General features: G+C 60.0%; 54 protein-coding genes (1 of these 54 cut by a window edge). 23 read left to right on the top strand and 31 right to left on the bottom strand.

The genetic code is table 11. The features are described from left to right. A protein-coding gene (rlmA, locus tag ACOI7D_RS19815; protein ID WP_023290220.1) for a 23S rRNA (guanine(745)-N(1))-methyltransferase crosses the window boundary here: on the top strand, positions 1–557 show its 3' portion. 238 nt of this gene lie to the left of the window's left edge; 557 of the gene's 795 nt are visible here — the last part of the coding sequence; its start codon lies beyond the left edge, outside the window; it ends in the stop codon at positions 555–557. 3 nt (positions 558–560) lie between these two features. Here rlmA and mntP read toward each other — a convergent pair whose 3' ends face one another. The 5 genes from mntP to manX all read right to left on the bottom strand — a co-directional run bounded on the left by mntP (position 561) and on the right by manX (position 4,760). Beyond that, the gene (gene mntP / locus ACOI7D_RS19810; RefSeq protein ID WP_023290219.1) at positions 561–1,127 is read right to left on the bottom strand and encodes a manganese efflux pump MntP; all 567 of its coding nucleotides are present in this window, start codon (positions 1,125–1,127) and stop codon (positions 561–563) included. A 419-nt stretch (positions 1,128–1,546) separates the two neighbouring features. Beyond that, on the bottom strand, positions 1,547–2,005 hold the full coding sequence (locus tag ACOI7D_RS19805) for a DUF986 family protein (protein WP_023290218.1): 459 nt from the start codon (positions 2,003–2,005) through the stop codon (positions 1,547–1,549). Positions 2,006–2,067: 62 nt separating this feature from the next. Next, positions 2,068–2,919 (bottom strand): PTS mannose transporter subunit IID, encoded by an 852-nt coding sequence (locus ACOI7D_RS19800; protein WP_004145526.1) that lies wholly within the window; start codon positions 2,917–2,919, stop codon positions 2,068–2,070. 12 nt (positions 2,920–2,931) lie between these two features. Next, positions 2,932–3,732, bottom strand: coding sequence for a PTS mannose/fructose/sorbose transporter subunit IIC (locus ACOI7D_RS19795; RefSeq protein WP_004203359.1), 801 nt, complete (start codon positions 3,730–3,732; stop codon positions 2,932–2,934). A gap of 56 nt (positions 3,733–3,788) precedes the next feature. Beyond that, positions 3,789–4,760, bottom strand: a complete 972-nt coding sequence (gene manX, locus ACOI7D_RS19790) for a PTS mannose transporter subunit IIAB (protein WP_004203357.1) — start codon at positions 4,758–4,760, stop codon at positions 3,789–3,791. 446 nt (positions 4,761–5,206) lie between these two features. On the opposite strand from manX, the gene yoaE reads away from it, so the two are divergent. Then, entirely contained in the window at positions 5,207–6,766 is a 1,560-nt protein-coding gene (gene yoaE / locus ACOI7D_RS19785; RefSeq protein WP_023290217.1) for a CNNM family cation transport protein YoaE, read from the top strand. A 36-nt stretch (positions 6,767–6,802) separates the two neighbouring features. Here the strand turns inward: yoaE and ACOI7D_RS19780 are convergent, their stop codons facing one another. The 4 genes from ACOI7D_RS19780 to pabB form a co-directional block, all read right to left on the bottom strand. Continuing rightward, on the bottom strand, positions 6,803–8,359 hold the full coding sequence (locus tag ACOI7D_RS19780; protein ID WP_060591662.1) for an EAL domain-containing protein: 1,557 nt from the start codon (positions 8,357–8,359) through the stop codon (positions 6,803–6,805). 189 nt (positions 8,360–8,548) lie between these two features. After that, the gene (gene sdaA, locus ACOI7D_RS19775) at positions 8,549–9,913 is read right to left on the bottom strand and encodes an L-serine ammonia-lyase (protein WP_004203344.1); all 1,365 of its coding nucleotides are present in this window, start codon (positions 9,911–9,913) and stop codon (positions 8,549–8,551) included. A 162-nt stretch (positions 9,914–10,075) separates the two neighbouring features. Further along, positions 10,076–10,654: a CoA pyrophosphatase gene (locus ACOI7D_RS19770; RefSeq protein WP_023290215.1), complete on the bottom strand. Its 579-nt coding sequence runs from the start codon at positions 10,652–10,654 to the stop codon at positions 10,076–10,078. A 3-nt stretch (positions 10,655–10,657) separates the two neighbouring features. After that, positions 10,658–12,013: an aminodeoxychorismate synthase component 1 gene (gene pabB / locus ACOI7D_RS19765; RefSeq protein ID WP_060591660.1), complete on the bottom strand. Its 1,356-nt coding sequence runs from the start codon at positions 12,011–12,013 to the stop codon at positions 10,658–10,660. Between the two features lie 88 nt (positions 12,014–12,101). Between pabB and ACOI7D_RS19760 the strand changes: the two genes are divergently transcribed. Then, the gene (locus ACOI7D_RS19760) at positions 12,102–12,287 is read left to right on the top strand and encodes a YoaH family protein (RefSeq protein WP_004203339.1); all 186 of its coding nucleotides are present in this window, start codon (positions 12,102–12,104) and stop codon (positions 12,285–12,287) included. Here the strand turns inward: ACOI7D_RS19760 and ACOI7D_RS19755 are convergent, their stop codons facing one another. Further along, the gene (locus tag ACOI7D_RS19755; RefSeq protein WP_002910910.1) at positions 12,288–12,632 is read right to left on the bottom strand and encodes a RidA family protein; all 345 of its coding nucleotides are present in this window, start codon (positions 12,630–12,632) and stop codon (positions 12,288–12,290) included. It abuts the gene before it with no gap. A gap of 131 nt (positions 12,633–12,763) precedes the next feature. Between ACOI7D_RS19755 and ACOI7D_RS19750 the strand changes: the two genes are divergently transcribed. The 5 genes from ACOI7D_RS19750 to rnd all read left to right on the top strand — a co-directional run bounded on the left by ACOI7D_RS19750 (position 12,764) and on the right by rnd (position 19,223). Further along, positions 12,764–14,674 (top strand): ATP-dependent DNA helicase, encoded by a 1,911-nt coding sequence (locus ACOI7D_RS19750; RefSeq protein ID WP_004175456.1) that lies wholly within the window; start codon positions 12,764–12,766, stop codon positions 14,672–14,674. Positions 14,675–14,819: 145 nt separating this feature from the next. Next, the gene (tsaB, locus tag ACOI7D_RS19745) at positions 14,820–15,515 is read left to right on the top strand and encodes a tRNA (adenosine(37)-N6)-threonylcarbamoyltransferase complex dimerization subunit type 1 TsaB (RefSeq protein WP_060591658.1); all 696 of its coding nucleotides are present in this window, start codon (positions 14,820–14,822) and stop codon (positions 15,513–15,515) included. A 38-nt stretch (positions 15,516–15,553) separates the two neighbouring features. Beyond that, complete coding sequence (locus tag ACOI7D_RS19740) at positions 15,554–16,135, top strand: Slp family lipoprotein (protein WP_032453356.1); 582 nt, start codon at positions 15,554–15,556, stop codon at positions 16,133–16,135. Positions 16,136–16,340: 205 nt separating this feature from the next. Beyond that, the gene (gene fadD / locus ACOI7D_RS19735) at positions 16,341–18,026 is read left to right on the top strand and encodes a long-chain-fatty-acid--CoA ligase FadD (protein WP_085551111.1); all 1,686 of its coding nucleotides are present in this window, start codon (positions 16,341–16,343) and stop codon (positions 18,024–18,026) included. Positions 18,027–18,107: 81 nt separating this feature from the next. Further along, on the top strand, positions 18,108–19,223 hold the full coding sequence (gene rnd, locus ACOI7D_RS19730) for a ribonuclease D (protein ID WP_023290210.1): 1,116 nt from the start codon (positions 18,108–18,110) through the stop codon (positions 19,221–19,223). Between the two features lie 76 nt (positions 19,224–19,299). On the opposite strand, the gene minE is transcribed toward rnd, so the two are convergent. Genes minE through minC form a run of 3 tightly spaced genes read right to left on the bottom strand, consistent with a single transcriptional unit; the run spans position 19,300 to position 21,107 of the window. Continuing rightward, on the bottom strand, positions 19,300–19,569 hold the full coding sequence (gene minE / locus ACOI7D_RS19725) for a cell division topological specificity factor MinE (protein WP_004103270.1): 270 nt from the start codon (positions 19,567–19,569) through the stop codon (positions 19,300–19,302). A 3-nt stretch (positions 19,570–19,572) separates the two neighbouring features. After that, positions 19,573–20,385, bottom strand: coding sequence for a septum site-determining protein MinD (gene minD / locus ACOI7D_RS19720; protein ID WP_060591656.1), 813 nt, complete (start codon positions 20,383–20,385; stop codon positions 19,573–19,575). A gap of 23 nt (positions 20,386–20,408) precedes the next feature. Beyond that, the gene (gene minC, locus ACOI7D_RS19715; RefSeq protein ID WP_023290209.1) at positions 20,409–21,107 is read right to left on the bottom strand and encodes a septum site-determining protein MinC; all 699 of its coding nucleotides are present in this window, start codon (positions 21,105–21,107) and stop codon (positions 20,409–20,411) included. Positions 21,108–21,233: 126 nt separating this feature from the next. Here minC and ACOI7D_RS19710 point away from each other — a divergent pair, with 126 nt between their 5' ends. The 3 genes from ACOI7D_RS19710 (at position 21,234) to ACOI7D_RS19700 (ending at position 22,732) form a co-directional block, all read left to right on the top strand. After that, the gene (locus ACOI7D_RS19710) at positions 21,234–21,515 is read left to right on the top strand and encodes a YcgL domain-containing protein (RefSeq protein WP_004203320.1); all 282 of its coding nucleotides are present in this window, start codon (positions 21,234–21,236) and stop codon (positions 21,513–21,515) included. A 16-nt stretch (positions 21,516–21,531) separates the two neighbouring features. Then, positions 21,532–22,191, top strand: a complete 660-nt coding sequence (locus tag ACOI7D_RS19705) for a fumarylacetoacetate hydrolase family protein (protein ID WP_023290208.1) — start codon at positions 21,532–21,534, stop codon at positions 22,189–22,191. Positions 22,192–22,285: 94 nt separating this feature from the next. Then, complete coding sequence (locus tag ACOI7D_RS19700; protein WP_017900197.1) at positions 22,286–22,732, top strand: YcgN family cysteine cluster protein; 447 nt, start codon at positions 22,286–22,288, stop codon at positions 22,730–22,732. A 6-nt stretch (positions 22,733–22,738) separates the two neighbouring features. Here ACOI7D_RS19700 and ACOI7D_RS19695 read toward each other — a convergent pair whose 3' ends face one another. The 3 genes from ACOI7D_RS19695 to nhaB all read right to left on the bottom strand — a co-directional run bounded on the left by ACOI7D_RS19695 (position 22,739) and on the right by nhaB (position 25,443). Continuing rightward, positions 22,739–23,083, bottom strand: coding sequence for a DUF1971 domain-containing protein (locus ACOI7D_RS19695; RefSeq protein WP_032453353.1), 345 nt, complete (start codon positions 23,081–23,083; stop codon positions 22,739–22,741). A 150-nt stretch (positions 23,084–23,233) separates the two neighbouring features. Next, positions 23,234–23,764: a disulfide bond formation protein DsbB gene (dsbB, locus tag ACOI7D_RS19690; protein ID WP_004203315.1), complete on the bottom strand. Its 531-nt coding sequence runs from the start codon at positions 23,762–23,764 to the stop codon at positions 23,234–23,236. A 128-nt stretch (positions 23,765–23,892) separates the two neighbouring features. After that, entirely contained in the window at positions 23,893–25,443 is a 1,551-nt protein-coding gene (nhaB, locus tag ACOI7D_RS19685) for a sodium/proton antiporter NhaB (RefSeq protein WP_032453352.1), read from the bottom strand. Between the two features lie 248 nt (positions 25,444–25,691). On the opposite strand from nhaB, the gene fadR reads away from it, so the two are divergent. After that, positions 25,692–26,411: a fatty acid metabolism transcriptional regulator FadR gene (gene fadR, locus ACOI7D_RS19680; protein WP_004203311.1), complete on the top strand. Its 720-nt coding sequence runs from the start codon at positions 25,692–25,694 to the stop codon at positions 26,409–26,411. A 74-nt stretch (positions 26,412–26,485) separates the two neighbouring features. On the opposite strand, the gene ACOI7D_RS19675 is transcribed toward fadR, so the two are convergent. Then, entirely contained in the window at positions 26,486–28,018 is a 1,533-nt protein-coding gene (locus ACOI7D_RS19675) for a SpoVR family protein (protein WP_004203310.1), read from the bottom strand. Between the two features lie 76 nt (positions 28,019–28,094). On the opposite strand from ACOI7D_RS19675, the gene ACOI7D_RS19670 reads away from it, so the two are divergent. The 3 genes from ACOI7D_RS19670 (at position 28,095) to dadX (ending at position 30,718) form a co-directional block, all read left to right on the top strand. Next, on the top strand, positions 28,095–28,241 hold the full coding sequence (locus ACOI7D_RS19670) for a hypothetical protein (RefSeq protein ID WP_060591653.1): 147 nt from the start codon (positions 28,095–28,097) through the stop codon (positions 28,239–28,241). A 98-nt stretch (positions 28,242–28,339) separates the two neighbouring features. Beyond that, entirely contained in the window at positions 28,340–29,638 is a 1,299-nt protein-coding gene (locus ACOI7D_RS19665) for a D-amino acid dehydrogenase (RefSeq protein WP_060591651.1), read from the top strand. 9 nt (positions 29,639–29,647) lie between these two features. Then, complete coding sequence (gene dadX, locus ACOI7D_RS19660; protein WP_023290204.1) at positions 29,648–30,718, top strand: catabolic alanine racemase DadX; 1,071 nt, start codon at positions 29,648–29,650, stop codon at positions 30,716–30,718. A 16-nt stretch (positions 30,719–30,734) separates the two neighbouring features. On the opposite strand, the gene ACOI7D_RS19655 is transcribed toward dadX, so the two are convergent. Then, the gene (locus tag ACOI7D_RS19655) at positions 30,735–32,468 is read right to left on the bottom strand and encodes a potassium/proton antiporter (protein ID WP_064157415.1); all 1,734 of its coding nucleotides are present in this window, start codon (positions 32,466–32,468) and stop codon (positions 30,735–30,737) included. Between the two features lie 92 nt (positions 32,469–32,560). Further along, positions 32,561–33,475 carry a muramoyltetrapeptide carboxypeptidase gene (gene ldcA / locus ACOI7D_RS19650; protein ID WP_064157416.1) on the bottom strand — a complete coding sequence of 305 codons (915 nt, stop codon included), beginning with the start codon at positions 33,473–33,475 and terminating at the stop codon, positions 32,561–32,563. Positions 33,476–33,650: 175 nt separating this feature from the next. On the opposite strand from ldcA, the gene emtA reads away from it, so the two are divergent. Next, entirely contained in the window at positions 33,651–34,262 is a 612-nt protein-coding gene (gene emtA, locus ACOI7D_RS19645; protein ID WP_002910846.1) for a membrane-bound lytic murein transglycosylase EmtA, read from the top strand. A gap of 41 nt (positions 34,263–34,303) precedes the next feature. Here the strand turns inward: emtA and ACOI7D_RS19640 are convergent, their stop codons facing one another. Beyond that, entirely contained in the window at positions 34,304–36,424 is a 2,121-nt protein-coding gene (locus ACOI7D_RS19640; RefSeq protein WP_109547169.1) for a TonB-dependent siderophore receptor, read from the bottom strand. Between the two features lie 255 nt (positions 36,425–36,679). Next, complete coding sequence (locus ACOI7D_RS19635) at positions 36,680–38,413, bottom strand: alpha,alpha-trehalase (RefSeq protein ID WP_023290200.1); 1,734 nt, start codon at positions 38,411–38,413, stop codon at positions 36,680–36,682. A gap of 485 nt (positions 38,414–38,898) precedes the next feature. On the opposite strand from ACOI7D_RS19635, the gene ACOI7D_RS19630 reads away from it, so the two are divergent. From ACOI7D_RS19630 to ACOI7D_RS19615, 4 genes are read left to right on the top strand one after another with little or no spacing between them, the layout of a single operon-like run. After that, positions 38,899–40,338 carry a circularly permuted type 2 ATP-grasp protein gene (locus ACOI7D_RS19630; protein WP_004180417.1) on the top strand — a complete coding sequence of 480 codons (1,440 nt, stop codon included), beginning with the start codon at positions 38,899–38,901 and terminating at the stop codon, positions 40,336–40,338. Further along, positions 40,332–41,261, top strand: a complete 930-nt coding sequence (locus tag ACOI7D_RS19625) for an alpha-E domain-containing protein (RefSeq protein ID WP_002910835.1) — start codon at positions 40,332–40,334, stop codon at positions 41,259–41,261. Before ACOI7D_RS19630 ends, ACOI7D_RS19625 begins: the two co-directional genes overlap by 7 nt. After that, positions 41,258–42,073 (top strand): transglutaminase family protein, encoded by an 816-nt coding sequence (locus ACOI7D_RS19620; protein WP_032453344.1) that lies wholly within the window; start codon positions 41,258–41,260, stop codon positions 42,071–42,073. Before ACOI7D_RS19625 ends, ACOI7D_RS19620 begins: the two co-directional genes overlap by 4 nt. Before the next feature lie 16 nt (positions 42,074–42,089). Next, positions 42,090–42,836, top strand: a complete 747-nt coding sequence (locus ACOI7D_RS19615) for a proteasome-type protease (protein ID WP_109547170.1) — start codon at positions 42,090–42,092, stop codon at positions 42,834–42,836. Between the two features lie 61 nt (positions 42,837–42,897). On the opposite strand, the gene ACOI7D_RS19610 is transcribed toward ACOI7D_RS19615, so the two are convergent. Genes ACOI7D_RS19610 through ACOI7D_RS19590 form a run of 5 tightly spaced genes read right to left on the bottom strand, consistent with a single transcriptional unit; the run spans position 42,898 to position 47,926 of the window. Then, on the bottom strand, positions 42,898–43,983 hold the full coding sequence (locus ACOI7D_RS19610) for an ABC transporter ATP-binding protein (protein WP_109547171.1): 1,086 nt from the start codon (positions 43,981–43,983) through the stop codon (positions 42,898–42,900). Further along, positions 43,970–44,932 (bottom strand): carbohydrate kinase family protein, encoded by a 963-nt coding sequence (locus tag ACOI7D_RS19605; protein WP_048297796.1) that lies wholly within the window; start codon positions 44,930–44,932, stop codon positions 43,970–43,972. Before ACOI7D_RS19605 ends, ACOI7D_RS19610 begins: the two co-directional genes overlap by 14 nt. Positions 44,933–44,934: 2 nt before the next feature. Then, positions 44,935–45,774 carry a carbohydrate ABC transporter permease gene (locus tag ACOI7D_RS19600; RefSeq protein ID WP_008804323.1) on the bottom strand — a complete coding sequence of 280 codons (840 nt, stop codon included), beginning with the start codon at positions 45,772–45,774 and terminating at the stop codon, positions 44,935–44,937. Continuing rightward, a complete protein-coding gene (locus tag ACOI7D_RS19595; RefSeq protein WP_053810204.1) occupies positions 45,764–46,672 on the bottom strand; it encodes a carbohydrate ABC transporter permease in 909 nt (302 codons plus the stop codon). The genes ACOI7D_RS19600 and ACOI7D_RS19595 overlap by 11 nt, the downstream gene beginning before the upstream one ends. 9 nt (positions 46,673–46,681) lie before the next feature. Further along, positions 46,682–47,926, bottom strand: coding sequence for an extracellular solute-binding protein (locus ACOI7D_RS19590; protein ID WP_109547172.1), 1,245 nt, complete (start codon positions 47,924–47,926; stop codon positions 46,682–46,684). 214 nt (positions 47,927–48,140) lie between these two features. Here ACOI7D_RS19590 and ACOI7D_RS19585 point away from each other — a divergent pair, with 214 nt between their 5' ends. From ACOI7D_RS19585 to ACOI7D_RS19575, 3 genes are all read left to right on the top strand, one after another. Next, a complete protein-coding gene (locus ACOI7D_RS19585) occupies positions 48,141–49,349 on the top strand; it encodes an ROK family transcriptional regulator (RefSeq protein ID WP_048297795.1) in 1,209 nt (402 codons plus the stop codon). Between the two features lie 74 nt (positions 49,350–49,423). Beyond that, on the top strand, positions 49,424–50,410 hold the full coding sequence (locus ACOI7D_RS19580) for a fatty acid desaturase (protein ID WP_162543113.1): 987 nt from the start codon (positions 49,424–49,426) through the stop codon (positions 50,408–50,410). Further along, positions 50,403–51,203, top strand: a complete 801-nt coding sequence (locus ACOI7D_RS19575) for a phosphate/phosphite/phosphonate ABC transporter substrate-binding protein (RefSeq protein ID WP_109547173.1) — start codon at positions 50,403–50,405, stop codon at positions 51,201–51,203. The genes ACOI7D_RS19580 and ACOI7D_RS19575 overlap by 8 nt, the downstream gene beginning before the upstream one ends. Before the next feature lie 47 nt (positions 51,204–51,250). Here the strand turns inward: ACOI7D_RS19575 and ACOI7D_RS19570 are convergent, their stop codons facing one another. The 5 genes from ACOI7D_RS19570 to ACOI7D_RS19550 all read right to left on the bottom strand — a co-directional run bounded on the left by ACOI7D_RS19570 (position 51,251) and on the right by ACOI7D_RS19550 (position 55,992). After that, positions 51,251–52,594, bottom strand: a complete 1,344-nt coding sequence (locus ACOI7D_RS19570; protein ID WP_226453180.1) for an LLM class flavin-dependent oxidoreductase — start codon at positions 52,592–52,594, stop codon at positions 51,251–51,253. A gap of 58 nt (positions 52,595–52,652) precedes the next feature. Next, positions 52,653–53,552 carry an ABC transporter substrate-binding protein gene (locus ACOI7D_RS19565; RefSeq protein WP_023290194.1) on the bottom strand — a complete coding sequence of 300 codons (900 nt, stop codon included), beginning with the start codon at positions 53,550–53,552 and terminating at the stop codon, positions 52,653–52,655. 61 nt (positions 53,553–53,613) lie between these two features. Next, entirely contained in the window at positions 53,614–54,282 is a 669-nt protein-coding gene (locus tag ACOI7D_RS19560; protein WP_109547175.1) for an ABC transporter permease, read from the bottom strand. Next, positions 54,282–54,911: an ABC transporter permease gene (locus tag ACOI7D_RS19555; protein ID WP_023290192.1), complete on the bottom strand. Its 630-nt coding sequence runs from the start codon at positions 54,909–54,911 to the stop codon at positions 54,282–54,284. Before ACOI7D_RS19555 ends, ACOI7D_RS19560 begins: the two co-directional genes overlap by 1 nt. Beyond that, positions 54,904–55,992, bottom strand: coding sequence for an ABC transporter ATP-binding protein (locus tag ACOI7D_RS19550; protein ID WP_109547176.1), 1,089 nt, complete (start codon positions 55,990–55,992; stop codon positions 54,904–54,906). The genes ACOI7D_RS19555 and ACOI7D_RS19550 overlap by 8 nt, the downstream gene beginning before the upstream one ends. Between the last annotated feature and the right edge of the window lie 37 nt (positions 55,993–56,029).

The raw sequence follows: 56,029 nt of genomic DNA, 5'->3' as shown, positions 1-56,029 counted from the left end.
ACGCTGCCCCTCAGGCATTACTGGATATCGGCTGCGGCGAAGGCTATTACACCCACGCATTTGCCGCCATCGCCAGCCGCAGCTGGGGGCTGGACGTGTCGAAGCCGGCAATCCGCGCGGCGGCGAAACGCTACCCGCAGGTGAATTTTTGCGTCGCCTCCAGCCAGCGGCTGCCATTCTCCGATAACAGCTTCGATGCGGTGGTGCGCATTTACGCCCCCTGCAACGCCGGTGAGCTGGCGCGGGTGGTGCGGCCTGGCGGATGGGTGATCACTGCCACGCCGGGACCCCGCCATCTGCTGGAGCTGAAAGGGCTGATTTACGATGAGATCCGCCTGCATGAGCTGAAGACGGAAGCGATGCCGGGGTTCCGCCTGGATGCTCAGCAGCAGCTGGCTTATCCGATGACCCTGACGGGAAGTGAAGCGCAGGCCCTGCTGCAGATGACGCCGTTCGCGTGGCGGGCCAAAGCCGAAGTGCATGACGCGCTGCGTCAACAGGCGACCTTTGGCTGCCAGACCGATTTTATGATCCATTGCTGGCAGCGTGAGGAGTAAAGCTTAACCGGCGAAATGGCTCCAGAGAATTTCGCTGCCGATGCCAATCAGTACGATACCGCCGAGAATTTCGGCCCGTTTGCCCAGCAGCGGGCCGATAAAGCGACCCACCATAATCCCCAGCGTCGACATGATAAAGGTGGCGCAGCCGATCGCCAGCGCGGTGGTCACAATGCTGACCTGCAGGAAGGCCAGACCGACGCCGACGGCCATCGCGTCAAGGCTGGTGGCGAAGGCGGTGGTGACCAGCAGCCAGAAGCCATGCCGGCGAGGCGCCTCGCACGCCTCGTCGCTATCGCCGCGAAGCCCTTCGACAATCATCCGCCCGCCGAGAAACACCAGCAGAATAAAAGCAATCCAGTGATTCCACTCGAGCACAAACTGGCTGGCCAGCATGCCCAGTCCCCAGCCGACCAGCGGCGTCAGGGTTTCAATGGCGCCAAAAATCAGCCCGGTGCGTACAGCTTCTGAGAATTTGGGTTTATGCAGGGTGGCGCCTTTGCCGATAGAGGCCGCGAAGGCGTCCATAGACATGCCGAAAGCGAGAAGAAGGGTTGCGGATAAATTCATGTGCCTGTCCTGACCGGGGATAATCCATATGACACATCGCTGCCCCCAGTAAATATACGCGGAGCCGCTCAATGGCTGAGCAATACGTACAGCAGTGATGTATCTATGGTCTCGCCTGATTGAATCACTTCAACCCGTACGTGCCACGTTTTGCAACGAGTATGTTGACACGTACATTTCCTGACGGGCAGGAAATCGGCTACTCCCCAACGACGGGCGCAACCTTAACATATTTTTAGAATATAAAACAATAACAGAAGAGCGCTATTTTAATAACCAAATGATAACGATTTTCATTTGAATTTATAAGTAAATAAATAGTTAATGAAAAACAGAAGGGCAGAGGGGGAAATATAGCCATGGCTATATAATTCCCCAGACGAAATCTGAAAAAACATAGCGTTGGCTATATTTTTAACTCATTGAGTTGAAACGAGAAGTTTGTATATTTTCTCCAGATCGTCGATATTTCGTACGCGAATCAGCAGCCGCCGTTGCTCTAATTGCATCACCAGTACGCCGTCTTCGGATAAATTCATCTCTTTAATTCGCTGATATTCTATCCACACGTTGGCGAAGAAAAAGCCGCGCGGTTTAAAAATGATTTTCGGCGTACGGATCCAGAATAAATAGAGTCCCATCAGCGCCAGCGCAGATAATAGCCAGGTGGTGATCGCGGTGCCGTGCTGGGTGATGTTGTTATAGATCAGAATGGCGATGAGGCCGACAAAGATCATGCCGTCAACGCGGCTGCGGCGAAGCAGGGGGATGGCCAGCAGCACCGGGCCGTTGCGCCTCGGCATAATAAACTGGTCATACACCGCGTAGGCCAGTAGCGCAAGGATAAACAGGATGATCACCAGGTCCGTGAATGTCATTGCTTTGCGTTCCTCCTGATAAAAAAAAGCCGGGGGCAAGCCCCCGGCGTACAACCTGGAAATTACAGACCCAGCAGACCGACAGCGTAGCCCGCGATACCGATGACAAAGAAGCCAACGATGATCCACAGCGGGTTAACTTTCTTACGCAGCAGCCACATACAGGCGAAGGTCAACAGCAGCGGTACCAGGCCCGGCATCAGCTGGTCGAGGATCGTCTGCACCGTGGTGACGTGAACCTGTCCGTCAGAGCCGGTGATTTTTGACACCACCATCGGAATGTTCACGTGCGTCCACTTGTTAACCAGCGCCCCCATGACAAACAGGCCGAGGATTGACGCCCCCTCAGTCAGTTTCTGCAGGAAGCCGCCGCCCATATCTTTCACGATGTCCACGCCTTTGCGGTAACCGTAGGCGACGCCATAGTAGCGGGTCAGTAGTCGCACCGCGTTGAACAGGATAAAGAACAGCAGTGGTCCGAGCAGGCTTCCGCTCATCGCGATCCCGGCGCCTAAGGCCGCGAACACCGGACGCACCGTACCCCAGAAGATCGGGTCGCCGACGCCGGCCAGCGGCCCCATCAGACCGACTTTGATGCCGTTGATGGCGCCATCGTCAATCTCTGCGCCATTGGCGCGCTGTTCTTCCATCGCCAGCGTTACGCCCAGTACCGGCGCGGCAACGTAAGGATGGGTATTGAAGAACTCAAGGTGACGCTTAATCGCCTGCTTACGCGCATCGTTGTTCTCCGGGTAGAGACGACGAATCGCCGGAACCATAGAGAAGCAGAAGCCCAGCGCCTGCATACGTTCGAAGTTCCATGAACCCTGGAACAGGTTAGAACGAATGAACACGCCACGAATATCACTCTGAGTGAGTTTTTTCTCGGTGGTATTTTTAGTCATATCAACCATTTCGCTCACCTGTTAGTCCAGTTCGTTATCGAGATCGTTGTTACCAGCCGCCTGAGCCGGGGCACCGGCGACGCGGTTATATTTCGGGCTCAGCTGGATGTAGAGGATTGCCATGACCGCGCCAATCACGCCCAGGGCCACCAGGTTGAAGTTGGTGAAGGCGGCGGTGACGAAGCCGAGGTAGAAGAACGGCATCAGGTAGCCCGCGCGCATCATATTGATGACCATCGCGTAACCTACAACCACGATCATGCCGCCGGCGATGTTCAGGCCGCTGGTAACCACTTCAGGGATCGCATTCAGCAGGCCCTGGACTTCGCTGGTACCGACGGAAATGGCCACGATGACGGCCGGGATAGCGATACGCATCGCCTGCAGGAACAGGGATGAGACGTGCAGCCACGACAGGGCGGTCAGGTTGCCATTCTCCGCCGCTTTATCCGCTGCGTGCTGGAAGGCTACGGTGATGGTACGCACGATGATGGTCAGCACCTGGCCTGCAGCCGCCAGCGGGATAGCCAGCGCGATGCCGGCGCCGATGCTCTGATGGCCGGCAATAACCAGAACGGTGGAAATAATGGACGCCAGCGCGGCATCAGGGGCAACCGCCGCACCGATGTTCATCCAGCCCAGGGCGATCATTTCCAGCGTACCGCCGATGATAATACCGGTTTTCATATCGCCGAGAACGGCGCCGATCAGCGTACAGGCGACCAGTGGACGGTGGAACTGAAATTCATCAAGCACCGACTCCATACCCGCAATACACGCGACGATGAACACCAGCACAATCTGAAGAAGGGTAATCTCCATTGTACTTCTCCTGTTGATTAAGTCTTAAAGTGAAAACTGGGGCGCGATCGTCCGGGTTATTTATCAACCTTGGCGATCAGATCCATCATTTTCAGTTTCGGGTCGGTGGACACTTTACGTGCCTCCAGCTCGATACCGCGTGCGTTCAGCTTGTTAAACGCCTCAATATCTTTGGCATCGACCGAAATCGCGTTGTTAACCTGGGTTTTGCCCTGGCGGAACGCCATACCGCCGATGTTGACGCTGGTGATTTTCACGCCGCCCTCGACGACGCGCTCAACGTCGGTCGGGTTAGTAAACAGCAGCATCACGCGCTGTCCGGCGTACATCGGGTTGTTGTAGACGCGGATCATTTTGGCGACGTCCACCACGTGGGCGGTGACGCCCGGCGGCGCAACCTGGGTCAACAGGGTTTTGCGCACGGTATCCGCGGCGACTTCGTCGCTGACGACGATGATGCGGGTGACGTTGGTCTCTTTGGTCCAGCGGGTGGCGACCTGACCATGGATCAGGCGGTCGTCGATACGCGCAAGGCCAATGACCATGTAGTCATTCGGGCCCATCGGTTTGGCCGGGGCGGCGGCTTTTGGCGCCGCGGCAGGAGCGGGCGCAGGGGCCGCTTTTTCCACCGGTTTGGCCTTCAGCGCTTTCACGCCTTCGCTGCCGGTCTCTACCGCTAAGGCGACCAGCTCATCAAAGGAAGGATCGTCATCGCGGGCCATGAAGGTTTCCACCAGCATCGGGATGTTGACGCCGGCGATGACTTCGTAATGCTCTTTATCGACGACAATGCGGCTCGCAGCGTTGAACGGGCTGCCTCCCCATGTATCGACGAGAAACAGCACGCCTTTACTGGTATCCAGTTTTGCCAACTGGGCATTGTATTTCTCGATCAGCGTTTCGGCGTTTTCACCCGGAACGAAATCGATCCAGCCAACGTTTTCCTGCTCGCCCAACAGCATCTCTGCTGTTTTCAGCAGCTGTTCTGCAGCCCAACCATGTGTGCCTATTACAATAGCAATCGTCACTTGCTACCTCCTTTATTATCGTGAATGCATCATCTGCTTTGATACATCCTGAATCACTCTTGAGGACAAAATCGATTCAGTTAGGGTGTAAGATAGAAAATAGTTACTACCGCGAATTATTTTAGACAGTGAAAAAATAATTAATGTGATGAAGATCCGTTAATCAGGCATCGCCTGGTAATAATTTTGCAGCGCAAAAAATAGCCTTAGTTATTGCAAATTCAGGTAAATCTTTTCCAATTTCGATCTATATTTTGCTATGTTTAACTTCCGTTTAATTACTCAGGAGTATAGGGCATAGCCCGCAGTATGGACCGTCATCGACGTCTTTTCACTTTCTGGCACCTGGTTGCCACCTCCACGCATCACGCTTATCTCTCAGCATCTATTGTCGCGTCCGCGCATGACATGGCGATGACTGACGTTGCCGCTAACCGGAGTCGCACATGGAATTGTTAATGGATCCCTCAATCTGGGCCGGCCTGTTGACGCTTATCGTTCTGGAAATTGTGCTCGGTATCGATAACCTGGTGTTTATTGCCATCCTGGCGGACAAGCTGCCGCCGAAGCAGCGTGATAAAGCGCGACTGATCGGCCTGTCGCTGGCGCTGGTGATGCGCCTGGGGCTGCTGTCGGTGATCTCCTGGATGGTGACGCTGACTAAACCGCTGATTACTATCGCCGATTTCTCCTTTTCCGGGCGTGACCTCATCATGCTGCTCGGCGGGATCTTCTTGCTGTTCAAGGCGACAACCGAGCTGCATGAACGGCTGGAAAACCGCCAGCATGACGCCGGGCACGGGAAAGGCTATGCCAGTTTCTGGGTGGTGGTACTGCAGATCGTGGTGCTGGATGCTGTCTTCTCTCTGGATGCGGTGATCACTGCGGTCGGGATGGTGAACCATCTGCCGGTGATGATGGCGGCGGTCGTGATCGCGATGATTATGATGCTGCTGGCGTCGAAGCCGTTGACGCGCTTTGTCAACCAGCACCCGACGGTGGTGGTGCTCTGTCTGAGCTTCCTGTTGATGATCGGCCTGAGCCTGGTGGCGGAAGGGTTTGGCTTCCATATTCCGAAAGGGTACCTGTACGCGGCGATCGGTTTCTCGATCATCATTGAGTTCTTTAACCAGGTGGCGCGCCGCAACTTTGTTCGTCACCAGTCGACGCTGCCGCTGCGCGCCCGTACCGCGGATGCGATCCTGCGCCTGATGGGCGGCCGTAAACAGGCCTCCGTCAACCATGACGCCGACAGCCCGGCGTCGGTGCCGGTACCGGAGGGCGCCTTTGCGGAAGAAGAGCGCTACATGATTAACGGCGTGCTGACGCTGGCTCAGCGCTCTCTGCGCAGCATCATGACCCCGCGCGGGGAAATCAGCTGGGTGGACGCTGAGCAGAGTGAAGATGAAATTCGCCGTCAGCTGCTTTCGTCGCCGCACAGCCTGTTCCCGGTCTGCCGCGGAGAACTGGACGAAATCATTGGCATCGTGCGGGCGAAAGAGATGCTGGTGGCCCTGGAGTCGGGCGAAAACGTCGCGGCGCTGGCCTCCGCCTCTCCGGCGATTGTGGTGCCTGAAACGCTGGACCCGATCAATCTGCTCGGCGTCCTGCGTCGCGCGCGCGGCAGTTTCGTCATCGTGACCAATGAATTTGGCGTGGTGCAGGGGCTGGTGACGCCGCTGGACGTCCTGGAAGCGATCGCCGGTGAATTCCCGGACGCCGATGAGACGCCGGAGATCGTTATCGATGGCGACGGCTGGCTTATTAAGGGGTCGACCGACCTGCATGCGCTGCAGCAGGCGCTGGGGCTGGATCCGCTGATCAATGACGATGAGGATATTGCCACCGTTGCCGGTCTGGTGATCTCCGCCAATGGCCATATCCCGCGCATTGGCGACGTGGTGTCGCTGCCGCCGCTGCATTTCACCGTGGTGGAAGCGAATGACTACCGGGTCGATCTGGTTCGCGCGGTGGTCACCCGTCCGCCGAGCGACGAAGAAGAGTAATCGTCCTGCGCGCCGGTCCCCGTGGGGGCCGGCGAGTTATTCTGTTGCCTCTTGACTGGCCAGCCACGCCGGGAACGCCTCCACCGGCATCGGCCGCGCATAATAAAACCCCTGCAGCACATCGACGCCGTGGTTTCTGAGGTAGCTTTCCTGCTCCAGCGTCTCCACCCCTTCGGCAACGGTAATAATATTCAGCCGGTTGGCGAGGGAGATAATGATATCGGTCACCGTGGCATTGACGCTGTCTATCCCCACCGAGCTGGTAAACGAGCGGTCAATCTTCAGCACGTCCGGGCGCAGTTTTTCCAGCCATGAGAGCGAACTGTTGCCGGTGCCAAAGTCATCGATCGCCAGCTGTACGCCTTTCAGGTGCAGATCTTCGGCCATATGCTGGTCGCCATCCTGCAGGACATCGCGTTCGGTCAGCTCGACCACCAGCTGTTGTACCGGGTTCATGCTGAACCAGTAATTATGCAGGTCATGCAGCAGTAAGCCGTTGGTGAAGTGGCGGGCAGCGACGTTAATGGCGATATGAAATTGGCGGTCGCTGGGAAAAACATCCAGACGGCGGGCGGTTTCGGCAATGACGTAGCGGGTGAGGGGGATGATCAGATTGTCCCCTTCGGCGATGGGAATAAACACCTCCGGCGAAATCGCTCCGCGGCGAGGGTTGTTCCAGCGCAGCAGGATCTCCACCCCGCAGCAGCGGCCGCTGCGCGCATCCTGCAGCGGCTGGCACCAGAGGGCAAACTCCCGGGCGGAAATACCGAGGCTTATCTCCCGCGAGAAGCTCATTCTTCCGGCGGTGGCCAGCCAGGCGATGCCGGTCATTAGCAGGCTGAAGATCAGCGCCAGCGGCAGCTCGCCGGGCAGTTCTTCGAGGGCGATTGTCGAGGCGCCAGGGCCGCTGATGTTGATGGTAAACGGAAACTCGCTAGAGCGTTGGCGATAAATCACCGTTCCCTGCGGAGTATGCGTTTTATCGAGAAGCCCATCGCGGCTGCTAAAATAACGATCGCCAACCTGCAGGCTGACGTCGCTTATCAGGGATGATTTTTCGTTGAGAATTAAGGTCCCCAGCAGCTCGATATTGACAATCAACATCACGCCGTCCTGGCCGCTTTCCGGGGTGGGGTACCACTGGATCAATACCGGCGTCCCTTTAAGCAGCGATTTTTCGGTTGAAAAGAGCAATAAGGGATGGGGGGCTGGCAGCGAGGGCTGCAGCTGGTGTAAATCCGCCTGCCGTTGCCCGAAAATACTCGAACAGTAAACGATACCGTCCTTCACGAGGACGACGGAACGAACGGTCTGCAACGAGGCTGCCATTTTGCGCAGGGTCAGATGGATATCCGGGCAGCGTTTGCCCACCAGAGGAAGCAGGGTGGTGCGCTCCGCGCTCAGCGGGCGCAGGATGTTATTCAGCGCCGCCACCCGCTGGCTGGCGGCCGTGCGGATATAGTCTTCATTTTCGCTACGCTGCGAAATAAATCGAATGGCTAAGGTGGCGCCCAGGGTCACCAGGGCGACCAGCAGGCAGACTATAATGCGTTTGCGGCGATAGGCCGTAATGACTTTTTGTGCAGTCTGCATGTGCGACACCCTGTCGACAGGACGAGAGGTTAAGCGTGGCTTATTTAATAGAGCAATTGTAGTGGCAGAATATCGCCAGGTATAGAAAAAAGAAAATGCGCCACGGAGGGCGCATCAGGAAGGCAGGGGCTTTTAGTTACCCTCGCTCCGCGCCTGCGCCCCGGGAGGCGGCAGGCGAAAGCCAACATGTTAGTCACACTGAACTTTAATCGCCAGGCCGCCTCGCGAGGTTTCGCGGTACTTGGCGTTCATGTCTTTGCCGGTTTCGTACATGGTCTCGATCACTTTATCGAGCGAGACGCGCGGTTCGCTGGTGCGGCGCATCGCCATCCGCGCGGCGTTGATCGCTTTCACGGAGGCGATGGCGTTACGTTCTATGCACGGCACCTGTACCTGGCCGGCGACCGGGTCGCAGGTCAGGCCGAGGTTGTGTTCCATACCGATCTCCGCCGCCACGCAGACCTGCTCCGGGCTGGCGCCGAGCAGTTCAGCCAGACCCGCCGCCGCCATCGAGCAGGCGACGCCCACTTCGCCCTGACAGCCGACTTCGGCGCCGGAAATGGAGGCATTCATCTTGTACAGCGCGCCGATCGCACCGCAGGCCATAAAGTAGCGGATATAGATCTCCGGGCTGACGGATTCGATAAAGTGATCGTAATAGGCGAGTACCGCCGGAACGATGCCGCAGGCGCCGTTGGTCGGCGCGGTCACCACGCGACCGCCGGCGGCGTTCTCTTCATTGACCGCCAGCGCGAACATGTTGACCCAGTCAACGACGTTCATCGGATCGCTGGAGAGCTTATCGCTGGCCACCAGCAGACGACGCAGCGCCGAGGCGCGACGCGGCACGCGCAGCGGGCCAGGCAGCACGCCTTCGGTGTTCATGCCGCGGTCGATACAGGCGCGCATGGTCTGCCAGACATTAGCGAAATAGTCCTCGATCTCTTTTTTGCTGTGCAGCGCCAGCTCGTTCTGCATCACCATCCCGGAGAGCGACAGGCCGGTCTCTTTGCAGTAGGCCAGCATTTCCTGCGCCGATTTAAACGGGTAGGGCACCTGCAGTTCGTTGGCGTTCTCTTTGCCGAAGTGCTCTTCATCGACGATAAAGCCGCCGCCAATCGAGTAATAGGTCTTGCAGTAGATCTCTTTCTCGCCGGCCCAGGCATGAATGGTCATGCCGTTTTCGTGCAGCGGCAGATTGTCGCTGCGAAAACGCATGCCGTCATCCGCCGGGAAGTCGACTTCGTGCTGACCGTTGGCCAGCAGCAGACGGCCGCGTGTCTCGACGTCACGGATAAATGCCGGTATCGCGTCTATATCGACCGTATCGGGCTGATTGCCCGCCAGTCCCATGATAATGGCGATGTCCGTATGGTGGCCTTTGCCGGTTAATGACAGCGAACCGTAGACGTCAACCGCCACGCGGGTCACTGCATTAAGCAATCCTTTTTCGACCAGGTCATCGACGAACTGTTTACCGGCCTTCATCGGGCCAACAGTGTGGGAAGATGAGGGACCAATCCCCACCTTGAACATGTCGAATAGACTAATCACGATAATACTCCTGACAGGGTTACCGCGGGTGCGGTAACGATGTAATAACTGCGCATAGTGTAAGAGGGAAGCGCCCTGTCAGTTCAACTATTCACATGAATTAAACTAATGGATAACCGCGATTTTACTAATAGTGAGAGCGCCCTCTCATAATCAGTATAGCTAAGGGCGCGCGCCTATCTGCAGCGCCAGCTCGCGAATGATCCCGGCGGTCATCCCCCAGACAAAATAATGCTGGTACCAGGAGAGCCAGACGCGGTGGTCGTTGCCCCGGCGGTGGATATCGAGCGGATGATAGCGCCCGAGGCGCAGGGCCTCGGCGAGCGGCATTTCAAATACCGCGGAGACTTCGTCCTGGCTGGCGTGATAGTGCAGATCCGGCGGAATAATACCCACCACCGGCGTCACCTGGAAGCCGGTGACGCTGTCCACCGGCGGCAGAACGCCAATCACCTCAACCGTCTCCGGCGGGATCGCCACCTCTTCCTGGGCTTCGCGCAGAGCGGCGGCGATAAGGGTCGCATCGGTATTATCGACCGCCCCGCCGGGAAAGGCGACCTGGCCGGCGTGCTTGCGCAGCAGCGGCGAGCGCTGGGTCAGCAGCAGGCCAGGCTGCGGCCGGCGCACGATCGGCACCAGTACCGCCGCCTGCCGCTGATTGAGCGCATGGCGCGAAGGCTGAGGGCGCAGCAGCTGGAAGCGGGACAGAAAATCATCCAGATTGAGGGCGTGGTCCGCCATGGTCTAGTTCTCCAGTTGGTGCAGGATACGATTAACTTTATCAAAAGTTTCCTGATATTCCGCATCTTCCTCGCTGTCCGCGACGATACCGCCTCCGGCGGAGCAATACAGTTGCCCCTGCCAGGCCGTCAGGGTGCGAATGGTGATGCTGGTATCCATATTGCCGCAATAGCTCAGATAGCCGACGCTCCCGCACCAGGCGTTGCGTCGCTGGGGTTCCAGTTCATCAATAATCTCCATCGCCCGTACCTTCGGCGCGCCGGTGATCGACCCTCCGGGGAAGGCGGCGCGCAGCAGATCGCTGGCATGAAGCGTCGCCGGCAGGCGGGCGGTGATGGTGCTGACCAGATGATGGACCGCCGGGAACGGCTCCACGACGAACAGCTCGGGGACCCGCACGCTGCCCGGGACGGCGACGCGGCCGATGTCGTTGCGCATCAGGTCGACAATCATTAAATTCTCAGCGCGGTCTTTCGGCGAGTTCGCCAGCTTCTCCGCCTGCTGCGCATCCGCCAGCGGCGAATCGAGCCGCGGCAGGGTGCCCTTAATCGGGCGCGTCTGGATCTCACCCTGGCGGAGCTGAATAAATCGCTCCGGCGACAGGCTTAAAATCGCCCCTTCCGCAAGGCGGATGAAGGCGCTAAAGGGGGCGCGGTTGGCGGCGTTCAGCTGGCGGAAGGCCTGCCATTCATCCCCGACGTAGCGGGCCTGAAAACGCTGGGCGAGGTTGACCTGATAGCAGTCACCGCTGCGCAGATAGGCCTGCACCTGACGAAATTTCTCGCCGTACTGCTGGCGGCTCATATTTGACTGCCAGGCCGAGGTCAGGGCGAAGGTTTCACCCGGCGCCGGCGTTTGCGCCTCCAGCCACTGCAGACGCTGCTGCGGGTCGTCATAGCTGAGCAGCGAAACCTGCTGGCGCTGATGGTCGACGATCAGCGCCCAGTCATAAATCCCCACCGCCATATCCGGCAGCGCGATATCGGCCTGCGCGGCAGCGGGAAGTCGCTCAAAACGGCGGCCCAGATCGTAACCGAAAAGCCCCAGCGCGCCGCCAAGAAACGGCAGATCCTCATGGGGCTGCGGCGTGAACGGCTGACGATCCAGCTGCTGCTGAAGCAGTTGCAGCGGATCGTCAGCCGAGACACAAACGGTCTCGCCGTCATCGATCCAGGTCTGTTCACCGCGCGTCAGCAACGTGGCGCGCGGGGCCGCCACCAGGATATCAAAACGGTTATGCGGATGGTCGGCAAAGCCGGAATGCAGCAGCATCGCCCAGGGCGTGGCGCTTAACGGCGTAAAATAGTATTCGGCGGCATCCGGGCGCCAGGGCAGGGTAATAATCGCGGGGGACAACATCTTTCTCGATCCTGAACGTTACCGTCCCTCTGGCGTAGGCGGGGACGGCGTGAAATAATTACGCCCCACAATGTAGCAGGAGTACAAGATGTTTGCAGGTTTACCTTCGCTGAGCCACGAGCAACAGCAAAAAGCGGTCGAACGTATCCAGGAACTGATGGCCCAGGGGATGAGCAGCGGCCAGGCGATTGCCCTGGTGGCGGAAGAGCTACGCGCGACGCATACCGGCGAACGGATCGTCGCGCGCTTTGAAGATGAAGACGAAGACGAGTAATTACACCGCGGCGATGATTTTGATTTCAACTTTATATTGCGGGTTCATCAGCGTCGCTTCCACCGTGCAGCGCACCGGGGCGTGACCGGCTACCACCCAGGCGTCCCAGGCTTTATTCATCGCCGCAAAGTCGCTTTTGTCGGCAAGGAAAATAGTGGCGTCAAGAATACGCGACTTGTCGCTGCCCTGTTTTTCCAGCACCGCGTCAATCTGCGCCAGGGTGTTGGCGGTCTGCTCGAAGGCATCGGCATCAAGATTCGCCGGTACGCCGGTGTAGTAAAGGGTCTGATTGTGGATCACTACATCTGACCAGCGGGCTTCGGCATCAATACGCGTAATTGTCATTTCTCATTCCTCTTTGAGCATTCCATTCGGCAGCGGCAAGACTGCCATAATGTTCCGCTCGCGTCACTACCCGGACTGGCGAAACGCCGTCCTCCCTGACATAATCACTGTCCAAATAACCAGGGGGCAATGTGATCGACGATTTTGCAGCAGACGGCCAGCTAGCCAAAGCCATACCGGGATTTAAACCGCGCGAGCCGCAGCGCCAGATGGCGGTGGCGGTCAGCGAAGCGATTGAGGCCTCCCGGCCGCTGGTGGTGGAAGCGGGGACCGGAACCGGTAAAACCTACGCTTACCTGGCGCCGGCGCTGCGGGCGAAAAAAAAGGTGATTATCTCCACCGGGTCGAAAGCGCTGCAGGATCAGCTCTACAGCCGCGATCTGCCCACCGTCGCCAAAGCGCTCAAATTCACCGGCAAACTGGCGCTGCTAAAAGGGCGCTCCAACTACCTGTGCCTCGAACGCCTGGAACAGCAGGCGCTGGCTGGCGGCGATCTGCCGGTGCAAACCCTCAGCGACGTGATCCTCCTGCGCTCCTGGTCGAACCAAACCCAGGATGGCGATATCAGCACCTGCGCCAGCGTGGCGGAAGATTCCCAGGCCTGGCCGCTGGTCACCAGCACCAACGATAACTGCCTCGGCAGCGACTGCCCGCTGTATAAAGATTGCTTCGTGGTGAAGGCGCGTAAAAAAGCGATGGATGCCGACGTGGTGGTGGTCAACCATCATCTGTTTCTTGCCGATATGGTGGTCAAAGAGAGCGGCTTCGCCGAACTGATCCCCGAGGCGGAGGTGATGATCTTCGACGAAGCCCATCAGCTGCCGGATATCGCCAGCCAGTACTTTGGCCAGTCGCTCTCCAGCCGCCAGCTGCTGGATCTGGCGAAAGACATCACCATTGCTTACCGCACCGAACTGAAAGACACCCAGCAGCTGCAAAAATGCGCCGACCGCCTCGCGCAAAGCGCCCAGGATTTTCGCCTGCAGCTGGGGGACCCGGGCTACCGCGGCAACCTGCGCGAGCTGCTGGCGGACAGCCACATTCAGCGGGCGCTGCTGCTGCTCGATGATGCTCTTGAACTGTGTTACGACGTCGCCAAACTTTCGCTGGGGCGCTCGGCGCTGCTCGACGCCGCCTTTGAGCGCGCCACGCTTTATCGCGGGCGTCTGAAGCGGCTGAAAGAGATCAATCAGCCGGGCTACAGCTACTGGTATGAGTGCACCTCGCGCCACTTTACCCTTGCGCTGACGCCGTTGACCGTGGCCGAGAAGTTTAAAGAGGTGATGGCGCAGAAGTCGGGAAGCTGGATCTTTACCTCGGCGACACTGTCGGTAAATGACGATCTCCACCACTTCACCGCCCGGCTGGGGATCGACGAGGCGCAGACTCTGCTGCTGCCTAGCCCCTTTGACTATCAGCATCAGGCGCTGCTCTGCGTACCGCGTAATCTACCGCTGCCGAACCAGCCCGGCGCGGCGCGCCATCTGGCGGCCATGCTTAAACCGCTGATCGAGGCTAACGACGGTCGCTGCTTTATGCTGTGTACTTCGCACGCCATGATGCGCGATCTGGCGGAGCAGTTCCGCGCCACCATGACCCTGCCGGTGCTGCTGCAGGGGGAGACCAGTAAAGGCCAGCTGCTGCAGCAGTTCGTCAGCGCCGGCAACGCCCTGCTGGTGGCCACCAGCAGCTTCTGGGAAGGGGTCGATGTGCGCGGAGACGCGCTGTCGCTGGTGATCATCGATAAGCTGCCGTTTACCTCGCCGGACGACCCGCTGCTGAAAGCGCGGATGGAAGATTGCCGGCTACGCGGCGGCGATCCGTTCGATGAAGTGCAGCTCCCGGACGCGGTGATCACCCTCAAGCAGGGGGTGGGCCGGCTGATCCGCGATATCGACGACCGTGGGGTGCTGGTTATCTGTGACAACCGGCTGGTGATGCGCCCTTACGGCGCGGTGTTCCTGGCCAGCCTGCCGCCCGCGCCGCGGACCCGCGATATCCGCCGGGCGGTGCGCTTCCTCGCCGTGCCGCCGGCAAGGTAATCCGCCCTAAAATGTGTTAAGCTGCGCGCCATTTTGTTAATTAGCGGTTTCCACTAGACTTCGGGCGGTGTGGCGACGGATTGACCGTCTGCCGGTAAACAGGCTGCCTGAAGGCCTGAACTATGTAACGAGAGCGTGACCACCCATGCGAATTTTGGCTATCGATACCGCCACAGAGGCCTGCTCCGCGGCGCTGTGGAATGATGGCACCCTTAGTGCTCATTTCGAAATTTGTCCCCGCGAACACACCCAACGTATCCTGCCGCTGGTGCAGGAGGTTCTCACCGAGAGCGGCACCACCCTGACCGAGCTGGACGCGCTGGCCTTTGGCCGCGGCCCGGGCAGCTTTACCGGCGTGCGTATTGGCATCGGTATCGCCCAGGGGCTGGCGCTCGGCGCGGAGCTGCCGATGATCGGCGTTTCCACGCTGGCCACCATGGCGCAGGGCGCCTGGCGCAAAACCGGCGCCACCCGCGTGCTGGCGGCGATTGACGCCAGGATGGGTGAAGTCTACTGGGCTGAGTACCAGCGCGACGAGCAGGGCGTCTGGCACGGCGAAGAGACGGAAGCGGTGCTCAAACCGGACGCGGTGGCCGAACGGCTGGCGCAGCTTTCCGGCGAATGGGCCACCGTCGGCACCGGCTGGCAGGCGTGGCCGGATCTGGCGAAAGAGAGCGGACTGACCATAAGCAGCGGCGAAATCGAACTGCCGGCGGCAGAGGATATGCTGCCGTTAGCCTGTTATCTGCTGGCGGCAGGGAAAACCGTGGCCGTGGAGAAAGCGGAGCCGGTTTATTTGCGTAACGAGGTGGCGTGGAAGAAACTTCCGGGCCGCGAGTGAATCTCAGTAACAAGAAGACTGAGAAAAGGAGTCGCATCATGGCGGGTCAAAAACAGGGCGTTCGCTGGCTGCTGGCCGCGGCGGTTGCCGTTGCGCTGAGCGGCTGCGTATCGGTGCCGGATGCCATCAAAGGCACCAGCCCCACGCCGCAGCAGGATTTGGTGCGGGTGATGAACGCCCCGCAGCTGTACGTTGGTCAGGAAGCGCGCTTTGGCGGCAAGGTGGTCAACGTGCAGAACCAGCAGGGTAAAACCCGCTTAGAAATCGCTACCGTGCCGCTGGACAGCGGTGCGCGGCCGGAACTGGGCGAACCCTCGCGCGGGCGAATCTTTGCCGATGTTAACGGCTTCCTCGATCCGGTGGACTTCCGGGGCCAGCTGGTGACCGTGGTCGGGCCGATTGCCGGGGTGGTCGATGGCAAAGTGGGTAGCACGCCCTACAAATTTATGCTGATGAACGCCACCGGCTACAAACGCTGGAACGTGGTGCAGCAGGTGGTGATGCCCCCGCAGCCCATCGACCCGTGGATGCTGGGTCCCCGCCCCTGGGGGTACGGCTATGGCGGATGGGGATGGTACAACCCCGGCCCTGCTGAGGTAAGAAACGTTGTAACTGAATGATTTTGTTGTTTTTGTTAGTTCAAAGAAACAGCGGCCAGTCCGCTGTTTCTTTGTTTTCAGTCGAATAAGAAAAAAAATAGTGACGCGCTTCGCAACCTGCTCATTGCCTAATTAATAAACTGGTACGCTGAGTTAATATAATGTTAACAAAATGTATTTCCCAGGGGCTGTGATGACGACGAATAACTATTTCAGAGGTGATGCAGTGAAAAAGGTTTGGCTAAACCGTTATCCCGCAGATGTTCCGGCGGAGATAAATCCTGACCGCTATCAATCCCTGGTTGAACTGTTTGAACATGCCACCACCCGCTACGCCGACCAACCGGCGTTTATCAATATGGGTGAAGTGATGACCTACCGTAAGCTGGAAGAGCGCAGTCGCGCCTTCGCCGCTTACCTTCAGGAGGGCTTAGGGTTACAGAAGGGCGATCGGGTGGCCCTGATGATGCCTAACCTGCTGCAGTATCCGGTGGCCCTGTTTGGCATCCTGCGCGCCGGGATGATCGTGGTCAACGTCAACCCCTTATATACCCCGCGTGAACTGGAGCATCAGCTCAACGACAGCGGCGCGGCGGCGATCGTCATCGTCTCCAACTTTGCCCATACCCTGGAAAAAGTGGTGGCGAAGACCCAGGTGAAACACGTGATCCTGACGCGCATGGGCGATCAGCTCTCCACTGCCAAAGGCACGCTGGTGAACTTTGTGGTCAAGTACATCAAGCGCCTGGTGCCGAAGTACCATCTGCCGGATGCCATCTCGTTTCGCAGCGCGCTGCAGCACGGCTATCGCATGCAGTACGTGAAGCCGGAGATCGTAGCGGAAGATCTGGCGTTTCTGCAGTACACCGGGGGCACTACCGGGGTGGCTAAAGGGGCGATGCTGACCCATCGCAACATGCTGGCCAACCTCGAGCAGGTCAATGCCACCTACGGCCCGCTGCTGCATCGCGGCAAAGAGTTCGTGGTGACCGCGCTGCCGCTGTATCACATTTTCGCCCTCACCATGAACTGCCTTCTGTTTATCGAGCTGGGCGGGCAGAATCTGCTGATCACCAACCCGCGCGACATACCCGGACTGGTGAAGGAGCTGGCGAAATATCCCTTTACCGCCATGACCGGGGTCAATACCCTGTTCAACGCCTTGCTGAACAACAAAGAGTTCCAGCAGCTTGATTTCTCCTCGCTGCACCTCTCCGCCGGCGGCGGCATGCCGGTGCAGCAGGCGGTGGCTGAGCGCTGGGTGAAACTGACCGGGCAATATCTGCTTGAGGGCTACGGACTGACCGAGTGTTCGCCTCTGGTCAGCGTCAACCCCCACGATATCGACTACCACAGCGGCAGCATTGGTCTGCCGGTGCCTTCCACCGAAGCCAAACTGGTGGATGATGACGATAACGAAGTGGCGCCGGGCCAGCCTGGCGAACTCTGTATCAAGGGGCCGCAGGTGATGCTGGGCTACTGGCAGCGACCTGACGCGACGGATGAGATCATCAAGAACGGCTGGTTGCACACCGGGGATATCGCGGTGATGGATGAAGAGGGGTTCCTGCGCATCGTCGATCGGAAAAAAGATATGATCCTGGTGTCGGGTTTTAACGTCTATCCGAATGAAATCGAAGATGTGGTCATGCAGCACAGCGGCGTGCTGGAGGTGGCGGCCATCGGCGTGCCGTCCGGCAGCAGCGGCGAAGCGGTGAAGATCTTCGTGGTGAAGAAAGATGCCGCATTAACCGAAGAAGCGCTGATTACCTTCTGCCGACGCCATTTGACCGGCTATAAGGTGCCGAAACTGGTGGAATTCCGTGACGAACTGCCGAAATCCAACGTCGGGAAAATTTTGCGGCGAGAACTGCGTGACGAAGCGCGCGCTAAAGTGGACAATAAAGGCTGAGTAGCGAATGAGTCGCCAGACGCCGGCTACGCCGGCGTTTTTTATGGGCGCAAGTTAAGAGAGTATGCTTTGAACTATCAGATGATCACCACCGACGATGGCCTGCGCGCTGTCTGCGAAGCGGCAAGCGCGGCCTCCGCCGTCGCTCTGGATACGGAATTTGTCCGTACCCGCACCTATTACCCGCAGCTGGGCCTGCTGCAGCTGTTCGACGGCCACCAGGTCTCTCTGATCGATCCCTTGACGATTAACGACTGGGCGCCGATGCGCGACCTGCTGCTCAATCCGGATGTAACCAAATATCTGCATGCCGGCAGCGAAGATTTAGAAGTCTTCCTCAATGCGTTCAACCTGATGCCGCAGCCGCTGATCGACACCCAGATCCTGGCGGCTTTCTGCGGTCGGCCGATGTCCTGGGGCTTTGCCTCGATGGTGGAAGAGTATTCCGGGGTCGCGCTGGACAAAAGCGAATCCCGTACCGACTGGCTGGCGCGGCCGCTGACCGAGCGTCAGTGTGAATACGCTGCGGCCGACGTCTGGTACCTGCTGCCGATCGCCAGCCAATTAATGGCGGAGACCGATCGCGCGGGCTGGCTATCGGCGGCACTGGACGAATGCCGCCTGATGCAGCAGCGCCGTCAGGAGGTGGTCGACCCGGCCGAGGCCTGGCGCGATATCGGCAACGCCTGGCAGCTGCGTACCCGCCAGCTGGGCTGCCTGCAGCTGCTGGCGGAGTGGCGTCTGCGCAAAGCGCGTGAGCGCGACCTGGCGGTGAACTTTGTGGTGCGGGAAGAGCATCTGTGGAGCGTGGCGCGCTATATGCCCACCAGCCTCGGCGAGCTCGACAGCCTCGGGTTGTCCGGTAGCGAAATTCGCTTCCATGGCAAAACGCTGATCGGCCTGGTCGAGAAAGCCCAGGCGCTGCCGGAGTCGTCGCTGCCGGCGCCGCTGCAGAATCTGATCGACATGCCGGGCTACCGCAAAGCCTTTAAAGAGATTAAAGCGCTGGTGCAGGAAGTGAGCGCGGAGAAGGGCGTAAGCGCGGAGCTGCTGGCGTCGCGTCGACAGATCAACCAGCTGCTGAACTGGCACTGGCAGCTGAAAACGCAGGCCGCTGAGCCTGAGCTGATTTCCGGTTGGCGTGGTGAGCTGATGGGCGAACGGCTGAAGAGGCTGTTAAACGACTATCCGCGCTAGCGGGCGGTCTGGTTCAGGCTATAAAAAAACCGGCGGCGCGTGGCGTAGCCGGTTTTTTTCGGGATGGAACAGCAGGTCAGGGTTTCGACTCTTCCGTTTCGGGTAGGGTCACGTTCAGCTCAAGAATGGAAATATCACCGTCCCGTTGCTCCAGCTGCACGCTGACCATCTCCGGGTCGATCTGCACGTATTTACAGATCACTTCCAGGATATCTTTGCGCAACTGCGGCAGGTAATGCGGCTCCGCGTCCCCGCGGCGGCGCTCGGCGACGATGATTTGCAGGCGTTCTTTCGCAATATTAGCCGTGTTCTTTTTTCGCGAGAGAAAAAAGTCGAGTAAAGCCATAATTTATCCTCCGAACAGGCGTTTGAGGAATCCTTTCTTCTCTTCTTCAATGAAGCGGAAAGGGCGTTCTTCTCCGAGCAGACGTTCAACGGTATCGGCATAGGCTTTGCCTGCGTCCGACGCGACATCGAGGATCACGGGCTCACCCTGGTTGGATGCGCGCAGGACTGACTGGTCTTCCGGGATCACGCCCACCAGGTTGATGCGCAGAATCTCCAGTACGTCTTCCATGCTCAGCATATCGCCTTTATTGACGCGGCCTGGATTGTAGCGGGTCAGCAGCAGGTGCTCTTTGATCGGCTCTTCGCCATTTTCCGCGCGGCGGGATTTGGAAGCGAGAATGCCGAGGATACGGTCGGAGTCGCGAACGGAGGAGACTTCCGGATTGGTGGTGATAATGGCTTCATCAGCAAAATAGAGCGCCATCAGCGCACCGGTTTCAATGCCTGCCGGGGAATCACAGACGATGAAATCGAACTCCATCTTCTTCAGTTCTTCGAGAACTTTGTCGACGCCTTCGCGGGTCAGGGCGTCTTTATCCCGGGTCTGGGAAGCCGGGAGAATGTAGAGGTTTTCCGTGCGCTTATCTTTGATCAGCGCCTGGTTCAATGTGGCATCGCCCTGGATGACGTTGACGAAATCATAAACGACGCGACGTTCGCAGCCCATAATCAGGTCGAGGTTACGCAGGCCGATGTCGAAGTCGATAACGACGGTTTTCTTTCCCTTCTGGGCCAAACCTGTAGCGATGGCCGCGCTGGAGGTGGTCTTGCCAACGCCCCCTTTACCCGAAGTCACAACAATAATGCGTGCCATAGAAATTCCTTGTTAAAAAGGGATTAATTTAACGGTTGAATTGTCAAAGCGCTTTCGCCTAAACGCAGGCGTGCCGCTTTGCCATAAAATTCGGCCGGGATGTTATCGCTCAGCCAATATTCCCCGGCGATGGAGACCAGCTCCGCCGCAAGGTGGGTACAAAATATCTGGGCGTCTCTGTCGCCACCGGCGCCTGCCAATGCGCGTCCTCGCATCATGCCATATACATGGATATTGCCGTCAGCGATAAGTTCCGCGCCGGCACTCACATGATTTGTAACAATAAGATCACAGTGTGGCGCATAAATGCGCTGACCGGAACGTACCGGCTGGTCAATCAAACGCGTTTTTGTGATCTGGTTAGCAACTGGCGGCGGCGGGGCAGGTTCGGACGGTGCCGGACGAGGGGCTTTTTCTTTCCCTTCGGTTAATAACGGGATACCGGCGCGGTCGATTTCGGTTTTCAGGCGCGGGATTTTGCATCCGCTGACGCCCATAATACGTAAACCGGTCGCGGCGATAGCCTCGTTGACGGCGCGCCATTCGACGCTCTCCTCGACGCTGGCGATATTCACCACCACCGGAGCATGGCGTAAAAAGGCGGGAGCCTGGGCGATTTTGTCTTCTAACGCCTGACGAATAACCTCGGGATTTGCATCGTGCAAATGAACGACAGATAACGTGAAGCTACTGCCTTTAAGTTCGATTGGCGTATTTGACATCCTGGCCTTACTCAATTTGCTGTTTATCGACCGCCGAAGTGCGGTGATATTCCGAAGACTAAAAGGCATGTTATAGTCACTCATATATTGAGGCAAGTGACCACGGGTCTAATTCCGAGTAAAACTATGTTTTGTGTGATCTATCGAAGTACTAAACGTGAACAAACCTATTTATACGTCGAAAAAAAGGACGATTTCTCACGCGTTCCTGACGAGCTGATGCGCGGCTTCGGCACGCCGCAAATGGCGATGCTGCTGCCGCTGGATGGGCGCAAAAAACTGGTTAACGCCGACCTCGAAAAAGTGAAACAGGCGTTAAGCGAACAGGGCTATTACCTGCAACTTCCTCCGCCGTCTGAAAATCTACTAAAGAAACACCTGGCGGAACAGGGGAAACAATCCGATTAACCCACGAGGGAAAATAATGTACCAACATCATAACTGGCAGGGAGCGCTCCTGGATTATCCGGTGAGCAAAGTGGTTTGCGTCGGCAGTAATTATGCAAAGCACATCAAGGAAATGGGCAGTGCGACGCCGGAAGAGCCGGTGCTGTTTATTAAACCTGAGAGCGCGCTGTGCGATCTCCGTCAGCCGTTGGTGCTTCCTGAGGGGCTGGGCTCGGTGCATCACGAAGTCGAGCTGGCGGTGCTGATCGGCGGTACGCTGCGTCAGGCGACGGAAGAGCATGTGCAGAAAGGGATTGCCGGCTATGGCGTCGCATTGGATCTCACCCTGCGCGACCTGCAGGCGAAGATGAAAAAGGCCGGACAGCCGTGGGAAAAGGCCAAAGGCTTCGATAACGCCTGTCCGATCTCCGGCTTTATTCCGGCCGCCGAGTTCCACGGCGACCCGCAGAATACGCCGTTAAGCCTGAAGATTAACGGCGAGGTGCGCCAGCAGGGCACCACCGCCGACATGATCCATAAGATCGTGCCGCTGATCGCCTATATGTCGCGCTTCTTTACTCTCAAAGCCGGGGACGTGATCCTCACCGGCACCCCGGAAGGGGTAGGGCCGCTGCACAGCGGCGACGAGCTGGTGGTCGGCTTCAACGGCCTGTCGCTCACCACCCGGGTACTGTAAGCGTGGTTTGCCGCCTTTTGGGGCGGCAAAACTTGCATCGTCGTGCCAGACTGGTTATAAGGTGCACCCTTAACTGGCAACGACGGACACTTCGATGAGCGAACAACCTTTCTGGCAACAAAAAACCCTGGATGACATGACCGACGCGGAGTGGGAATCGCTGTGTGACGGTTGCGGCCAGTGCTGCCTGCATAAGCTGATGGATGAAGATACCGATGAGATCTACTTCACCAACGTCGCCTGCCGTCAGCTCAATATCAAAACCTGCCAGTGCCGTAACTACGAGCGTCGCTTCGAATATGAGCCGGACTGCATCAAGCTCACGCGCGAAAATCTGCCGACTTTCGAATGGCTGCCGCCGACCTGCGCCTATCGCCTGCTGGCGGAAGGCAAGCCTCTGCCGGCCTGGCACCCGCTGCTGACCGGCTCAAAAGCGGCGATGCACGGCGAACGCATCTCCGTCCGTCATATTGCGGTGCCCGAGTCCACCGTTGTCGACTGGCAGGACCACATCCTCAATCTGCCTGACAGGGCGCGGTAAGCGCCGTCACGCTTTTTTCGCGTGGAACAGCCCGTTTTCACCGTCGGTTTCATCCGCCACCCAGAAGTGAATATTGAAGCGGGCATCGTCGCTGAGTTCGACGCGGTGCCAGTACTGCGGCGGACTGGTGGCAAACTGCCCGGCATGAATGACGACTTTTTTCTCCGGCTCCGTCGCCTGTTCATTGGCAAAACCGTAATAGGTCACCGTACCTTCCATGACGCACAGCTGACCGAAGACGCCGGCTGCGGTGTTGTGGTGGCTCAGCAGGGCGGCGGGGACGTTCTCTTTGGTAAAGAACGGGGTGGAGCGTTTAACTTTCCAGTCTGCGGGGATCAGTAAAGATGACATGTGAGCTCCTGTGGGGCTATATAAGATGTATTTAATATGCATCTTTTGATGGCCGTGGTCAACCACAGACAGGAAACGATTCAGCGATGAACAGCAGGCACAAAAAAACGCCCCGGAGGGCGTTTCATGATGCGCGGGACTCACAGCGGCTTAGCGGCCAAACAGATCGCGCTTTTTCGCTTTAAAAGGCTGAGCAACGATCACCAGGATAGCCACCACCAGATAGGCCGCGAAAATGCCCACCAGCCATTGCGGCATCTCCAGCGACAGGAACTGCCACTGGCGTACCGAACAGTCGCCGGACGCGACAAACACCTGCGGCAACCATTTATCCAGCGGCAGCCAGCTCGGGAAGCGGGCGGCGAAATCACAGGTCTGGAACGGCGATGGGTGCAACTGGATCATCGTATGTTCCCACGCCAGCTGCAGCCCACGTACCGCACTGTACAGCCAAATCAGCATGGCGACATAGCGCAGCGGCGTTTTGGGGGCGATGGCGCCCACCAGCCCCGCGCCCATGATGCCAAACAGGGCGCAGCGTTCATAAATGCACATCACACACGGCTGCAGCAGCATCACGTGCTGGAACCACAGCGCGACGAGTTCGAGAATGAACGCGGTCAATGCCATCAGGAGCCAGGCGCCGCGTCCCCGCGAGCACTGGTTTAAATATTGCAACATAATCATTTCCCTGGAAGATGCTAAATCATGGCAGTGTAAACGAAAACCGAACCGACGCCAGCGGCCCGGCGGAAAATATTACGTAACTGGTTATTGAATCGCCCGGGCGAACCCGGGCGATGGGTGGATCAGGGCAGGGTGGGGGTAACCAGCCAGCCGTGAGCCAGCAACCATTCGGTGACCGGCATCAGGGTGAACTCGACGCACAGCAGGCCGACCAGCGTCAGCACGAGGGTGTAGGGCAGAGCCATCCACACCATGCGGCCATAGGAGAGCCGGATAAGCGGCGCCAGCGCGGAAGTCAGCAGGAAGAGGAATGCCGCCTGGCCGTTCGGGGTGGCCACTGACGGCAGGTTGGTGCCGGTATTGATCGCCACCGCCAGCATCTCAAACTGCTTCAGGCTGATGGCGCCATGCTCGAGGGCGGTTTTCGCTTCGTTGATGTAGACCGTACCGACAAAAACGTTATCCGAGATGGACGACAGCAGGCCGTTAAACAGATAAAACAGCGACAGCTGCGCGTGCGGCGAGGCCTGCAGAACAAACTCGATGACCGGCGTGAACAGCTGCTGGTCGATGATCACCGCCACGACGGCAAAGAATACCGTCAGCAGCGCGGTGAAGGGCAACGCCTCGGTGAACGCCTTGCCAATCGCATGTTCATCGGTCACGCCGGTAAAGGTGGTAGCGAGAATGATCACCGACAGGCCAATGAGGCCGACTTCGGCAAGGTGCAATGCGAGGGCTGCGATCAGCCAGACGCCAATCAGCGCCTGGGCAATCAGCCGCAGCCGTTCCTGACGACTGCGCTGCGCGCGGCTGCGATCGTCAAAGTCCTGCAGCACCTTTCGGACCGTCGGCGGCAGCGGTTCGCCGTAGCCAAACAGGCGATACTTTTCCACCAGCAGACAGGTCAGCAGCCCGCAGACCAGCACCGGCAGTGTGATGGGCGACATGCGAATGAAGAATTCGCCAAAATGCCAGCCCGCCGCTTTGGCGATAATCAAGTTTTGCGGCTCGCCGACCATGGTCATGACGCCGCCGAGCGCGGTACCGACGCCGGCGTGCATCATCAGGCTGCGCAGAAAACCGCGGAACTGCTCCAGCACCTCGCGGTAGTGCTGATCGATATGGCTGTCGTCCTGCACATCGCTATCGTCGGGGCGCGCCGAGGCGACGCGGTGATAGATGCCGTAAAACCCGACGGCGACGCTAATCACCACCGCCACCACGGTGAGCGCATCGAGAAAGGCGGAGAGGAAGGCGGCGGCCAGGCAGAAGGCCAGCGACAGCAGCATTTTGCTGCGGATGCCGAGCAGCAGGCGCGTAAAGACGAAGAGCAGCAGCTGCTTCATAAAGTAGATGCCCGCCACCATGAACATCAGCAGGAGCAGCACTTCCAGGTTGCTGGCGATCTCTTCCCGCACATGACCCGGGCTGGTCATGCCGATCAGCACCGCTTCAAATGCCAGCAGCCCCCCCGGCAGCAGTGGATAGCACTTCAGCGCCATGGCGAGGGTAAAGATAAACTCAACCACCAGCAGCCAGCCGGCGACAAACGGCGCTAAGGCGAACACCAGCGGATTGATGATTAAGAAAATAATTAATGCCAGCTTGTACCAGTCAGGCGACTGGCCAAGAAAATTGCGCCACAGCGCGCGGCCATAAGAAATTTCCACGACAGAATCCTTCCCCGTCAATTAGTACATGATTTTGTGCGTAACGATTGGCAAGAGTATCAGCTGAGCAAAATGAGAAGCAACTTTCTTCGCAGCGCGGCGGCGGTTACGGGCGAGAAGGAAAAGCGTAAAGTAAAAACGGAAAATGAAACGGCGATCCCTTTTTAATTCACTTGCGATGCTATCTGCGCTATAGCGGCTCTGGTATGATGAGTGCAATTGCAACAATGTGTAATGGAAATATTATTATGGTCATTAAGGCGCAGAGCCCTGCGGGTTTCGCGGAAGAGTATATCATTGAGAGCATCTGGAATAACCGCTTCCCACCTGGATCGATTCTCCCCGCTGAACGCGAGCTTTCTGAGCTGATCGGTGTCACCCGCACCACTCTGCGCGAAGTGTTGCAGCGTCTGGCGCGTGACGGCTGGTTGACCATTCAGCACGGCAAACCCACCAAAGTGAACAACTTCTGGGAGACCTCCGGGCTGAATATCCTTGAAACGCTGGCGCGTCTCGATCACGACAGCGTACCGCAGCTGATTGATAACCTGCTCTCCGTGCGCACCAATATTTCCACGATTTTTATTCGCACCGCGTTCCGTCAGCATCCGGATAAAGCGCTGGCGGTGCTGGACAGCGCCCGGGAAGTGGAAGATCACGCCGATGCCTTCGCCGACCTCGATTACAACATTTTCCGCGGTCTGGCGTTCGCCTCCGGCAATCCGATCTATGGTCTGATCCTCAACGGCATGAAGGGGCTGTATACCCGCATTGGCCGCCACTATTTCTCCAGCCCGGAAGCGCGCAGCCTGGCGCTGGGCTTTTATCATCAGCTGGCGAAGGTGTGCGAAGGGGGCCTGCACGATCAGGTGTATGAGCTGGTGCGTCGCTACGGCCATGACAGCGGCGAGATCTGGCACCGGATGCAGAAATCGCTGCCCGGCGATTTAGCCATGAATGTGCGTTAAGCTGGCTATTCGCCATCGATAAACACAATAAGGGGGCCGATGGCCCCCTTCGTCGTTTTATATGTCCCGCAAAGCTATAGCGCGTTCGGCCGCGCCGGGCAGCGGTCCAGTAGTTCAATGCTGCCGTCGGCGTTCTGCTGCTCCAGCAGCACATCGAACCCCCACAGACGATGCACATGTTTCAGCACTTCGCGCCGCCCTTTGTCCAGCGGGACGCGGTTGTGCGGCACATAGCGCAACGTCAGCGAGCGGTCGCCGCGCAGGTCAACGTTCCACACCTGGATATTCGGCTCAAGATTGCTGAGGTTATATTGCGCTGAGAGCTTGTTGCGGATCTCGCGATAGCCCTCTTCGTTGTGGATCGCCGAGATCTCGAGATAATTGTTGTGGTCGTCGTCGAGCACGGTGAAGAAGCGGAAATCGCGCATGATCTTCGGCGACAGGAACTGACTGATAAAGCTCTCATCCTTGAAGTCGCGCATGGCGAAATGCAGCGTTTCCAGCCAGTCGGAACCGGCGATATCCGGGAACCAATACTTGTCCTCTTCGGTGGGCGACTGGCAGATGCGCTTGATGTCCTGGAACATGGCGAAGCCCAGCGCGTAGGGGTTAATCCCACTGTACCACGGACTGTTGTATGGCGGCTGGAACACCACGTTCGTGTGGCTGTGGAGAAACTCCAGCATAAAGCGCTCGGTCACTTTCCCTTCGTCATAGAGATGATTGAGGATGGTGTAGTGCCAGAAGGTGGCCCACCCCTCGTTCATCACCTGGGTCTGTTTCTGCGGGTAGAAATACTGGCTGACTTTGCGCACGATGCGCAGGATCTCGCGCTGCCACGATTCCAGCAGCGGGGCGTTCTTCTCCATAAAGTACAGCAGGTTCTCCTGCGGTTCGGAAGGGTAGCGGCGGGCGGACTCAATCGCCTTCTCCTCTTCGCGCTTCGGCAGGGTGCGCCACAGCATATTCACCTGGCTCTGCAGATACTCTTCCCGGCTTTTCTGCCGCGCCTTCTCCTCCTGCAGAGAGATTTTTTGCGGACGTTTATAGCGGTCGACGCCGTAGTTCATCAGCGCATGGCAGGAGTCGAGCAGTTTCTCCACTTCGTCGACGCCATAGCGTTCTTCGCACTCGGTAATGTATTTGCGGGCGAAGATTAGGTAGTCGATGATTGAGCTGGCGTCGGTCCAGCTGCGAAACAGGTAATTGTTTTTAAAGAACGAGTTATGCCCGTAGCAGGCGTGCGCCATCACCAGCGCCTGCATGGTGATGGTGTTTTCTTCCATCAGGTAGGCGATACAGGGGTTGGAGTTGATGACAATCTCATACGCCAGGCCCTGCTGGCCGTGCTTATAGGCCTGCTCGGTCTCAATGAATTTTTTGCCGAACGACCAGTGCGGATAGTTGATGGGCATGCCGACGCTGGAGTAGGCGTCCATCATCTGCTCGGAAGTAATGACTTCGATCTGGTGCGGGTAGGTGTCAAGACGATAGAGCTTAGCGACCCGGTCCACTTCGGCCAGGTAGGTCTCCAGTAACTCAAACGTCCAGTCGGGTCCATCGCTTAAACGGGTGGTGTCCCTGTTCATGGAGTCAATCGTAGCCATTAGCGCGCCCTCGTTGTTGTTGGTTTTCTCTGAACGGAAAACCTCTAAACAAGCATAGAACACCGCACAGCAAACTGTGTTGTCAGCCAATCGCTTTTCTTCGCGATTTCCCCATCTCAAAGCCGTTTTTTGCGCTTATTTACAGAATATAATGCTGGGTAAAAATAAAGCGCAGCATGAGATCGTAAATCTCGCAGCGCAGGACTGGTGCGGTTTGCTGTGAGTTAAGTCACCATAAATAAAGCGTATGTTGAATAATATTTTCATCTGAGTTATCAATTTGTAATTAGATGATTGTTCTTTAACTGTTACGGAGTCGCTATGCGTGTCGTCATACTGGGAAGTGGGGTGGTTGGGGTAGCCAGCGCGTGGTATTTGAGTCAGGCGGGTCATGAGGTGACGGTTATCGACCGTCAGCCCGGTCCGGCAGAGGAGACCAGCGCGGCCAACGCCGGGCAGATTTCTCCCGGCTATGCGGCGCCCTGGGCGGCGCCGGGGGTGCCGCTGAAGGCGATAAAATGGATGTTCCAGCGCCATGCGCCGCTGGCGATCGGCCTTGACGGCACGTCGTTCCAGCTGAAGTGGATGTGGCAGATGCTGCGCAACTGCGACACCCGCCACTATATGGAGAACAAAGGCCGGATGGTGCGCCTGGCGGAGTACAGCCGCGACTGCCTGAAGGCGCTGCGCGACACCACCGGCATTCAGTATGAAGGGCGTCAGGGCGGGACGCTGCAGCTGTTCCGTACCGCCAAACAGTATGAAAACGCCACCCGCGACATCGCGGTGCTGGAGGACGCCGGCGTGCCGTATCAGCTGCTGGAGGCGAAGCGGCTGGCGGAAGTGGAGCCCGCGCTGGCGGAGGTCAGCCACAAACTGACCGGCGGCCTGCGTCTGCCAAACGATGAAACCGGCGACTGCCAGCTGTTTACCACCCGTCTGGCGGCGATGGCGGAACAGGCCGGGGTCACCTTCCGCTTCCACACCCCGGTGGACGCCCTGCTGCAGGAGGGCGATCGCATTGCCGGGGTGAAATGCGGTGATGAGATTATCAAAGGCGACGCCTATGTGATGGCCTTCGGCTCCTACTCGACGGCGATGCTCAAGGGACTGGTGGATATTCCGGTCTACCCGCTGAAAGGCTATTCGTTAACCATCCCGATTGCCCAGGAAGACGGCGCGCCGGTTTCCACTATCCTTGATGAGACGTATAAAATCGCCATCACCCGTTTCGATCAGCGCATTCGCGTCGGCGGTATGGCCGAGATCGTCGGTTTTAACAAAGCGCTGCTGCAGCCGCGTCGGGAAACTCTGGAAATGGTGGTGCGCGACCTGTTCCCGCGCGGCGGCCACGTTGAGCAGGCCACCTTCTGGACCGGCCTGCGGCCGATGACGCCGGACGGCACGCCGGTGGTCGGGCGCACGGCGTTTAAAAACCTGTGGCTCAACACCGGTCACGGTACCCTCGGCTGGACCATGGCCTGCGGCTCAGGGCAGCTTATCAGCGATTTGATCTCCGGCCGCACGCCGGCGATCCCTTACGACGATCTGGCGGTCGCCCGCTACAGCCCCGGGTTCACCCCGGCGCGTCCGCAGCATCTGCATGGCGCACACAACTAAGGAGCTTGCATGACCCGTCCGGTAGTGGCCAGCATCGACCTGCTGGCCTTGCGGCAGAATTTACAGATAGTGCGTCGCGCGGCCCCCGGGTCGCGCCTGTGGGCGGTGGTCAAAGCTAATGCTTATGGCCATGGCGTGGCGCGGGTATGGAGTGCGTTGAGCGCGGCGGATGGTTTCGCCTTGCTCAACCTGGAAGAGGCGATCCTGCTGCGCGAGCAGGGCTGGAAAGGTCCGATCCTGCTGCTGGAGGGCTTCTTCCATGCCGATGAGCTGGCGGTGCTGGATCAATATCGCTTAACCACCAGCGTTCACAGCAACTGGCAGATTAAGGCGCTGCAGCAGGCGAAGCTGCGCGCGCCGCTGGATATCTATCTCAAGGTGAACAGCGGCATGAACCGGCTGGGCTTTATGCCGGAGCGGGTGCATACCGTCTGGCAGCAGCTGCGGGCGATAAGCAATGTCGGCGAGATGACGCTGATGTCGCACTTCGCGGAGGCGGAGAACCCGCAGGGGATTGTCGAGCCGATGCGCCGTATTGAACAAGCGGCGGAGGGACTGGATTGCCCGCGCTCGCTGGCTAACTCGGCGGCGACCCTCTGGCATCCGGAAGCGCATTTTGACTGGGTTCGACCGGGCATCGTGCTGTATGGCGCGTCGCCCTCCGGGCAGTGGCAGGATATCGCGAACACCGGCCTGAAGCCGGTGATGGCCCTGCGCAGCGAAATCATCGCCGTGCAGAACCTGCGCCCCGGCGAGGCGATCGGCTATGGCGGCCTGTATCGCACCACCCAGGAGCAGCGGATCGGCATCGTCGCCTGCGGCTATGCCGACGGCTATCCGCGGGTGGCGCCGAGCGGCACGCCGGTGCTGGTGGACGGCGTGCGGACCACCACCGTCGGGCGCGTGTCGATGGATATGCTGGCGGTCGATTTAACCCCCTGTCCGCAGGCCGGGATTGGCGCGCCGGTCGAACTGTGGGGCAAAGAGATTAAAATCGACGACGTGGCGGCCAGCTGCGGCACCGTCGGCTATGAGCTGATGTGCGCCCTGGCGCCGCGGGTGCCGGTTGTGACCCTGTAACGTATTCCGGGGCGGATCACTCCGCCTCGTCTTCCGCGACCCGGACCCCTACCTTCAGCACGTGATCGTTCTCTTTTTCCGCTACTGTCCACACCATCCCGGCGAACTCCACCTGGTCGCCCACCACCGGCGCGGCGCCCAGCAGCTGCTGAACCACTTCCCCCAGCGACTGCTGATGTTCGCGGAACTCCTCTCCGCCGTCGATGCCGTAGATTTGCGCCACATCGGCGAAGCGGGCCTCGGCATCAAGGATAAAGTCGCCGAAAAAGCGCTGATCGAGCGCCACCGGCGGCGACTGGCTGAACATTTTGCCCAGCGCAGGCAGGTCGTGTTCCCGGCCAATGACGCACAGGATATCGCCTTCCCGCAGGCGGGTGCTGCCGGTGGGGTGCAGCAGGGCATTGTTGCGAAACAGCGCGGCAATCCGCGTCTCCGGCGGCATATGCAGGTCGCGCAGCGCCGCGCCGATGCACCATTTATCGGCCCCCAGCTGGTAGACGAACTGCTCCCACGGGTTTTCCGGGTGAATATCCAGCCCGACGCGGGAGATGGGCCAGCTGATGGGCGGCACCACCACTTTGGCTTTTTTCGCCGCCCACGATAGCGAGGTGCCCTGCAGCAGCAGCGACACCAGCACCACGAAGAAGGCGACATTGAAGAACAGGCGGGCGTTGTCCAGGCCGGCCATCATCGGGAACACCGCGAGAATAATCGGCACCGCGCCGCGCAGGCCAACCCAGCTGATAAACACCCGTTCACGGAGGTTAAACCCGCGGAACGGCAGCAGACCGGCAAACACCGACAGCGGACGGGCAATGAAAATCATCCACATCGACAGCAGCAGCGCCGGGATAGCGATCGGCAGCAGGTCGGAGGGCGTCACCAGCAGGCCCAGCACCAGGAACATGGCGATTTGCGCCAGCCACGCCAGACCGTCGAAGTTCTGCAGGATACCGTGCCGGTTGCGGATCGGCCGGTTGCCCAGCAAAAAGCCGCAGAGATAGACGGCGAGGATACCGCTGCCGTCGAGGGTGGTGGTGACGGCGAAAATCATGATCCCGCCGCTCAGCGCCAGCAGCGGATAGAGCCCGGCGGGCAGCACGATGCGGTTGATCATCTGCAGCAGCAGGTAGCCGCCGCCGAGGCCGATGACGATCCCGAGGCCAAACTGTTGAATGATATGCACGGCGAACATCCAGCTGAGGCCGGTCTGGTGCTGCTGGATCATTTCGATCAGGGTGATGGTCAGGAAAACCGCCATCGGGTCGTTACTGCCTGACTCAATTTCCAGCGTCGAGCCGACGCGCTCGTTGAGCCCCTTGCCGCCGAGCAGCGAGAAGACCGCTGCGGCGTCGGTGGAGCCGACAATGGCGCCGATCAGCAGGCCTTCGATCATATCCAGTTTGAACAGCCAGGCCGCCATCATCCCGGTGAGCGCCGAAGTGATCAGCACCCCGACCGTCGCCAGCGACAGCGCCGGCCACAGCGCGACGCGAAAGGAGCTGGCCTGGGTGCGCATCCCGCCGTCCAGCAGGATCACCGCCAGCGCCAGGTTACTCACCATGTAGGCGAAGGGGTAGTTGTCGAAGGGGATGCCGCCGATGCCGTCAATGCCTGCCAGCATCCCGATAGCCAGAAAGATGACCAGAATCGGGATGCCAAGGCGAGAAGAAAAGGAGCTCAATAAGATACTGCAGGTTACTAAAACAGAACCCAGAATAAACAGACTAATGACCGCAGCGGCGTCCAATGTTCACGTACTCCCTGACTGGCGTGAAAAAATGGCTAAAAGTGACACTATTTTAACAATTCGCAGGGGATCCGCCTATGCGTCTGACAAATTTATTCTGCCAGCACCGGGTGGCCGCTGATTGTCAGGGTGGTGGCCGCCGCCTGATTCACCAGCCGCGCGCGCGCCCCCAGCGGCAGGGTCACCGTGCGCTGCTCGTGACCAAACTCCAGTCCGCTAATCATCGGAACAGAGAGCTGCTGGCGCAGGTAATCAAAGACCTGCGGCAGGTCGTAACCCGCGTCATAGTCGTTCGGCGTGCCGCCGGTGAAGCTGCCGAAGATCACCGCCCTCTGCGCCGCCAGTACGCCGCTGTGCAACAGCTGAAGCAGCATGCGTTCGACGCGGAACGGGTGCTCATTGATATCCTCCACCACCAGGATGCCGTCGCGGATCGCCGGCAGCCACGGGGTGCCGATAAGCGAGGTCAGCATCGCCAGATTCCCGCCCCACAGGGTGCCTTCCACCCGGCAGTTCGGCCCTTCGCCCGGCCATTCGAGGGTGAATTCCGGCTGGCGCAGCGCCTGCCAGAAATGGTGTTCGGTAAACGGATCGAGGGTCTCCGCGCCGAAGTTGCCCGCGAGCATCGGCCCGCTGAAGGTGACGACATTGCCCAGGGCCAGCAGGCCCGACTGGATGGCGGTGAAATCGCTGTGGCCGCAAATCAGCAGCGGGTCGCGCTGCTGGCGGGCAATCAGCCCCTGCCAGTCGATATGCGGCAGCAGACGACTGGCGCCGTAGCCGCCGCGCACCGCGAGGACGATCCGGTTGCGCCCGGGCAGCTGGGCAAGCTGGTTAATATCGGCCAGCCGTTCATGTTCAGTCCCGGCGAAACGCTGCAGCCGGCGGGGAATGACCTGCTGGTGGGCCACCTCGTGTCCGGCCTGCTGCAGACGCTCGACGCCGCGGGCCGCCGCCTGCTGGTTGATGCAATAACCGGATGGCGCGACCAGATAAAACTGAGACATGATAATTCCTTGCTATGAATGAAAGGGTTATGATGCCGCCTGGAATGGAGATTGTCATCTCCAGGTGGCTAACTTCAGTCCGCACCCGTCATCCTTCTGGCTGTCGGCGGGTGGGGGTCGTACCGCTGCCGTCGTTCTGCAGCATGATGGCGTTTGGGTAGATAAGGATAGATGTGTGAAATTGAGATGGTTGCTTATTTTAGTCGTTTTTCTGGCCGGTTGTAGTTCGAAACATGATTACACCAATCCGCCGTGGAACCCCGAGGTCCCGGTGAAGCGGGCGATGCAGTGGATGCCGATCAGTGAAAAAGCCGGCGCCGCCTGGGGCGTGGATCCGCAGCTGATCACGGCGATCATCGCCATCGAGTCGGGCGGTAACCCTGCGGTAGTGAGTAAATCCGGCGCCGTCGGGCTGATGCAGCTTAAGCCGTCGACCTCCGGACGCGATGTCTATCGGCGGATGGGCTGGCGCGGCGAGCCGTCGGTCAGTGAGCTGAAAAACCCGGAACGGAATATCTCGATGGGGGCCGCCTATCTGAGCATTCTGGAAAACGGCCCGCTGGCGGGGATCAAAGACCCGCAGGTGATGCGCTATGCGGTGGTGGTCTCCTACGCCAACGGCGCGGGCGCGCTGCTGCGCACCTTCTCGTCAAACCGGCAGGACGCCATCGAGGAGATTAACGATCTCGACGCCGATGAGTTCTTCGAGCATGTGGTGAAAAAACACCCGGCTCCGCAGGCGCCGCGCTATATCTGGAAGCTGCAGAAAGCGCTGGATGCCATGTAATCCCTCGTTTGGCCTCCGGGAGTCTCCCGGAGGCCACGTCCTCAGAAATCGTAGCCGACGGTAGCCATCACGCTGCGCTCTGCTCCCCAGTAGCAGTTGCCGGTGCCGTAGCAGCCGGAAACGTATTCACGATTGCCGATATTGTTGGCGTTAACCTGCACATAAGCGCCTTTCAGCCCCGGCGACCAGACGCCGAGGTCGGCCCGCATCATGGCGTCCATCAACGTCACCGACGGCAGCCGCGCGGTGTTGGCATCATCCGCCCACTGTTTGCCGATGTAGCGGACGCCGGCGCCCACCGAGATCCCCGCCGGGAACTGATAGCGCGCCCAGAAGGAGGCCATCTGATCCGGGGTCAGCTGCGGCGTGTTGTTGTCGGTACCGTCCTTAGTGTCCTGGAAGCGCAGACGATTCCAGGTATACGAGGCGATAGTGCTCAGCTGCGGCGTGATCTGATGGTGCGCTTCCAGTTCGACGCCCTGGGAATGCACTTTCCCCGCAGGAATATAGGTGGCGGTGGCGATGTTCGGGTCGCGGGTGGCGACATCCTTTTGCGTCAGGTCGTAAATCGCGATGCTGTAGAGGTCGCTGCTGCCCGGCGGCTGGAACTTCAGGCCGGCTTCAAACTGTTCGGCGGTGGTCGGTTTCAATGGTTTGCCATCCGCGCCGGGCAGCATCGCCGGGGTAATCGCCTGACTGTAGCTCAGATAGGGTGAAAGCCCGTTGTCCAGAGCGTACAACAGCGAGGCGCGGCCGCTGATATGATCGTCTGAACGGCGGTTCGAGGTGCCCTGGGTGTCGCTGACCTGCTGGGAAACGATGCGGTCATAGCGGGCGGAAACATCCATATGCCAGCGGTCCCAGACCATCTCATCCTGCAGATACAGCCCGGTCTGGTAATAGCGGCGATTATTGTCATCGCTGTAGGTCACAGTATGCCCGGTCTGGGCGGTATAGCCGGTAAACGGGTTAAGCGGCGCCGCGCCGCCGGCGCCGGTCCACAGATCGTTGCGGAAGCGATGATATTCGGCGCCGAGGATCAGGGTATGCGCCAGATCGCCAGTATTGAAATCGGCGCGCAGGCGGTTATCGGTTGACCAGCCGTCCAGCGAACCGCGCGAGCCGCTGTAGCCGCGGGCCAGCCTATCGCTGTCATCTATCCAGCCGACCTGGTAGACCTGATCGAGGGAGACGTTGGTGTGGGTGTAGCTCCCGGCGGAATAGACCGACCAGACGTCGGTGAACTGGTGGTCAAACTCATAGCTGTAGATCTGCTGGCGGCGCTGATAGCCATCTCCCGGATCGCCCTCGTTGGTGCTGGTGGAGAGCTTACGGCCATTGTGCGCGTAGCGGGTGCCGTCCAGCGGCAAAGAGCCATGATAGCCGCCGGAAGGATCTTTTTGCAGATAGGCGCGCAGCAGCAGCGAGGTGTCGCTGTTCGGCTGCCACAGCAGGGAAGGCGAAATGGCGTAGCGCTCTTCGCGGGTATGGTCATACTGCGTGTCGCTGCTGCGGGTCATACCGATCAGCCGCCATGCCCACTGCTCATTGATGGCGTCGGTGTAATCGAAGGCCGCGCCTTTGGTATTTTGCGTTCCGCCAGTCAGGCGGACGTGGCCCTGCTGACTGAACTGCGGGCGCTTGGAGGTCAGGTTGACCACGCCGCCCGGCACGCTTTGCCCGTAGAGCGCGGAGGAGGGGCCGCGGATCACATCGACGCGTTCGATAAACCATGGGTCGATCTGCACAACGTTATGGCTGCCGCCGTCGCTCATCAGGCGCATGCCGTCGAGGAACAGGTTATCGACGTCGCCGCCGTGGTAGCCGCGCAGGGAGATAGCGTCAAACCGGGTGGCGCCGCCGCCGAAGCTGGAGTAGACCCCTGGGGTATATTCCAGCGCCTGGCTGATGGTATTCGCCCCCTGATCCGCCATCTGCTGGCGGGTGACAACCGACACCGACTGGGCGGTGGTGATTAACGGCTGGTCGGTTTTCGTCGCCCCGAGCGAGGTGCTGGCGCTATAGCCTTCAGTCGGCGCGCTGGCAGACGCCGGCGGGCTGGCCGTCACCACCACCGTCTCTTCGGCCTGCGCGGTGAAGGGAAGTGCGACCGCGAGGGCGTACAGTAGCCCCGGGCGTTTTCGAGAAATAGCCACGTTCATAAGATCATCCTGAACCAGCGCGGTCTGGTACTCCTGTACGCCGCCGCGGGAAAAACGAATCTGTCATTATTCGTTAAAAAGTAATGCGAATTATTATTGTTTGTATTTGTGCAATCAAGCGAAAAGGTGACCTGTTCAGCGCGAGGGGGTGGAGAGGTGTTTCCCGCGAGCCGCAGAATGGCCCTGCGCGGGAGGGTCGTGACCAGGGAGACCGCTTCACCCCTACCGATTTTGGTAGGGGGAAGCGGAACAGCGTCAGGAGCCGGTCTTTTGCGGTGCCGCAGGGGCGGGGTCGTTAGCGGCGGGTTTGTCCTGTAGTGAAGGCGTTGTCGCCGGACGGGTGGCGGGCAGCGCATCGCAGGGTTTCTCCTGCGGGCAGATCAGGTCCAGCATCTTAAGGGTGACGCCGTTGGTCCAGCCAAAACCGTCCTGCAGTGGATATTCCCCACCGCCGCCGCCGGTGCCGGTCGAACTCACATCATACTTCTCCACCAGCTTTTGTTTGCTGTCATAGGTATGCTGCACGTTGGTCAGGAAACGCCAGCTGACCTCCATGGCGATCTTCTGCTGGCCATAGTTTTGCAGCCCCTCGACGGCCACCCACTGCAGCGGCGCCCAGCCGTTGGGGGCGTCCCACTGCTGGCCGCTGTTGACGGTGGTGGTGGTCAGCCCGCCGGGTTTGAGCAGCCGCGACTCGGCGGCCGCCGCCACTTTCGTCGCCCGCTCGCGTGACGCGGCATTGACGTACAGCGGGAACAGCGCCGCGGCGGTCAGCTGATTGCGCACCTTGTGGCTTTTCAGATCGTAATCGGCGTACCAGCCCTCTTTTTCATTCCACAGGTATTTCTCGATAGCCTGCTGGCGGGTGTTGGCCAGCGCATCGTACCGCGTAGCGCCAGCGCTGTCCCCCGCAGCTTTACTGGCGCGGGCGAGGGTTTTCTCCAGATGGAACATCAGGGCATTGAGATCGACCGGGACAATTGAGGTGGTGCGAATGGTGGCGAGCTGCTGCGGATTGTCCATCCAGCGGGAGCTGAAATCCCAGCCGGAAGCGGCGGCGGAGCGCAGGTCGCGATAGATCTCGGTGGCCGGACGATTCGGGTTGCTTTTGGCGGTTTTGACGTCGTCAAGCCAGGACTCGGGGCGTGGGGTGTCGTTATCGTCCCAGTAGCGGTTGAGCAGCGCGCCATCGGCCATCCGCACCGCCCGTTTGTCGGCGCTGCCGGGAGCCAGCGCGTCCGCCCCGGCCATCCAGTAGCGATACTCTTTCTCCAGCTGCGGCTGGTAGGTTTTCAGCACCTGGTCGCCATCGTGCGTCGCCAGCAGGCTTACCATAAAGGAGAAGAAGGGGGGCTGCGAACGGCTGAGGTAATAGGTGCGGTTACCGTTGGGGATATGGCCCCAGGTGTCAATTTCCGCGGCGAAGTTGGCGACCATATCTTCGACTTTATCCCAGTGACCGCTTTCGGCAAGACCCAGCATGGTGAAATAGCTGTCCCAGTAATAGACTTCGCGAAAGCGTCCTCCGGGGACCACGTAGGGCTTAGGCAGCGGCAGCAGCGAGTCCCACTTTTCCACCTCGACGGTGCTGCGGGTCAGGACCGGCCACAGGCCGTCGATATGCTGACGCAGGGTTTGCCCTTTGGGCGGCACATAGGTGTCGTTCTCTTTCGGCAGCGTGAAGTTCAGCTCGACGAAGTGGCGCAGGTCGAAGCTGGCCTGGTTTTTTTGCATCCGGTAATCGGCAAGGATCATCAGCGGATCGCTGTTAGGGATCGCGTCGGCGAAGGTTTTTTGATCGGCAAAGAGCTTCGCGCTCTGGACATCATTGAACAACGGGCCCAGCAGAATATCCGGCGAGGGTGGCGGCGCGGTTTTGCCGTCTTCCGCCTGGACATTCAGGCTCATCAGGGCGAGCAGGGCGCCGCCGATCGCCAGGCGCAGGGAACAGGGCAAAGCAGCGGGACGATGTGCATCAGTACTCGTCATGGGGAGTTCTCCTTATCATTATCGACTGCGGGCCACGACGTTTGGCCATCCAAAAACCTTAGACGAATATCTGCCGCTGCGCGTGTCAGGGGTAACATTTTGCGCGAAAACAGAGGATTTACCTGCCTGGTTTTCTGCTACAACCGCCGGCAACGCGATTAGGCTTACCGGCAAGCCAACGCGCCGGGCCACTGGCCACGGCGCGCCGGCGGCGGTTACCAGCGGATCGAGATGGGCAGTGAGGCCCGGCCTGCGGCACACTGGCTGACGGCGCAGGCGTCCACCATGGCGCAAAAATCGTCGCCCTGCCTCATGACGGTGCAACCGCAGCCGGGCGCAGGCGGCCATTGTGGCGATTTTTTGCACAATCAGACGGCGGGTCAGAACCGATTTGCACAACGCCGCGGCGGCGGATGACCTGGCATAATTAATGCTTATCTCTTACCGGGATTACCACAAAGTGAGTACAACCGGAGGAGACGGCCATGATAAAAATAACGCTTCCTGACGGGCATTATTATGACGAGATGCTGACCGCCCAGGGTGAACAGCGGCCGCACTATAATGCCTGGTGGCAATGGTTTCGCAACACCGATCAATTCTCTATCCGGCAGAAAAAAGCGCAAGCGGAACTGCTCTTTCACCGTATCGGCATCACTTTTAACGTTTACGGCGAGGATGAAGGGACCGAGCGGCTGATCCCGTTTGACAGCGTGCCGCGGATCATCCCCGCCGGGGAGTGGCAGCGCATTGACCGCGGTATACGCCAGCGGGTGAAAGCGCTAAACGCTTTTCTCTATGACATCTATCATGAGCAGAATATCCTGCGTGCGGGGCTGATCCCGGCCGAACAGGTGCTGGCCAACGAGCAGTACCAGCCGTGCATGCAGGGCATCAACCTGCCAAACAACACCTATGCCCATATCACCGGCGTCGATATGGTGCGCAATAACGACGGACAGTACTACGTGCTGGAGGATAATCTGCGCACGCCGTCCGGCGTCTCCTACATGCTCGAAAACCGTAAGATGATGATGCGCCTCTATCCGGAGATGTTCGAGCAGCATCACATTGCGCCGGTGGAGCGCTACCCGAGCTACCTCCTGCAGACCCTGCGAGAAAGTTCGCTGGTGGATGATCCCTGCGTCGTGGTGATGACGCCGGGTCGCTTCAACAGCGCCTACTTCGAGCACAGCTTCCTGGCGCAGCAGATGGGGGTTGAGCTGGTGGAAAGCGCCGACCTGTTTATTAAAAACGGCGCGGTGTATATGCGCACCACCGAGGGGCCGCGGCGGGTGGATGTGATTTATCGCCGCATCGATGACGCCTGGCTCGACCCGCTGGCCTTCCGCGCCGATTCGATGCTCGGCGTACCGGGGCTGCTGTCCGTTTATCGCGCCGGCGGCGTGGTGCTGGCCAACGCCATCGGCACCGGGGTGGCCGACGACAAATCGATCTACCCGTACGTCCCGGAGATGATCCGCTTTTACCTCGGCGAACAGCCGATCCTCAGCAATATCCCCACCTGGCAGTGCCGGAAAGCGGAGGACCTGCGCTACGTGCTGAGCAATCTGGAGCTGATGGTGGTCAAGGAGGTCCATGGCGCCGGGGGCTACGGCATGCTGGTCGGCCCGCGTTCCACCAAAGAGGAGCGGGAGGCCTTCCGCCAGCGCCTGCTGGCCAATCCGGCCAACTATATCGCCCAGGACACCCTCGCGCTGTCGACCTGCCCGACCTTCGTTGATGAAGGGCTGTCGCCGCGGCATATCGATTTACGCCCCTACGTACTGTCCGGGCAGGAGATGCGGCTGGTGCCTGGCGGCCTGACCCGCGTGGCGCTGACCGAAGGGTCGCTGGTGGTCAACTCGTCGCAGGGCGGCGGAACCAAGGATACCTGGGTGATGGAGGATGACGCATCATGCTAAGTCGTACGGCGAGTGAACTGTTCTGGATGGCCCGCTATCTTGAGCGGGCGGAGAGCTACGCCCGGGTGCTGGACGTGACCTGGAAATTATCAATGATCCCCCGCCACAGTCAGCAGTCGCGGGATCTGGCGCTGCCACTGAATTTGTCGATGACCCACGAGCTGTTTCAGGCGCGCCACGCCCGCTTTACCATGAGCAATCTGCTCAACTTTTTTGCCCTCGATGGCAACAACCCCTGCAGTATTTACAGCTGCGTGGAGATGGCGTGGAACAACGCGCACGCGGTGCGCGGCAGTCTGTCGGCCGAAGTGTGGGAGAGCATCAATGCCACCCGCATCGAGCTGCGAACCCTCCGCCAGCAGGGGCTGGGCGAGCTGGGGAGCGACGGCTTTTTCGAGTGGGTGAAAGAGCGGGTGCATCTGTTTCGCGGGGCGGTGATTGGCACGCTGCTGCGCAACGACGCCCTGAGCTTTATCGGTATCGGCACGCTGATCGAGCGTGCGTTCGCCACCACCCAGCTGCTGCTGATTAAGGATCAACAGCTGACCAACGATCCGGACCCGGTGCGCGAATACTACCGGCTGGATACCCTGCTCAATGCGGTCAGCGCCCGCGAAGCATACAACAGCCTCTACCGCCAGCCGGTCAGTCGCGAAACGGTGATGGAGCTGCTGATCCTGCGTAACGATATTCCACGTTCGCTGCGCGCCAGCATTGCCGACCTGGTGGGCGAACTGGAGAAGATCGCCAACGATCGCTCCTATCAGCCGCTGCGCCTCGCCCATCAGCTCAACGTTGACCTGCGCTTCAGCACCCGTGACGACCTGGCGCAGGCGGACCTGCAGACCACGCTTAACGGACTGCTGGCGAGAATTAACGCCCTGTCCGACAGCATCAGACAAACCTATCTGGAGGCCTTATGAAACTGGTCATCGATCATCTCACCCGCTACGGCTACGATGAAGAAGTGAAGTTTTCCACCCAGTATCTGCGCCTGACGCCGCGCAGCACCGGACGGCAGACCATCACCGCCTGGACGCTGACCCTGCCGGACGGCGCGGCGGTGACCACCACCGACGGTTGGGGCAATGTGCTGCATGTGCTGACGCTGGATAACCCGCACAAAGAGATCACCATCCGCGCCAGCGGGATTGTCGATATCGCCGACGAGGGGGAAGAGACGCGTGATGAAGAGGCCGAGCTGCTGTCGCCGCTGGTTTTTCTGCGCTCTACGCCGCTGACCCGCGCCGATACGGCGATCCGCGAGTTTGCCCAGCGCCTCTATCGTCCCGATGCGGCGGAAGAGAGTTTGAATCAACTGATGGCGGATCTGCTGTTAAGAATGCCATACTCCCCCGGCGCGACCCAGGTGCAGGACTCCGCTGCCGACGCCTTCGCCCGGGCGAAGGGAGTGTGCCAGGATCATACCCATGTTTTTCTCGCCTGCTGCCGGGCGCTGGATATCCCGGCGCGCTACGTCAGCGGCTATGTCTACAGCGATAACGCCCAGCATGTGGCGATGCATGCCTGGGCGGAAGTGTGGCTCGACGGCCGCTGGCTGTCGTTTGATATCACCAATAATACCCGTCGTCTGAATCAGCATCTGCGGCTGGCGACCGGGCTGGATTATCTCGACGCCTGCCCGGTACGGGGCACCCGGTTGGGCGGCGGCGGGGAGATTATGTTAACCAACGCTGAAGTGCGCGAACACAGCCAGCAGGCGCAGCAGCAATAATACGGGAATAACCGCAATGACCTACTGTGTGGCCATGTGCCTGGCGGATGGACTGGTGTTTGCTTCCGACTCCCGCACCAACGCGGGCGTCGACCATATTGCCACTTTTAAAAAGCTGCACGTTTTCCATCAGGAAGGGGAACGGGTGCTGGTGCTGCAATCCGCCGGCAACCTGGCCACCACCCAGAGCGTGATAAGCCTGCTCAGCGCGCGGATCCGTACCCAGCAGGAGCCGAACCTGATGCAGGTAACTTCCCTCTACGACGCCGCCATGCTGATCGGGAAAACGCTGCTGGAGGTGATCCAGCGCGACAGCAGCAACCAGCAAAACTGCAGTAACACCAACTTCAACTGCAACCTGCTGCTTGGCGGCCAGATCGCCGGTGAAACCCATCGTCTGTTCCATATTTATCCGGAGGGTAACTTTATTGAAGCCACCCGCGACACGCCTTATTTCCAGATTGGCGAAAGCAAGTACGGCAAGCCGATCATCGATCGGGTGCTGACCATCGATACGCCGCTGGAGCAGGCGATGTGCTGCGCATTGATCTCCATTGACTCGACGCTGCGCAGTAATCTGTCCGTCGGTCTGCCGCTGGATACGCTGCTCTACCGCAGCGGCAGCCTGAGCAGCGCCGGGCAGCATCGCATCACCGACAGCGATCCCTACTTCAACCGCATCCGCAAGGCGTGGTCGGAAGGGCTGTTGCACACCTTCCGGACCCTGCCGACCTGGACCCCAGCGGAGTGGGAAGAGGAGTAGCCCTGGAACACGACCTCGCCCGGAGCCCGGCCACACGGATGATGACCGGCTCCCTTCGCCCTTAGCGCGTCTCCGCCAGCCGCTCGCCGCTGGCGGCATCAAACAGATGCAGGTTTTCGCGGCGGAGAGTCAGCCCCAACGTCTGCTGCGCCGCGACCGCCACCCTGCCGGCAACCTGCACATGCACCGGAAAACCCTGCCAGTCGAGATGCAGCAGGGTGGATTCCCCCGTCACCTCCATGATGTTTACCGTTGCCGGCGCGCCATGCGCATCCGGCAGAATATCCTGCGGGCGCAGACCGACAATCAGCGGGGCATCGCCCTGCTGCGCCACGGCCTGATGCCAGCGTTCGGCCAGCGGAAACCACAGCGCGCCGCAGGCGACGCCGGGCTGGCCGTCGCGCACGGCGCGCTGACCGGGTAGGAGATTCATCGGCGGGGAGCCGATAAAGCGGGCGACGAAGGTATTGCAGGGCTGGTCGTAAATGGCCAGCGGCGCCCCCTGCTGGACGATCTGCCCGTCGCGCATCACCACAATCTGATCGGCAAGGGTCATCGCCTCCACCTGGTCATGGGTGACATAGATCATGGTGGTATTGATACGCTGGTGAAGGGATTTGATCTCCGCGCGCAGCTCCATCCGCAGCTGGGCGTCAAGGTTCGACAGCGGCTCATCGAACAGGAAAACCTGGGGGTTTCTGACCATGGCCCGGCCCATCGCCACCCGCTGGCGCTGGCCGCCGGAGAGCGCACGCGGATAGCGAGCCAGCAGTTTATCAATCCCCAGCAGGCTGGCGACCTGCTGCACTTTGCTTTTCTGTAACTGCTTATCCACCTTTTTGACCTGCATATGAAAGGCGAGATTTTCCGCCACCGTCAGGTGGGGGTAGAGCGCGTAGCTCTGAAAGACCATCGCCACATCGCGGTCGGCCGGATCCAGATCGTTGACCGACCGCTTGTTCATCAGAATGGTGCCGCCGGAAAGCGTTTCGAGACCGGCCAGCAGGCGCAGCAGGGTCGACTTGCCGCAGCCGGAAGGGCCCACCAGTACGGTAAAGCTGCCGTCGGGGATGGTGAGGTCCAGAGGCTGGAGCACCGTCTGTTTGCCGTAGCGCTTGGCGACATCGATCAGTTCAACACTGGCCATCGGTGGCCTCCTCAAGGTGATGTTGCAGGGTATGCCAGTCGGGATAGCGGCGCGGGGAGGTGCCGATCGCCTGCGCGGCGACGGTATTTCCCCAGCGCAGCGCGGCCGCCGCAGGTTTGCCGCTCAGCAGTGCGGCAAGAAATCCTGCGTTAAAGCTGTCACCAGCGCCGATGGTATCGATCACGGTGACTGGCCGGGTCGGCGCATGGTGATGGCCGTCGGTCGTCCAGCAGTCCGCGCCGTCGGCGCCGCGCTTTACCACGCACCCGCCGCGGCCGCTGAGCCGTGCCGCCAGGACTGCGGCGGCTGCGGCGAGGGTCGGGTGGCCAGCCAGCTGCAGGGTTTCAACGTCGTTGAGCAACAGCCAGTCGCAGTCGCCCAGCCAGCGGTCGACCTCATGACGCAGCGGGTCGCTCCAGCCCTGAGGCGGCCAGCCGGTATCGACGGCAAGGGTAAACCCGCGCTGGCGGAGCGAGGCGAGCAGCTGCGGATAGTCGGACAGCAGCCCGGTACAGAGAAAGGTACCGCAGAGCAACACGATATCGCCCTCGCCAGCGGCGGCCGGCAGCTGGCTCAGCACATCCCCGGCGGTCAGGCGGGTAATATGTCCATGGTTGCTGAGGAAGGAGCGCTCTTTGTTGGGATGGGTGATCGCCACCGTCAGTGAGGTTTCACAGGGATACTGCGGCCAGCGATCGCTGCCGCCGGGAAACTGTGCCGCCAGCCACGGAGTAAACGCGTCGTCGCCCTGGCAGCCGACCGCGCAGTGCGGAAGCTGCATGGCGGCGGCGGCCAGCGCGCAGTTGCCGGCAGAGCCGCCGGGCCGCAGCGCGCTGTGCTCGAGCATCATCTCAGTCCCCTGGGCAGGCCAGTGGATCAGGGTTCCCATCACTAAATCAATATTGTAATTGCCCACGATATAGAGCACAGGTGTCCTGGTGTTATCCATAGTTATCCTTTACTTCCCCCGTTGGTGAGGCCGCTGACCAGCGATTTTTGCAACCAGATAGCAATCAACAGCGGAGGGACTGAGGCCAGTATGCCGACCGCCGCCACCAGCCCGTCATCGGTGGCGCGGCCAGCGGTGAAGCCGGCGATGGTCACCGGCAGCGTTTGGGCGGCGAGGTTGCTGGTGAACAGTAGCGCATAGAAAAACTCGTCCCACGCCAGCAGCCAGCCGAACAGCGCGGCGGCGCCAAGCATCGGTTTCGCCAGCGGTAGAGTAATGCGCAGCAGGACCTGCCAGATGCGCAGACCGTCAAGCCGGGCCGCCTGTTCGATATCCTGCGGCAGGGTATCGAACTGGTTTTTGACCATCCACGTCAGAAACGGCACGATCAGCGAGCAGTAGACCAGCACCAGCCCGCTGCGGGTGTTGAGCAGGCCAAAGTGTTCAAGAATAAAATAGAGCGGCAGCACAAAGGCCACGGGCGGCACCATATAGATGCCGAGGCCGGCGTACAGCCAGCCGTCGCGGCCGGGATAACGCGAAAAGCTGAAGGCGGCAGGGATCGCCAGCAACAACGACACCAGCGTCGCCCCGGCGGCCACCAGCAGGCTGTTGCCCAGCGCGGGAAGAAACAGCGCCCCGGGTTCGCCAGGGGCCAGCGACAGCAGATGGCCATAGCGGCTGAAGTCCCACTGCCGCGGGAGCCACTCCAGCGGGACGCGGGTGAGGTCCGCGGTGGTGCTGACGCTCATCAAAAACAGCCACAGCATCGGGGCGAGGATCGAGATCGCCACCGCCAGCGCCGCCAGGTAACGCAGTACGATGTACCCTTTACGCTTCATCATCAATACTCCGGCGCCGCTGACGCAGCAGCAAAAACAGATACAGGGCTATCAGCACGGCGCACATCAGGCTCATCAGCATGGCGTAGGCCGCGCCGCTGCCGGCGCGCAGGTAGCTGAAGGACTCCTGATAGACAAAAAAGCTCAGCGTTTTGGTGCTGTCGAGTGGGCCGCCGCGGGTCATAACATAGATAATGTCGAACACTTTGAAGGCATCGATGGTGCGTAGCACCAGCGCGACGCCAAGGGGACCCACAATGGCCGGAAAGGTAATGGCGCGAAAACGCCGCCAGGCCGAGGCGCCGTCGAGCCGCGCCGCCTCGTACAGATCGTCGGGAACAGACTGCAGGGCGGCCAGCACCAGCAGGGTGACCAGCGGGTAGTTTTTCCAGATATCCGCCAGCATCACCGCGTGCAGCGCAGAATCCGGCGAGCCCAGCCAGCTGCGATAGCTGTCAATCAGCCCCAGCTGGCTGAGCAGAGCATTAACGCTGCCGTAGTCGGGATTAAAGTTAAGCCGCCACATCATGGCGTTGACGATAGTCGGCAACGCCCACGGCAGGATCACCAGCACCCGCAGGATATTTCGCCCGACAAAACGCTGATTCAACAACAGCGCCACCAGTACGCCGATCGCACCCTCAATCGCCACCGAGACCACGGTGAAATAGAGCGTTCGCGCGAAGGCCGCGCGAAAGTCCGGGTCGGTCAGGGCATAAAGATAATTATCCAGCCAGACGTAGTGGGTCGCCTCGCCGCTTCCGGCCAGCGCGGTATCGGTAAAACTCAGCCACAGCGTGCGCGCCAGCGGCCATGCGGTGAGGATAAACATCGCGATAAGCATGGGCGCTAACAGCACCCATGCCTGACGATGCTCGCGTCGTTGCAGACTCAGCATCATGCCTCCTTAACGCAGACGGGCCGCGCTGGTGTCGACCACCTTGAGGGCGACGTCGGGCGTGGCTTTACCCTGCAGTACCGACTGAAGCTGCTGTTGCAGGGTGTTTGACAGGCGCGAGTAATCTGCCGTTTCGGGACGAGAGAGCATCACATTCAACGACTTGTCGGCGGCGGCGATCAGGCTCTCCTGGCCTTTGGCAACGGCAGGATCCTGGTACGAGGCTTTCCACACCGGCAAGCTCAGTTTGGCATACTTGTCCTGTACCGGCTGGGAGGTCAGATAGTGAATATACTGCCAGGCCTCTTCCGGATGCTGACTGGCTTTGGCGATGCCCAGGCCCATTGAACCGTTGACGGCGCCGGGTTTATCCGGGGTATCGCCTGGGGCGGGGACAATGCCAACATCACCTGCGACTTTACTCTGTTTCGGATCGTTGGCCATGTTGTACATATAGGTCCAGTTGAGCGCAAAGGCGGCGTCGCCATTGGAGAAAGCCTTACGCACATCCTCCTCAAGGTATTCACGTGATGCCGGGTTGCTCAGCCCCTGATCGAGCGAGGTTTTCATCAGCGTGACCGCTTTCAGCGAGGCGGGCGTCGAAAAATCGAGCTTGCCGTTCTGGTAAAAGCTCCCGCCGAAGCCGGAGACGAGGGTGGTGTAATCGCAGACCAGCGCTTCCGCTTGCGACCAGCTCCAGACCAGAGGATATTTGACGATCCCTTTGTCCTTAAGCACTTTGGCGTCGTCCATCACCTGCTGCCAGCTGGCAGGCGGCGTTTTGATTCCCGCTTTGTCCAGCATGGCTTTGTTGTAGTACAGATATTTGGTGTCGAGGATCCACGGCATGCCGAGGGTTTTGCCTTGATACACCACGGTATTCATCGCCCCGGGGAAAATCTTCTCGCGCTCGTCGGCGGCAATCCGTGAGGAGACATCCTGCAGCAGATCGAAGCGGCTAAACTCCGCCGGCCAGATCGCGTCGAACAGCACCACGTCGTAGCCGTTACCCCCTGCGCCGCGGGCGGCGACGATCTTGTCGTGCAGCGCTTCATAGGGGACGAATTCGAGATTGACCTTCACGTCAGGGTGTTGCTTTTCGAAGTCACTGGTCATCGCGCGAATGTCGTTTTCGCTATAGGCCGCCTGGGTCATGAACAGGGCATTAATCTGGGTCGCTGCGCTGACGCTTCCGCTGATAACGAGCATCGCCAGCAGACAGGCGTTGACCCGTAGTGCGCTGTGGTATTTCATCTTTGCTCTCCGCTGTGCTGTACTGAAAGGGGTTATGATTTATTAAATCAATTTGATTGATTTAATCAGGGCGACAATATCGGCAACATCTCCCGAGTGGTCCCAGCACTAAGCGTAGCAAAGGGTATGCCATCGCGAAGACCCGCCTGCGCGGGTCGTTGTCAGATCTGTGATGCCGGCTAAAATTTCACCAGTCCAGCCTGGAAGGGAAACGATGAAAACATCAGGTACAAACCTTGAACATGCCCGGGTGCATAACCGCCGGGTGATCATTGAGGCGGTGCGTTTACATGGCGAGCTGACCCGCGCCGAGCTGGCGCGGCTGACCGCGCTGACCCCGCAGACCGTGTCGAATATTGTGGCGGAGCTGGAGCAGATGGATCTCCTGACCAGCCACCAACCGCGGCGCGCCAGCGGCCGTGGACAGCCAGCGGTGCCGGTGAGCCTCAATCCCGCCAGCGCCTGGTCAATTGGCATCCATCTCGATCATCAGACGTTGATTGTGGTGCTGGTGGATCTGGCCGGCGAGGTCCATTTTCGCCGACTCATTCTGGTGCAAAAGCCCCAGCCTGGTGCGACCTTTGCCCGCCTCGCTGAGGTGCTGGATGAGATCCGTGCGCTGCCGACGCTGGACTGGTCGCGGGTGCTGGGGATGGGGGTCGTGATGCCGGGGCCCTTTGGCGTGGAAGGGATCTCGTCGACGGGGCCCACGACGCTCAACGGCTGGGAAGGAATCGACGTAGCGGCGGAGCTCGGGCGACTCAGCGGCCTGCCGGTGACTCTCGAAAACGACGCCACGGTGGCCGCCATTGGCGAACGCTTTCACGGCGTGGCGCGGCAGCTCAACTCTTTTGTCTATCTCTATATTGGCACCGGTCTGGGCGCCGGTATTTTTACCGATGGTCATGTGTATACCGGCCATGCCCATAACGCCGGTGAGGTCGGGCATATCGTGGTCGCGCCGAACGGTCGCCCTTGCTATTGCGGGAATGAGGGATGCCTTGAGCGCTATGTTTCGCTGCAGGCGGCCTATGAGTTTTGCGGCCTCGACCCTTATCGCGCGCTGCCGGAAGATCTGCTGTCGGTGGACGCTGCGCTTTTCGACCAGTGGATCACCAGCATCCTGGCGCCGTTGCGTCAGGCGATCAATTTGCTGGAGTGCGTCTTCGATGCCGAGACGGTGGTGGTGGGCGGTATGATGCCCGCCCCCTTGCTGGAGAAAGTGCTGGCGCGGCTGCCGCCGCTATATCAGTCTGTGCGCGGGCGTTACCTGCCGGCGCAGCGTGTCAAAATGGGGATGACCGGCACCGATACCGCCGCGCTGGGCGCCGCTGCGCTGCCAATCTTTGATGAATTTAATCCGCAGTTTCAGGTGTTGATGAAAGCGGTGAATACAAACGCGCTTTTTGGCAAAGCTAAGTAAATTAAATACTTTGTTATTTAACGTGTTATCTCACATCTTCGGAGGGAATGAGGCAACACGGCAAGGTATGGGAAGTGACGGAAAAGAAGACGGCTGTCTATGTGGATGACCAACAGCGCATCCTGATCCGCCAGCTGGCGCGCAGCTGGCTGTGGCGCAGCGAGCTGCCGACCTGGCTGCTGATTGTGACGGTTTACGGCGGCTGGTTTGCCTGCGTGACGAGCTGGCGGACGCTGGGACTGTTTCCGGCCACGCTGCTGCTAATCTGGTTTACCGCCTGGTATATGTCCTTACAGCATGAGCTGATCCATGGGCATCCCACCCGGCTGGTATGGTTCAACCAGCTGCTGGGGACGCTGCCGCTGGCGGTCTGGTATCCCTACGGCGTCTACCGCGACAGCCATCTGGCGCACCATCGCAACCATCTGCTGACGCACCCCGAGGACGACCCCGAATCGTACTATGTGACGGCGGAAAGCTGGCAGCGCTTCTCTGCCTGGCAGCGCCGTCTTATCCACCTGCGCAATACCTTCTGGGGGCGTCTGCTGCTGGCGCCGCTGATGGATATCGTTCACACCCTGCGTAGCGCGCTGCGGGCTTTCCGCGCGGGCGACCGCCGCGCCATCGCCATGTGGAGCCTGCATCTGTTTCTGTTGACGGGTCTGCTGGCCTGGATGGCGGCGCAGGGTTTTTCCCCGCTGTGGTTTGTGCTGGCGGTGAGCTACCCGGCGCTGGCCCTGACCAAAGTGCGCTCTTTTCTCGAACACCGGGCCGCGGATGACCCGCTGGCCCGCTCGGTGATCAACGAGGCCGGGCTCCCCTGGCGGGTGCTGTTCCTCAATCTCAACTACCATGCGGTACACCATGACCTGCCAGGGGTCCCCTGGTACGCTTTACGTCGGCTGTATCTGCATCGCCAGGCGGCTTATCTGCAGCGTAATCAGGGGTTCCTGGTGCGCGGGTACGGTGAGTGGCGACGCCATTTTAGCCGCCGGGCGGTGGCGGTGAACGCCCATCCAGGCTTTGGCGAACAGGCGCAGGCGGGAGGAGAACATGGCTGAACGTATGACCTTTCCTATGTATGCCATCCACCGACAACAGACCCAGGCCCTGTGGCTGGCGGTGCAGTCGCTGCTTGCTGCACGCGGCGTGAGGGTGGCGGAGGACCCTCCGGCGGCCGATCCCGAGGATCTGCTGGCCCACTGGCGCCAGCCGGGGCTGTTGCTGAGCCAGACCTGTGGCTATCCGCTGGTGACCCAGCTGCCGGAGGTGCAGACGGTGGGCTGCTTCCACTACGCCGCGCCCGGTTGCGAGGGGCGCCGCTACCGCAGCCTGCTGGTGGTTCGCGAAGCGGATAGTCACCGGATGCTGGCGGACTTTTTTGGCCGCCGCGCGGTGTGCAATGCCGAGCACTCGCAGTCTGGCTACAACGTGCTGCGCAAAATGGTCGCGCCGCTCTCCCGGCAGGGGCGATTTTTTTCGGCGGTGGTGTTCAGCGGCAGCCATCGGCAGTCGCTGCGCGAGCTGCAGCAGGAAAACGCCGATATCGCCGCCATCGACTGCGTGACCTACGCTCTGCTGCAGCGCCATCAGCCGCAGGCCCTGGCAGGCCTGGCGGCGATCGGCTGGAGCCCGGCCGCGCCAGGCCTGCCGCTGATCACCGCCGGCGCCACCCCGGCGGCGACGCTGAACAGCCTGCGCGAGGCGCTCCAGCAGCTGGTGAGCGATGCGCGCTATCGTCGCCTGTGCGACGCCTTGCTGATCTGCGGCTATAGCGATATGTCGCGGGAGGCCTATGCTCCGCTGCTGGCGTGGCGGGATGAGGCCGCGGCGCTGGGGGTCAGTCAGCTGTAGGTAAAATGCCCCGGCCAGCGATCTGCGCCGGGGCGGGCCATGGCAAGCTACGGCGTCGGCGGTAACGCGGGGCGGGACGGGGCGGTGAAGCGGTTTTCCACCGCCGGCAGACCGAGCTTTTCACGCAGGGTGCCGGGCGGATAGCGGTCGCGCATGACGCCGTTACGCTGCAGAAGCGGCACCACCTGGTCAATAAAGCGGTCAAAGTCTCCCGGCAGCAGCGGGAACATCAGGTTGAACCCATCGGCGGCGCCCGCCTGCCAGGTCTCCGTTAAGGTGGCGGCAATCTCCTCGGCGCTGCCCAGCAGCAGCCAGCTATCAGAACTCTGTAATAACAACTTCCCCAACTCCAGCAGGGTGAGCTGCGGATCGTACTGGCGGATAAGCTTCAGCGCGGTACGGATGCCGTCAAAACTCTCCTCATCGGGGAGCTGCGGCAGAGGTTGGTCCCGCGGCAGGGCGCTGAGATCCATTCGAAGATAAGAGGAGAGCAGATCGATAGCCATCTGGTCGCTCATGAGCTGCTCGTTAAGCTGCTGGCGGGCCGCCTTCTCCTCGCCGGAGTTCACCACCACCGGCAGGACCCCGGCGATGATTTTGAAATGGGCCGGATCGCGCCCGTGCTGGCGCAGCCGCTGGTTCATCTCTTCGCGATAGGCCAGCCCCTCGGCGACCGAATGAATAAACACGAAGTGCATATCAGACCAGGCGGCGGCCAGCGCTTTTCCCGCCTCCGAAGAGCCGGCCTGCACCAGCAGCGGATGGCCCTGCGGCGGGCGAGGTACGTTGAGCGGGCCGCGGACGCGGAAGTACTCGCCCTGATAGTCGAGGTGATGCACCTTGTCGGCATCGGCGAAGACTCCGCGCGCTTTATCAAAGATTGCCGCGCCATCTTCCCAGGAATCCCACAGGCGAGTGACCACGTCGATGAATTCATTGGCCCGCTGGTAGCGGGTGCCGTGGCGGGGAAGCTGCTCCAGACCGAAGTTTGCCGCTTCTTCTTCCAGCCATGACGTCACCACATTCCAGCTTGCCCGGCCATTGCTGAGGAAATCCAGCGAGGCAAAGTACCGGGCGAGATTATAGGGTTCGTTATAGGAGGTCGACGCGGTGGCCATCAGGCCGATATGCTCCGTTACCGCGGCGAGGGCGGAGAGCAGCGTCAGTGGTTCAAGCCGGGCGTTGGCATAGTGGCTCAGGCCGCTGGGCACCGTATCCCACACCGCGATATGGTCGGCGACAAAGATAGCGTCCAGGGTCGCCGCTTCGGCCTTACGCGCCAGGCTGGCGTAATAGTCGAGGGTAAATATGTCCGCTTCAGGCGCGTCAGGGTGGCGCCAGGAGAAACGGTAATCCCCCTGTGGGTTATAAAAGAAGAGGTTCAGGATCATGTGTCGGTTAGACATAGCGTAGACTCGCGGCTGAACGCCATCCGTGGCGGGGTGACGGTCAGTGTTGGGATAGGTTGGCATTAACCCACTGTTCGGCGACGGCCGCCGGATCTTTATGCTGGAGATCCACCTGCTGGTTGAGGGCAATCAGCGTGGCATTGTCCAGTTTGCCGGAGACCTCATTGAGCACGGCGCCTATCTCCGGCGTCAGACTGGCTTTGCGCACCAGCGGCACGACGTTCTGACTCGGTTGTTCATGTTTATCATCCTCGAGGACCACCCATTTCTCCTTCGCCAGATTGCCCTGGGTGGAGACGACCGTCGCGACGTCGATTTTGCCCGAATTGAGCGCCAGCCGGGTGAGCGGCCCACCCATGTCCAGCGATTTCACCGCTTTGAACTCAAGACCATAGACGCGCTTCAGCCCCGGCAGGCCGAGGGCACGTACCGCCAGCTCTGGCGGTCCGCCGATCACCAGCTGCGGGGCGACGGGCTTCAGGTCGGAGAGGGTGCGCAGATGGTATTTCTCCGCGGTCTCGGCACGTACCGCCCAGGCGGTGATCGAGGTGGCCGGGGCCGGGTTCAGCAGGGTGAAATCGGCGGGCAGGGCCTGGGCCAGCTCTGCGCTGACGTCCTGCTGGCTGGTGGCCTCGGTTTTGCCGTTATAGAAATTGAGCAGGGCGCCAAGATATTCCGGAACGATATCGATCTCACCGCTCTGCAGCGCCGGAATAATAATTTCCCGGTTGCCGAGGTTGAGACGGGTGTTGGCCTCAATATGATTTTTCTTTAGCGCGCTGGCGTAGATGTTGGCGAGAATAGAGCTTTCGGTAAAGTTGGCCCCGCCCACGGTGACGCCGGCGGCAAAGGTGTTAACGCTCAGACTGAAGAGCCCGGCGGCCAGCAGCGAGAGACGAAATCGACGGGCGGTGACGGCCTTGCCAAATAATTGCTTCATAATACCTCTTGTATTTTCAGGTTAATCAGCGCCAGGCGCTGAGGGTAATGTCAGGTACACGCTAATAAGGCGCGGCAATTCGGCGGTGGGTCAGGCGTCCGGCGCAGCCGGCGAAAAGCAGTTCGCCGCCTATCGCCAGCAGGGAAACCACCAGCGAGCCGCCGATCACCTGCGGGATATCCCGCTGCCCGAGGCCATCGATCAGAAAACGTCCCAGCCCGCCCAGGCCGGCATAGGCTGCGACTACCGCCGTGGCGATAAGCTGAACCAGCGCGGTGCGCATCCCGGCGAGGATCAGCGGCGCCGCCAGCGGGATCCGCAGCTGCCACAGGCTTTGCCAGGGGGTCATACCCAGCGCGATGGCCGCATCGCACAGCGGGCGGTCGGCGTGATAAATCCCCACCCAGGTGTTAGTGAGAATGGGCGGAATAGAAAGCGCGATAAGCGCCGCCAGCACCGGGATATCGTTAAAGCCAAAAACGATGATGCATAACAAGATCAGCCCTAACGAAGGGATGGCGCGGCCAAGATTAAACAGGTTGATCACCACGAAGGCGCCTTTGCGCCAGTAACCCAGGGCGATGCCGAGCGGCAGGGCAATGGCGCAGGCAACGGCCATGCTGACCAGCACGTAATAAAGGTGTTGGCCCAGGCGCAGCAGGATGCCATCGTCGCCCAGCCAGTGCTCCGGCTGGGTTAACCAGTGAAAGGTGGCGAGAAGCAGCGTCATCATTTCGTCCACGGCGTTAGCCAGTCGCCGAGACGGGCAATCAGCCCGTCAAAGACCAGCGAAAGTACAAGACTGAGGACCAGGCTGACGACAATCGGTGTCAGAAAGTCCTGATTAAAGCCCGCCATCAGCAACTGCCCGAGCCCGCCCTGACCGATCAGCGCGGTGACAGTGACCAGGCCGACCAGCGTCACCGAGGCAATGCGCAGCCCGGCAAACAGAGAGGGCAGCAGCAGCCACAGCTCGATATCGAAGAAGCGGAAACCGCGGGTGTAGCCGAGCGCCCGCGCCGACTCCAGCGCCGCCTGCGGCAGCTTCTCCATGCCGGCCAGCACGTTGCGCAGCAGGATCAACAGCGAGTACAGCGTCAGGCCAATCAGCGAGGTGGTCAGCGACAGCCCGGTAAACGGCAGCAATAAAATAAACAGCGCCAGTGAGGGAATGGTAAACAGCACGCCGCAGAGGGTGATGAGCGGCTGCGCCGTCGCGGGCCAGCGCAGGGTAATGGCTAACAGGCCGCCGGTGAGCAGGGAGCCGAAAAACAGCGCCAGCAGGACCATCCGCGCATGCTGCCAGAGAAGATCGCCGATCATCGCGCGGTTATCGATAACCCAGCCCCAGTCAATCATGAGGTCTCACCCCCACCGCGCCCTCGAGCACCTGCTGCAGCAGGGCGTGGGACACCGCCCCCTGGTATTGTCCTTCGCTATCCACATGCACCAGCACGCCGGTCGCCACGTCGAGCAGCGCGCTGTAGGCGAAACGCAGGCTGTGGCTGCTGGCGAGCGGGCGCTCCACCGGCAGGGTGAGACCGTGTTGCGGATCGAACCAGTGCAGCGGACGTCGCTGGTGGTCAAGCACCAGGCGCAGCGGGCTGGCTAGCGGTGGATGGGCGCTGGCGATCGGCGTCAGCGCTTCGTCGAGCAGGGGGACATCGTGACGCGGCAGCTGGCCGACCTGAATCATACCCAGCCGTTTCAGATTGGGCTCCGGGCCGATAAAGCGGCGCACGAACTCGCTCGCCGGGTGGGCCAGAATACGGTCGGGGGTATCAAACTGCGCCAGCACGCCGCCTTCCTGGAAAATGGCGATTTTATCGCCGAGGCGGATCGCTTCATTGATGTCGTGGGTCACTAATACAATGGTTTTCTGCAGCCGCTGCTGCAACAGCAACAGCTCGTCCTGGAGGCGTTCACGGACCACCGGGTCGATGGCGGCGAAGGGCTCATCCATCAGTAAAATCGGCGGATCGGCGGCGATGGCGCGGGCGATGGCCACGCGTCCCTGCTGGCCGCCGGAGAGCTGATGCGGATAGCGGTGCAGCAGATGGCTGTCGAGCGACATCAGCGCTACCAGTTCGTCAATGCGCGCGCTGATGCGCGCTTTGCTCCATCCCGCCAGCCGCGGCACGGTGGCGATATTTTGCGCCACGGTACGATGGGGAAAGAGCGCGGCGCTTTGCATCACGAAGCCGATCTGGCGGCGGACCTGGATAATATCAGCGTCAGCGAGGCGGACGCCCTGAATATAGACGTCGCCGCTGTCGGGAATATCCAGCTGGTTGATCATCCGCAGGATGGTGGTTTTTCCGCAGCCGCTCGGGCCGACGAAAGTGCAGAATTCGCCATGATCAATATCCAGACTGAGGTCGAGAATGGCCGGCTGGGCGCTGCCTGAATAGGTTTTGAAAAGATGCGCTAATTTTATCATGGCGGAATTCAACACTCTGAATAATAAAGTCCTGACC

The sequence above is a fragment of the Klebsiella sp. C360 genome, from assembly GCF_048822415.1.
Taxonomy (GTDB): domain Bacteria; phylum Pseudomonadota; class Gammaproteobacteria; order Enterobacterales; family Enterobacteriaceae; genus Klebsiella; species Klebsiella quasipneumoniae.
The sequence above is the reverse complement of the archived record's forward strand: the minus strand, read 5'-3'. Positions and strand labels throughout refer to the sequence as shown.

What these genes read in the sequence shown, in the direction of transcription:
- mntP (WP_023290219.1), bottom strand. Translation starts at nt 1,127, where the DNA reads ATGAATTTATCCGCAACCCTTCTTCTCGCTTTCGGCATGTCTATGGAC.
- ACOI7D_RS19805 (WP_023290218.1), bottom strand. Translation starts at nt 2,005, where the DNA reads ATGACATTCACGGACCTGGTGATCATCCTGTTTATCCTTGCGCTACTG.
- ACOI7D_RS19800 (WP_004145526.1), bottom strand. Translation starts at nt 2,919, where the DNA reads ATGGTTGATATGACTAAAAATACCACCGAGAAAAAACTCACTCAGAGT.
- ACOI7D_RS19795 (WP_004203359.1), bottom strand. Translation starts at nt 3,732, where the DNA reads ATGGAGATTACCCTTCTTCAGATTGTGCTGGTGTTCATCGTCGCGTGT.
- yoaE (WP_023290217.1), top strand. Translation starts at nt 5,207, where the DNA reads ATGGAATTGTTAATGGATCCCTCAATCTGGGCCGGCCTGTTGACGCTT.
- ACOI7D_RS19780 (WP_060591662.1), bottom strand. Translation starts at nt 8,359, where the DNA reads ATGCAGACTGCACAAAAAGTCATTACGGCCTATCGCCGCAAACGCATT.
- ACOI7D_RS19770 (WP_023290215.1), bottom strand. Translation starts at nt 10,654, where the DNA reads ATGGCGGACCACGCCCTCAATCTGGATGATTTTCTGTCCCGCTTCCAG.
- pabB (WP_060591660.1), bottom strand. Translation starts at nt 12,013, where the DNA reads ATGTTGTCCCCCGCGATTATTACCCTGCCCTGGCGCCCGGATGCCGCC.
- ACOI7D_RS19760 (WP_004203339.1), top strand. Translation starts at nt 12,102, where the DNA reads ATGTTTGCAGGTTTACCTTCGCTGAGCCACGAGCAACAGCAAAAAGCG.
- ACOI7D_RS19755 (WP_002910910.1), bottom strand. Translation starts at nt 12,632, where the DNA reads ATGACAATTACGCGTATTGATGCCGAAGCCCGCTGGTCAGATGTAGTG.
- tsaB (WP_060591658.1), top strand. Translation starts at nt 14,820, where the DNA reads ATGCGAATTTTGGCTATCGATACCGCCACAGAGGCCTGCTCCGCGGCG.
- ACOI7D_RS19740 (WP_032453356.1), top strand. Translation starts at nt 15,554, where the DNA reads ATGGCGGGTCAAAAACAGGGCGTTCGCTGGCTGCTGGCCGCGGCGGTT.
- rnd (WP_023290210.1), top strand. Translation starts at nt 18,108, where the DNA reads ATGATCACCACCGACGATGGCCTGCGCGCTGTCTGCGAAGCGGCAAGC.
- minE (WP_004103270.1), bottom strand. Translation starts at nt 19,569, where the DNA reads ATGGCTTTACTCGACTTTTTTCTCTCGCGAAAAAAGAACACGGCTAAT.
- minD (WP_060591656.1), bottom strand. Translation starts at nt 20,385, where the DNA reads ATGGCACGCATTATTGTTGTGACTTCGGGTAAAGGGGGCGTTGGCAAG.
- minC (WP_023290209.1), bottom strand. Translation starts at nt 21,107, where the DNA reads ATGTCAAATACGCCAATCGAACTTAAAGGCAGTAGCTTCACGTTATCT.
- ACOI7D_RS19710 (WP_004203320.1), top strand. Translation starts at nt 21,234, where the DNA reads ATGTTTTGTGTGATCTATCGAAGTACTAAACGTGAACAAACCTATTTA.
- ACOI7D_RS19705 (WP_023290208.1), top strand. Translation starts at nt 21,532, where the DNA reads ATGTACCAACATCATAACTGGCAGGGAGCGCTCCTGGATTATCCGGTG.
- ACOI7D_RS19700 (WP_017900197.1), top strand. Translation starts at nt 22,286, where the DNA reads ATGAGCGAACAACCTTTCTGGCAACAAAAAACCCTGGATGACATGACC.
- ACOI7D_RS19695 (WP_032453353.1), bottom strand. Translation starts at nt 23,083, where the DNA reads ATGTCATCTTTACTGATCCCCGCAGACTGGAAAGTTAAACGCTCCACC.
- dsbB (WP_004203315.1), bottom strand. Translation starts at nt 23,764, where the DNA reads ATGTTGCAATATTTAAACCAGTGCTCGCGGGGACGCGGCGCCTGGCTC.
- fadR (WP_004203311.1), top strand. Translation starts at nt 25,692, where the DNA reads ATGGTCATTAAGGCGCAGAGCCCTGCGGGTTTCGCGGAAGAGTATATC.
- ACOI7D_RS19675 (WP_004203310.1), bottom strand. Translation starts at nt 28,018, where the DNA reads ATGGCTACGATTGACTCCATGAACAGGGACACCACCCGTTTAAGCGAT.
- ACOI7D_RS19665 (WP_060591651.1), top strand. Translation starts at nt 28,340, where the DNA reads ATGCGTGTCGTCATACTGGGAAGTGGGGTGGTTGGGGTAGCCAGCGCG.
- dadX (WP_023290204.1), top strand. Translation starts at nt 29,648, where the DNA reads ATGACCCGTCCGGTAGTGGCCAGCATCGACCTGCTGGCCTTGCGGCAG.
- ldcA (WP_064157416.1), bottom strand. Translation starts at nt 33,475, where the DNA reads ATGTCTCAGTTTTATCTGGTCGCGCCATCCGGTTATTGCATCAACCAG.
- ACOI7D_RS19640 (WP_109547169.1), bottom strand. Translation starts at nt 36,424, where the DNA reads ATGAACGTGGCTATTTCTCGAAAACGCCCGGGGCTACTGTACGCCCTC.
- ACOI7D_RS19635 (WP_023290200.1), bottom strand. Translation starts at nt 38,413, where the DNA reads ATGACGAGTACTGATGCACATCGTCCCGCTGCTTTGCCCTGTTCCCTG.
- ACOI7D_RS19630 (WP_004180417.1), top strand. Translation starts at nt 38,899, where the DNA reads ATGATAAAAATAACGCTTCCTGACGGGCATTATTATGACGAGATGCTG.
- ACOI7D_RS19625 (WP_002910835.1), top strand. Translation starts at nt 40,332, where the DNA reads ATGCTAAGTCGTACGGCGAGTGAACTGTTCTGGATGGCCCGCTATCTT.
- ACOI7D_RS19620 (WP_032453344.1), top strand. Translation starts at nt 41,258, where the DNA reads ATGAAACTGGTCATCGATCATCTCACCCGCTACGGCTACGATGAAGAA.
- ACOI7D_RS19615 (WP_109547170.1), top strand. Translation starts at nt 42,090, where the DNA reads ATGACCTACTGTGTGGCCATGTGCCTGGCGGATGGACTGGTGTTTGCT.
- ACOI7D_RS19610 (WP_109547171.1), bottom strand. Translation starts at nt 43,983, where the DNA reads ATGGCCAGTGTTGAACTGATCGATGTCGCCAAGCGCTACGGCAAACAG.
- ACOI7D_RS19605 (WP_048297796.1), bottom strand. Translation starts at nt 44,932, where the DNA reads ATGGATAACACCAGGACACCTGTGCTCTATATCGTGGGCAATTACAAT.
- ACOI7D_RS19600 (WP_008804323.1), bottom strand. Translation starts at nt 45,774, where the DNA reads ATGAAGCGTAAAGGGTACATCGTACTGCGTTACCTGGCGGCGCTGGCG.
- ACOI7D_RS19595 (WP_053810204.1), bottom strand. Translation starts at nt 46,672, where the DNA reads ATGCTGAGTCTGCAACGACGCGAGCATCGTCAGGCATGGGTGCTGTTA.
- ACOI7D_RS19590 (WP_109547172.1), bottom strand. Translation starts at nt 47,926, where the DNA reads ATGAAATACCACAGCGCACTACGGGTCAACGCCTGTCTGCTGGCGATG.
- ACOI7D_RS19585 (WP_048297795.1), top strand. Translation starts at nt 48,141, where the DNA reads ATGAAAACATCAGGTACAAACCTTGAACATGCCCGGGTGCATAACCGC.
- ACOI7D_RS19575 (WP_109547173.1), top strand. Translation starts at nt 50,403, where the DNA reads ATGGCTGAACGTATGACCTTTCCTATGTATGCCATCCACCGACAACAG.
- ACOI7D_RS19570 (WP_226453180.1), bottom strand. Translation starts at nt 52,594, where the DNA reads ATGATCCTGAACCTCTTCTTTTATAACCCACAGGGGGATTACCGTTTC.
- ACOI7D_RS19565 (WP_023290194.1), bottom strand. Translation starts at nt 53,552, where the DNA reads ATGAAGCAATTATTTGGCAAGGCCGTCACCGCCCGTCGATTTCGTCTC.
- ACOI7D_RS19560 (WP_109547175.1), bottom strand. Translation starts at nt 54,282, where the DNA reads ATGACGCTGCTTCTCGCCACCTTTCACTGGTTAACCCAGCCGGAGCAC.
- ACOI7D_RS19555 (WP_023290192.1), bottom strand. Translation starts at nt 54,911, where the DNA reads ATGATTGACTGGGGCTGGGTTATCGATAACCGCGCGATGATCGGCGAT.
- ACOI7D_RS19550 (WP_109547176.1), bottom strand. Translation starts at nt 55,992, where the DNA reads ATGATAAAATTAGCGCATCTTTTCAAAACCTATTCAGGCAGCGCCCAG.